Annotated in this window: 43 protein-coding genes (2 of these 43 only partly in view); 17 read left to right on the forward strand and 26 right to left on the reverse strand. The window is 71.3% G+C overall.

The window, feature by feature from the left end; translation table 11 throughout:
• Nucleotides 1–146, reverse strand: partial view of a polyphosphate kinase 2 family protein gene (locus tag SY84_RS09395; RefSeq protein WP_046843797.1) — the start only. Its footprint begins 655 nt before the window's first position; only the first 146 of its 801 coding nucleotides appear in the window; it begins with the start codon at nucleotides 144–146; the stop codon falls past the left edge of the window.
• The gene (locus SY84_RS09400) at nucleotides 143–1483 is read right to left on the reverse strand and encodes a pyruvate carboxyltransferase (protein ID WP_046843798.1); all 1341 of its coding nucleotides are present in this window, start codon (nucleotides 1481–1483) and stop codon (nucleotides 143–145) included. The genes SY84_RS09395 and SY84_RS09400 overlap by 4 nt, the downstream gene beginning before the upstream one ends.
• Before the next feature lie 70 nt (nucleotides 1484–1553).
• On the opposite strand from SY84_RS09400, the gene SY84_RS09405 reads away from it, so the two are divergent.
• The gene (locus tag SY84_RS09405; RefSeq protein ID WP_046843799.1) at nucleotides 1554–2780 is read left to right on the forward strand and encodes a citrate synthase; all 1227 of its coding nucleotides are present in this window, start codon (nucleotides 1554–1556) and stop codon (nucleotides 2778–2780) included.
• On the opposite strand, the gene SY84_RS09410 is transcribed toward SY84_RS09405, so the two are convergent.
• Both SY84_RS09410 and SY84_RS09415 read right to left on the reverse strand, forming a co-directional pair.
• On the reverse strand, nucleotides 2777–3607 hold the full coding sequence (locus SY84_RS09410; protein ID WP_046843800.1) for an ATP-grasp domain-containing protein: 831 nt from the start codon (nucleotides 3605–3607) through the stop codon (nucleotides 2777–2779). The two genes, SY84_RS09405 and SY84_RS09410, sit on opposite strands and share 4 nt — an antisense overlap.
• A gap of 46 nt (nucleotides 3608–3653) precedes the next feature.
• Nucleotides 3654–4835: an MFS transporter gene (locus tag SY84_RS09415; protein WP_046843801.1), complete on the reverse strand. Its 1182-nt coding sequence runs from the start codon at nucleotides 4833–4835 to the stop codon at nucleotides 3654–3656.
• 94 nt (nucleotides 4836–4929) lie between these two features.
• Between SY84_RS09415 and SY84_RS09420 the strand changes: the two genes are divergently transcribed.
• Nucleotides 4930–6042, forward strand: coding sequence for a LacI family DNA-binding transcriptional regulator (locus SY84_RS09420; protein ID WP_046843802.1), 1113 nt, complete (start codon nucleotides 4930–4932; stop codon nucleotides 6040–6042).
• Between the two features lie 20 nt (nucleotides 6043–6062).
• Entirely contained in the window at nucleotides 6063–7055 is a 993-nt protein-coding gene (gene galE / locus SY84_RS09425) for a UDP-glucose 4-epimerase GalE (protein WP_046843803.1), read from the forward strand.
• Nucleotides 7056–7096: 41 nt separating this feature from the next.
• Here the strand turns inward: galE and SY84_RS09430 are convergent, their stop codons facing one another.
• Complete coding sequence (locus tag SY84_RS09430) at nucleotides 7097–7753, reverse strand: TetR/AcrR family transcriptional regulator (protein WP_046843804.1); 657 nt, start codon at nucleotides 7751–7753, stop codon at nucleotides 7097–7099.
• Nucleotides 7754–7886: 133 nt separating this feature from the next.
• Between SY84_RS09430 and SY84_RS09435 the strand changes: the two genes are divergently transcribed.
• Nucleotides 7887–8708: an SDR family NAD(P)-dependent oxidoreductase gene (locus SY84_RS09435; protein WP_046843805.1), complete on the forward strand. Its 822-nt coding sequence runs from the start codon at nucleotides 7887–7889 to the stop codon at nucleotides 8706–8708.
• A 53-nt stretch (nucleotides 8709–8761) separates the two neighbouring features.
• Entirely contained in the window at nucleotides 8762–10099 is a 1338-nt protein-coding gene (locus tag SY84_RS09440; RefSeq protein WP_046843806.1) for a M20/M25/M40 family metallo-hydrolase, read from the forward strand.
• Nucleotides 10100–10151: 52 nt separating this feature from the next.
• Here the strand turns inward: SY84_RS09440 and SY84_RS09445 are convergent, their stop codons facing one another.
• From SY84_RS09445 to SY84_RS09480, 8 genes are all read right to left on the reverse strand, one after another.
• Nucleotides 10152–10829, reverse strand: a complete 678-nt coding sequence (locus SY84_RS09445) for an SDR family oxidoreductase (protein WP_046843807.1) — start codon at nucleotides 10827–10829, stop codon at nucleotides 10152–10154.
• Between the two features lie 83 nt (nucleotides 10830–10912).
• Nucleotides 10913–12148, reverse strand: coding sequence for a M24 family metallopeptidase (locus SY84_RS09450; RefSeq protein ID WP_046843808.1), 1236 nt, complete (start codon nucleotides 12146–12148; stop codon nucleotides 10913–10915).
• A gap of 226 nt (nucleotides 12149–12374) precedes the next feature.
• The gene (locus tag SY84_RS09455) at nucleotides 12375–12827 is read right to left on the reverse strand and encodes a hypothetical protein (protein ID WP_046843809.1); all 453 of its coding nucleotides are present in this window, start codon (nucleotides 12825–12827) and stop codon (nucleotides 12375–12377) included.
• Nucleotides 12828–13095: 268 nt separating this feature from the next.
• Nucleotides 13096–13647, reverse strand: a complete 552-nt coding sequence (locus SY84_RS09460) for an HD domain-containing protein (protein WP_046843810.1) — start codon at nucleotides 13645–13647, stop codon at nucleotides 13096–13098.
• Nucleotides 13648–13750: 103 nt separating this feature from the next.
• Nucleotides 13751–14308 (reverse strand): HNH endonuclease, encoded by a 558-nt coding sequence (locus SY84_RS09465; protein WP_046843811.1) that lies wholly within the window; start codon nucleotides 14306–14308, stop codon nucleotides 13751–13753.
• Nucleotides 14309–14513: 205 nt separating this feature from the next.
• Nucleotides 14514–15197 (reverse strand): MarC family protein, encoded by a 684-nt coding sequence (locus tag SY84_RS09470; RefSeq protein ID WP_081424558.1) that lies wholly within the window; start codon nucleotides 15195–15197, stop codon nucleotides 14514–14516.
• A gap of 77 nt (nucleotides 15198–15274) precedes the next feature.
• Nucleotides 15275–15985, reverse strand: coding sequence for a hypothetical protein (locus SY84_RS09475; protein WP_245621306.1), 711 nt, complete (start codon nucleotides 15983–15985; stop codon nucleotides 15275–15277).
• A gap of 238 nt (nucleotides 15986–16223) precedes the next feature.
• The gene (locus tag SY84_RS09480) at nucleotides 16224–16616 is read right to left on the reverse strand and encodes a Fur family transcriptional regulator (RefSeq protein ID WP_046843812.1); all 393 of its coding nucleotides are present in this window, start codon (nucleotides 16614–16616) and stop codon (nucleotides 16224–16226) included.
• Between the two features lie 145 nt (nucleotides 16617–16761).
• Between SY84_RS09480 and SY84_RS09485 the strand changes: the two genes are divergently transcribed.
• From SY84_RS09485 to SY84_RS09495, 3 genes are all read left to right on the forward strand, one after another.
• A complete protein-coding gene (locus SY84_RS09485) occupies nucleotides 16762–17682 on the forward strand; it encodes a biotin--[acetyl-CoA-carboxylase] ligase (RefSeq protein WP_046843813.1) in 921 nt (306 codons plus the stop codon).
• A 31-nt stretch (nucleotides 17683–17713) separates the two neighbouring features.
• Complete coding sequence (locus SY84_RS09490) at nucleotides 17714–18298, forward strand: biotin transporter BioY (protein ID WP_046843814.1); 585 nt, start codon at nucleotides 17714–17716, stop codon at nucleotides 18296–18298.
• Between the two features lie 191 nt (nucleotides 18299–18489).
• Nucleotides 18490–19191, forward strand: coding sequence for a hypothetical protein (locus SY84_RS09495; protein ID WP_157882945.1), 702 nt, complete (start codon nucleotides 18490–18492; stop codon nucleotides 19189–19191).
• Nucleotides 19192–19245: 54 nt separating this feature from the next.
• Here SY84_RS09495 and recA read toward each other — a convergent pair whose 3' ends face one another.
• From recA to SY84_RS09510, 3 genes are read right to left on the reverse strand one after another with little or no spacing between them, the layout of a single operon-like run.
• A complete protein-coding gene (gene recA, locus SY84_RS09500; RefSeq protein ID WP_046843816.1) occupies nucleotides 19246–20310 on the reverse strand; it encodes a recombinase RecA in 1065 nt (354 codons plus the stop codon).
• Nucleotides 20307–21032, reverse strand: coding sequence for an RNA 2',3'-cyclic phosphodiesterase (gene thpR / locus SY84_RS09505; RefSeq protein WP_046845097.1), 726 nt, complete (start codon nucleotides 21030–21032; stop codon nucleotides 20307–20309). The genes recA and thpR overlap by 4 nt, the downstream gene beginning before the upstream one ends.
• Nucleotides 21029–22240 (reverse strand): CinA family nicotinamide mononucleotide deamidase-related protein, encoded by a 1212-nt coding sequence (locus tag SY84_RS09510; protein ID WP_046843817.1) that lies wholly within the window; start codon nucleotides 22238–22240, stop codon nucleotides 21029–21031. The genes thpR and SY84_RS09510 overlap by 4 nt, the downstream gene beginning before the upstream one ends.
• A gap of 280 nt (nucleotides 22241–22520) precedes the next feature.
• On the opposite strand from SY84_RS09510, the gene SY84_RS15900 reads away from it, so the two are divergent.
• From SY84_RS15900 to SY84_RS09525, 3 genes are all read left to right on the forward strand, one after another.
• Nucleotides 22521–23228: a phospholipase A2 gene (locus SY84_RS15900; protein ID WP_052751098.1), complete on the forward strand. Its 708-nt coding sequence runs from the start codon at nucleotides 22521–22523 to the stop codon at nucleotides 23226–23228.
• A 172-nt stretch (nucleotides 23229–23400) separates the two neighbouring features.
• Complete coding sequence (locus SY84_RS09520; RefSeq protein ID WP_052751099.1) at nucleotides 23401–24618, forward strand: sensor histidine kinase; 1218 nt, start codon at nucleotides 23401–23403, stop codon at nucleotides 24616–24618.
• Nucleotides 24615–25241 (forward strand): response regulator, encoded by a 627-nt coding sequence (locus SY84_RS09525; RefSeq protein ID WP_046843818.1) that lies wholly within the window; start codon nucleotides 24615–24617, stop codon nucleotides 25239–25241. The genes SY84_RS09520 and SY84_RS09525 overlap by 4 nt, the downstream gene beginning before the upstream one ends.
• Here the strand turns inward: SY84_RS09525 and SY84_RS09530 are convergent, their stop codons facing one another.
• The 5 genes from SY84_RS09530 to SY84_RS09550 form a co-directional block, all read right to left on the reverse strand.
• The gene (locus SY84_RS09530; protein WP_046843819.1) at nucleotides 25242–25571 is read right to left on the reverse strand and encodes a four-helix bundle copper-binding protein; all 330 of its coding nucleotides are present in this window, start codon (nucleotides 25569–25571) and stop codon (nucleotides 25242–25244) included.
• A 56-nt stretch (nucleotides 25572–25627) separates the two neighbouring features.
• Nucleotides 25628–25942, reverse strand: coding sequence for a GNAT family N-acetyltransferase (locus SY84_RS16915; protein WP_245621307.1), 315 nt, complete (start codon nucleotides 25940–25942; stop codon nucleotides 25628–25630).
• A gap of 194 nt (nucleotides 25943–26136) precedes the next feature.
• Nucleotides 26137–26463 carry a hypothetical protein gene (locus SY84_RS09540; RefSeq protein ID WP_046843821.1) on the reverse strand — a complete coding sequence of 109 codons (327 nt, stop codon included), beginning with the start codon at nucleotides 26461–26463 and terminating at the stop codon, nucleotides 26137–26139.
• A gap of 84 nt (nucleotides 26464–26547) precedes the next feature.
• The gene (ilvA, locus tag SY84_RS09545) at nucleotides 26548–28056 is read right to left on the reverse strand and encodes a threonine ammonia-lyase, biosynthetic (RefSeq protein WP_081424690.1); all 1509 of its coding nucleotides are present in this window, start codon (nucleotides 28054–28056) and stop codon (nucleotides 26548–26550) included.
• Between the two features lie 595 nt (nucleotides 28057–28651).
• Nucleotides 28652–29809, reverse strand: a complete 1158-nt coding sequence (locus SY84_RS09550) for an FAD-dependent oxidoreductase (protein WP_046843823.1) — start codon at nucleotides 29807–29809, stop codon at nucleotides 28652–28654.
• Nucleotides 29810–29882: 73 nt separating this feature from the next.
• Here SY84_RS09550 and SY84_RS09555 point away from each other — a divergent pair, with 73 nt between their 5' ends.
• The 3 genes from SY84_RS09555 to SY84_RS09565 are packed head-to-tail and all read left to right on the forward strand — an operon-like array spanning nucleotide 29883 to nucleotide 34981.
• On the forward strand, nucleotides 29883–31133 hold the full coding sequence (locus SY84_RS09555) for a SpoIID/LytB domain-containing protein (protein WP_081424560.1): 1251 nt from the start codon (nucleotides 29883–29885) through the stop codon (nucleotides 31131–31133).
• A complete protein-coding gene (locus SY84_RS09560; RefSeq protein ID WP_046843824.1) occupies nucleotides 31130–33895 on the forward strand; it encodes a hypothetical protein in 2766 nt (921 codons plus the stop codon). Before SY84_RS09555 ends, SY84_RS09560 begins: the two co-directional genes overlap by 4 nt.
• Nucleotides 33896–33928: 33 nt before the next feature.
• Entirely contained in the window at nucleotides 33929–34981 is a 1053-nt protein-coding gene (locus SY84_RS09565; RefSeq protein ID WP_046845101.1) for a hypothetical protein, read from the forward strand.
• A 13-nt stretch (nucleotides 34982–34994) separates the two neighbouring features.
• Here SY84_RS09565 and SY84_RS09570 read toward each other — a convergent pair whose 3' ends face one another.
• The 3 genes from SY84_RS09570 to SY84_RS09580 form a co-directional block, all read right to left on the reverse strand.
• The gene (locus SY84_RS09570) at nucleotides 34995–36596 is read right to left on the reverse strand and encodes a DUF4153 domain-containing protein (RefSeq protein ID WP_046843825.1); all 1602 of its coding nucleotides are present in this window, start codon (nucleotides 36594–36596) and stop codon (nucleotides 34995–34997) included.
• A 96-nt stretch (nucleotides 36597–36692) separates the two neighbouring features.
• The gene (locus SY84_RS09575) at nucleotides 36693–37364 is read right to left on the reverse strand and encodes an amino acid ABC transporter permease (RefSeq protein ID WP_046843826.1); all 672 of its coding nucleotides are present in this window, start codon (nucleotides 37362–37364) and stop codon (nucleotides 36693–36695) included.
• 74 nt (nucleotides 37365–37438) lie between these two features.
• The gene (locus SY84_RS09580; RefSeq protein ID WP_046843827.1) at nucleotides 37439–38203 is read right to left on the reverse strand and encodes a transporter substrate-binding domain-containing protein; all 765 of its coding nucleotides are present in this window, start codon (nucleotides 38201–38203) and stop codon (nucleotides 37439–37441) included.
• 223 nt (nucleotides 38204–38426) lie between these two features.
• On the opposite strand from SY84_RS09580, the gene SY84_RS09585 reads away from it, so the two are divergent.
• Together SY84_RS09585 and SY84_RS16520 are read left to right on the forward strand one after the other, a co-directional pair.
• Complete coding sequence (locus SY84_RS09585; protein WP_046843828.1) at nucleotides 38427–40268, forward strand: menaquinone biosynthesis decarboxylase; 1842 nt, start codon at nucleotides 38427–38429, stop codon at nucleotides 40266–40268.
• 46 nt (nucleotides 40269–40314) lie between these two features.
• Nucleotides 40315–40653 (forward strand): hypothetical protein, encoded by a 339-nt coding sequence (locus tag SY84_RS16520; protein WP_157882946.1) that lies wholly within the window; start codon nucleotides 40315–40317, stop codon nucleotides 40651–40653.
• A gap of 44 nt (nucleotides 40654–40697) precedes the next feature.
• On the opposite strand, the gene SY84_RS16270 is transcribed toward SY84_RS16520, so the two are convergent.
• Nucleotides 40698–41803, reverse strand: a protein-coding gene (locus SY84_RS16270; RefSeq protein ID WP_157882928.1) for an IS3 family transposase whose coding sequence is annotated in 2 segments (ribosomal slippage) — nucleotides 40698–41542 and nucleotides 41542–41803 — 1107 coding nt in all. Because the reading frame shifts where the segments join, the coding sequence is not laid out codon by codon here.
• A 111-nt stretch (nucleotides 41804–41914) separates the two neighbouring features.
• Between SY84_RS16270 and SY84_RS16275 the strand changes: the two genes are divergently transcribed.
• Nucleotides 41915–42196: a DUF3592 domain-containing protein gene (locus SY84_RS16275; protein WP_245621308.1), complete on the forward strand. Its 282-nt coding sequence runs from the start codon at nucleotides 41915–41917 to the stop codon at nucleotides 42194–42196.
• Between the two features lie 13 nt (nucleotides 42197–42209).
• Here SY84_RS16275 and SY84_RS09600 read toward each other — a convergent pair whose 3' ends face one another.
• Nucleotides 42210–42500 carry the 3' portion of an alpha-hydroxy acid oxidase gene (locus tag SY84_RS09600; protein ID WP_046843829.1) on the reverse strand. Its footprint extends 819 nt past the window's final position, so only the last 291 of its 1110 coding nucleotides appear in the window; its start codon lies off the right edge, out of view; its stop codon occupies nucleotides 42210–42212.

A 42500-nucleotide genomic window follows, 5' to 3' on the forward strand; every position in this document is an offset into this window, starting at 1 on the left:
CGCTCCTGCCATTCGGCGAGGCCCTCCAGGAGCTCGTCGGTGAGGTCCTTCCCCTCGTCCTTGCTGAGTCCGCCGTCGTCGTCGGTGTGCCAGTCCTTCAGGCGGACGCTCTTGCCGGGTTTGACGCGGTACTGGTCGGGGTTCATGCCCCGGAGCGTACCACCGGCCCCCCGGCACTCAGCTTGAGGGCTCGTTCAGCAATCTCCTCCCACTCCACGGCGGTCTGGCGGCCCGCGTCGAACTCGGCGGTCAGGGATTCGTGCAGCGCGCGTAGGCCCGCATGGTCCTTGCCCAGTTCGGTGCCGGTGTGCTGGCGGATCAGGAAGATCAGGCCCGCCACGCCGCTGTCCTTCGTCAGGGACAGGTCGAGCGGGCGGCCCAGCAGGGCGGGCACGTTGAACGGCGCGTACATCGGCCAGAACTTGTTCAGTCCGTCCGCGTGAATGCCCGCGCGGGTGCGGTGCGCGTCCCGCCCGAACAGCGGGTACTTGGCCGGGACGCCCTGCCCCAGCGTCTCGTACAGGTCGTTCAGGTCGTTCAGCACCGTGAAGTCCGCGTCGCCTGTCAGGCCCAGCCCGCTCAGGTGCAGCACTACACCCTCCAGCGGTGCGTTCCCGGTGCGTTCCCCCTTGCCGAGTAGCGTACCGTTGATCGCCGCGCATCCGGCCAGGACCGCCGCGAGGCTGTTCGCCACGACGAGATGCGTGTCGTTGTGAGGGTGGAACTCCAGCGATTCGGCGCTCAGTCCGGCGGCGCGCAGTTCGCGGATCATGCGCGGCACGCTGCGGGGCCACGCCGCTCCCTCCAGCGGGAGGCCGACGCCCATGGTGTCGCACACGCGGAACTTCGGCGCCTGCGAGGCGGGGAAGGGCGCGGCGAGGGTCTGCACGGCCTCCACGAACGGGAGGATGAACTCGCGCGGCGCGCGGGTGGCGTCCTCCAGGTGGAGCCTCGGGCGCAGGCCCGCGTCCAGCACAGCCTGCACGGCGTCAAGGTACGTGCGCGCCGCCTGGGCGCGGCCGCCCGGCGTGAACTTGTGGAAGGTGTGGTAATCGCTGGCACTGGCGAGCATGCCGGTCTCGCGCACGCCCAGCCCGGCGACCAGTTCGGCGTCCCTGCGGGTGGCGCGGATCCAGGTGGTGGGCTCGACCGGGTGCCCGCCGCGCCAGCGTTCCAGGGCACCCTCCAGCATGGCGCGGTCGGCGGGGCGGTACACGAAGAACTCCGCCTGCCTCAGCGCGCCGCTGCTCCCCGTGAAGCGGCCCATCAGGTCGTAGATCCGCAGGCCCGCCTCAGTCGTCAGGGGCAGGCCGCCCTGCTGCCCGTCGCGGTGCGTGGTCTCGGTCGTCCAGGCCTGGGCAGGCAGAGAAGCAGGTCGCTCGTCGCCCTCCCAGATCACCTGCGGGAACGCGTCCGCCGGGAACGCGGCGGGGAAGAGGTCGGGCGTCGGCACGTCACGCACAGCGGGGGTGTCCTGGGTCATGGCTGCACGTTAGTCCCGCATCATCAATGTCGTCAATCTTGATTCTGGAATCAATGTTAGGCTGAATGGCATGACCGCCTCCCTGACGACCGCGCAGGCCTGCGAGCAGCTGGGCGTGAAACCCGCCACGCTGTACGCCTACGTCTCCCGCGGCCTGATCCGCAGCGTTCCCGGCCCATCCGGCACCCGGCAGCGCCGCTACGACGCGGGCGACGTGCAGGCCCTCGCCGGGCGGCAGGCCACCCGCCGCGACCCGCAGGCGGGCGTGCAGGCCGCCGTGCAGGGCAGCCTCGACGGGCTGCGCGCGGGGGGTGCCGGGGGCGTGACGCCCATCCTCGACAGCGCCCTGACCCGAATTGAGGACGGCGGGCTGGCCTACCGGGGCGTGGACGCGCTGGGCCTCGCCGACACGGCCACCGTCGAGGAGGTCGCCGCGCTGCTGTGGACCGGCGACCCCGGCACGCGGCCCGCGCTGCCGCTGCGCGCCCGATTGAACCTCACCCGCCACCCGCGCGCCGACACGCCCCTGGAAGCGCTGGGGTACGCGCTGACGTACGCGGGCGCGCACGACCCGGACGCCCTCGACACCCGCCCGGTAACCGGTCCCCGGCAGGCCGCGCGCATCCTGACGCTGCTGCACGCCACCGCCGAACGACACGCCCGTCTGCCCCCCGCGCCGGACCTGCCGCTGCACGCCCGGCTGGCCCGCACCTGGGGCCGCCCGGACGGCGCGGACCTGCTGCGCCGCGCGCTGATCCTCCTGGCCGATCACGAACTGAACGTCAGCGCCTTCACCGCCCGTGTCACGGCCAGCGGCGGCGCCAGCCTCGCGCACTGCACCCTGGCGGCGTTGAGTGCCCTCCAGGGACCCCGGCACGGCCTGGGCGCGCTGCACGCCCACGACCTCCTGAGTGCCGCCCTGAACGGCGACGCCCGCGCAGCCCTGCGCGACGCCACCCGCCGCTTAGGGCACGCGCCGGGCTTCGGGCACGCCCTCTACCCGCATGGCGACCCGCGCGCCCGCGCACTGCTGGACGCCCTAAACGCGCAGTTCCCCGATCATCCCGTCACGCGCGCCACCCACGCGGTCATCCGCGCGCACGCGGGGGACACCGCCGAACTCCCCAACGTGGACCTGGCGCTGGCCGCGCTGACCCTCGTGCTGGGCCGCCCTGCCGGGGACGCCGTGACGCTGTTCGCGCTGGCCCGCGCGACCGGCTGGCTGGCCCACGCGCTGGAAACCCGCGCCGGGGGGCAGTTCATCCGCCCCCGCGCCCGCTACGTCGGCCCGGCCTAGCCCCGGATCTGGGTCATCAGCCGACGGGCCAGCAGCGGCCGGATGGCAGCGGGAAAGCCACTCAGGCCCGGCACGTCGTTCGTCTCCAGCAGGGAGAAGCGCCCCGCGCGGTCTTCCAGGAAATCCAGGCCCAGGATGTCCGCGCCCAGGTGCGCCATGGCGGCGCGGGTGTACCCGGTCAGTTCAGCGGGCAGATCGGTGAGGGTGTACTCCTGCGTGTCCCGGTTGGCCTTCCACGACCCGCTGCGGCGCGCCATGCCCCAGATCTCGTTGCCGACGGCGAGGCAGCGCAGGTCGCGCACGTAGTCCACGAAGGGTTCCAGGGTCACGTAATCGTCGGCGGTCCAGGCGAGATCGCGTAGGTCCGCCCAGTCCTCGCGGGTGCGGACCAGCGCCTTGCCGTATCCGGCGTGATAGTTCCCGACCTTCAGGACAGCCGGGGGAGCAGGCTCGGTGTGGTCCAGCAGGGCGCCGCCCAGCACGATCTCCTGCGGCAGCATCGGCATCCCGATGGCCTGCATCTCGGCGCGCATGGACAGCCGGTCGAAGCCGCGTTGCAGCGTCGCCGCTGGATTGACGCAGGGCGTGCCCGTCAGGCGGATCAGATCAAGGACTACCCGGTGCCGGGGCTCCGGGCGGATCGCCCCGACGCGCCACAGCACGCCGTCCACGCGGGTGCGGCCCTGCTCGTCCAGCAGGTACAGCGCGTTCCCGCTGACCTGCCACTGCGCGGTCTGGAGGCGGCAGCGGCGCACCGAGGCGCCGGGGAAGTGGTCAGCCCAGTCGCGCTCTCCGTTCACGATCACCACGGTCGGACGTGCAGTCATGGGCGCAGCATAGTGACTACATCGCCCGGTCGGGACCGCAGCCTTGTTACCGGCGGATCAGGGCGAAGGCGCGTCCGCCGAGCAGGGTGATCAGTGCGGCGCTGCCCAGGGCGATGCCCAGCGCCCAGGTGAGGCCGACGTGGTCGGCGACGAAGCCGATGGCGGGCGGCCCCAGCAGGAAGCCACCGTACCCGATGGCGGCGACGGCGGCGATGCCGCGCCCGGCGAGGGCGTGTCCGGCGGTGCCGTACATGACGGGGACGACGTTGCTCAGGCCCAGGCCGGACAGCGCGAAACCCAGCGTGGCGGGGATCGGGTCGCGCCACAGCAGCGCCACGGCAAGGCCGATGGCAGTGACGAGGGAGCCGATGCGGACGATCTGCTCGTCGCCGAGGCGGGCGCGGCCCAGGTCGCCGAACCAGCGGCCCAGGGTCATGGTGGCCACGAACGCGGCGTAGCCGAGTCCGGCGGCGCCGCCGGGGACGCTCAGGACGTCACGGAAGTACAGCGCGGCCCAGTCGTAGTTGGCGCCCTCGGCGAGCATGCCCAGGAAGCACAGCAGGCCCAGCAGCAGGACCGGGAGGGTCAGCACCGGGCCCGCTGGGGTGGCGGTGGTCTGGGTGTCGTTCTGCGGGGTGTCCCCGGCGGGGTCGGGGATCAGGAGGCGCAGCGTGACGGCGGCCAGCAGGAGGGTCGTGGCGACCACGAGACCGGCGTGCAGGGGGATGGACACGCGGCCGATCAGGAGGCTGCCGGCCCCGGCGCCGAGCAGGCTGCCCAGGCTGAAGTAGGCGTGCAGGCGGCTCATGATCGGGCGGCCCAGGGTGCGTTCGACCGTGACGCCCTGGGCGTTCATGGCGACGTCCATGACGCCGTTCGCGGCCCCCAGGATCGCCAGCGCGGCGATCAGGGTGGGGAGGCTGGGCGCGAGGACGGGCAGCAGCAGGCTGAGGAGGAACAGCACGGTGGCGACGCGGGTGACGGGGGCGCTGCCCCAGCGGGCGATCCAGCGGCCCACGAGGCTCATGCTGGTCACGGCGCCGATGCCGCTGGCGAGCAGGGCCACACCGATTTGCGCGGGGGTGAGGTCCAGGCCGTCGCGCACGCCGGGGATGTTCACGGCCCAGGTGGCGAACACGGCGCCGTTCACCATGAAGACGGTGTTCAGCGCGCGGCGGGCGGCCTCGGCGCGGGGCTGGATGGTGGTGGCGGGGGCGGCGGTGGTCATGCGGAACCTCGGGGGTGGAGGGAGGGCGCGGCGGTGGGGGCCATCAGCGATCTGAAACGATTCAGATCGGGTCTCTATACGCTACCATTCAGGCATGCCCCCCGCCAAGCCAGTCCCCACCGGGCCGCGCGCCGCCAGCCGACCCACCCTGCGGGACGTGGCGCGCACGCTGGGCGTCAGCGTCGCCACCGTCAGCAACGCCTACAACCGCCCGGACCAGCTCAGCGAGGACCTGCGCGACCGCATCCTGGCCGCCGCGCGCGACCTGGGCTACCAGGGCCCCGATCCCCTCGCGCGCAGCCTGCGCCGGGGCCGGACCGGCGTGCTGGGCGTCGTGTACGACGCGCCGCTGGACTACGCCTTCGCCGACCCGGCCGCCGCGCTGTTCCTCGGCAGCGTCACCCGCGCCGTGCAGGACCGCGACCTGAACGTCCTGCTGCTCGCCGCGCCGCACGACCCGCAGGCCGACGCGACCCTGGCCGTGCGCAACGCCAGCGTGGACGGCTTCATCGTGTACTGCGCCGCCGAGGGCAGCCCCCTGCTGCGCGCCGTGCTGGACCGCGCCCTGCCCACCGTGCTCGTCGATCAGGACCCGCAGGCGGGCAGCGCCCACGTCGGCATCGACGATGCCGGGGGCGCGCGGGCGGCCGCCGCTCACCTGCTGGACCTCGGGCACCGGCAGCTGGGCGTGCTGTGCCTGGAACTCGCCGACGACCGCCACCGGGGGGCGGTCAGCCCCGCGCGCGAAACGCGGGTCGCGTACCGCACCACCGCGCAGCGCATCCGCGGCTACCGCGCCGCCATGGCCGCCCACCCGGACGCCACGCTGCACCTGATGGAAGCCGGGCAGAACACCCCCGCCGACGGCGAGGCCCTGACGCTGGACCTGCTGCGTGCCCACCCGGAGGTCACGGGCGTCGTGTGCATGAGTGACGTCCTCGCGCAGGGGGCGCTGCGGGCCGCCGCCACCCTGGGCCTGCGCGTCCCCGGGGACCTCAGCGTGATCGGCTACGACGACCTGCCCAGCTCCGGCGCGCTGAACCTCACCACCGTCTGGCAGCCCACCCCGGACAAGGGCGCGGCGGTGGGTGCGGCCATCCTCGCCCTGCTGGACGGCCAGGAACCCGCCCCGGTCACCCTCCCGACCCGGCTGGTCGTGCGCGGGAGCACCGCCCCACCCAGCCTGCCTGCCGGCTCACCCGCCTGAAGCGCGCTACCCTGACCCCCATGAAGATTCTGGTCGTGGGTGGCGCGGGGTACATCGGGTCTCACACGGTGCGGCAGCTGCGCCGCGCCGGGCACGAGGTCGTCGTGTTCGACAACCTGTCGAGCGGGCACGCCGAGGCCCTCCCCGCCGACGTGCCCCTGGTGCGCGGCGACCTGCTCGACGCGGACGCCGTGCGCGCCGCCCTGAGCGCCCACCAGCCCGACGCCGTCATCCACTTCGCCGCGCTGATCGAGGTGGGCGAGAGCATGCGCGCCCCGGCCCGCTACTACCGCAACAACGTGGTGGGCAGCCTGAACCTCCTCCAGGGCATCGTGGAGACCCGCAAGATCCCGCTGGTGTTCTCCTCGACGGCCGCCGTGTACGGCACCACCGACCTCGTGCCCATCCCCGAGAACGCCGCCATGCAGCCCGAGAGCGTGTACGGCGAGACGAAACTCATGACCGAGCACATGATCCACGCGTTCCACACCGCGCACGGCCTGCCGTACACGGTACTGCGCTACTTCAACGTGTGTGGCGCCGCGCCCGAGGGCGACATCGGCGAGGCGCACGCCGGCAAGAGCCACCTGATCGAGATGGCCGCCCTGACCGCCCTGGGCCAGCGCGAGAAGATGCTGATCTTCGGGGACGACTACCCCACCCCCGACGGCACCTGCATCCGCGACTACGTGCACGTGCAGGACCTCGCCGACGCGCACGTCCTGGCCGTCGAAGCCCTGCTGAGCGGGCAGCGCCAGGGCGGCACCTTCAACGTCGGCCTGGGGCGCGGCTTCAGCGTCAAGGAGGTCCTGGACACCGTGGACGAGGTCGTCGGCACGCCCCTGAACCGCGAACTCGCCCCGCGCCGCGCCGGGGACCCCCCCCGCCTCGTGGCGGACGCCACCCGCATCCGCGAGGAACTCGGTTTCAAGCCGCAGTTCACGGACCTGAAGGACATCGTGCAGACCGCCTGGAACTGGCACAAGGGCCACCCGCACGACTTCAGAAAATGAGTTGAATGGGGTCAGGGGGAGGCGGTTGGCCTCTCCCTGTTTCACGTCTCCTGTTCGGTGCTCAGGCCGGTGATCAGGGCGGTCAGGGCGTCGGGCAGCGCGGTGTCCAGGCGGAGGTGCAGCGCGCCCAGCGGGGAGTCGCGCAGGGCCTCGCGCACGGCGGGCGAGGGGTCGCTCATGGGTTGCAGGCCCGCGATGAGCGCCTGGGTGTAGGTCAGCAGCCGGGCGGGGGCGTCGCCGCGCAGGCCAGGCAGCGCGCGCTGGAGGCGGGGCGCGGTGGCGCTCAGGTGCGCCGCGACGCGGGTCTTGTGGGCGTGGGCGCGCGCGGCGCTGATGTTGTGTTCCAGGATGCCCGCCAGGAGTGGGATCAGCCGGGTGAGGTCCGGGTGGGCCAGGGTGAGGCTGCCCAGGGTGCGGGCCAGGGTGGCGGGGGTGTGGGTGCCGCCCAGGTCGAGGTGGCGGTTCAGGTCGCGGAAGAAGTCGTCCAGCAGGTCCTCGTACAGGCTGAGGAAGAGGTCCTCCTTGCTGGGGAAGTACGCGAACAGCGCGGCCTTAGTGAGGTGAACCTGTTCGGCGATGGCGTTCAGGGTGAGGTCGGGGTAGCGGTGGGTCTGCCACAGGGTGCGGGCAGCCGTGAGGATCTGCGCGCGGCGTTCCTGTTTCGCGGCGTCGCTGCGGGCGCGCACTTGGGTAACCATAGGTTAATTATAACTGAAGGTCTGACAGGGGGGCTTGTGGAAGATAACGGCTGGCGACTCTTGAAAGGCTGACTACGGGTAACTAATCTCTAGTTACCGGCGGTTGCTTAAGTGTTCCGCCAGAGGAGCCCCCATGACCCAGCCCGCCCCCACGACCCGGCCTGCCCCCAGCACCGCCCTGATCACCGGCGCCAGCAGCGGCATCGGCGAACAGATCGCCATGGCACTCGCCGCGCGCGGCAGCCACCTCATTCTCGTCGCCCGCAGCGAGGGACCCCTGAACGCCCTGGCCGACACCCTCCGCACCCGGCACGGCGTGCAGGTCCACGTCCTCCCGCAGGACCTCACCCGGCCCCACGCCGCCCGCGACCTGCTCGACCGCACCCAGGCCCTGAACCTGAACGTGGACATCCTCGTGAACAACGCGGGCTTCGCCGACTACGGCGAATTCACCGAACTCGACGTCCAGAAGCAGCTCGACATGATCCAGGTGAACATCACCGCCCTGACCGAACTCACGCACGCGTACCTGCCCGGCATGCGCGCGCGGGGCCGGGGGCGCGTGCTGAACATCGCCAGCACCGCCGCGTTCCTCCCGGGGCCCCTGATGGCCGTGTACTACGCCACCAAGGCCTACGTCCTGAGCTTCAGCGAGGCCCTGCACGAGGAACTGCGCGGCACCGGCGTCAGCGTCACCGCCGCCTGCCCCGGCCCGGTCGAGACCGGCTTCCAGGCCGCCGCGAACATGGGCGGCAGCCGCCTGCTGCGCGACCGCCTGACCCGCGCCGCGATCCTCCCCGCCCGCGAGGTCGCCGCGCAGGCCGTCACCGCCATGCTGCGCGGTGAGGGCGTGCACGTGATCGGCACCGTCAACCGCCTCCAGACCCTGCTGCCCCGCCTGCTGCCCCGGCGCGCGGTGCCGCCCCTGATCCGCCGGGTGCAGGGCCAGCACTGACCCACGCCAGATGGCGCAGGCACACCGGGCCGGATTGCCGTACGCTGCCAGGGATGACCCACCCCGATCTCACGGCCCACATCGAGCGCGGCCTGCGTGACCTCGCCGACCTCGTCGCCATTCCCAGCGTCTCCGCCCAGGGCCGCCACCTGCCCGACGCCGCCCGGGCCGTGCAGACCCTCCTGGAAGCCGAGGGCTTCACCGTCCGGCAGTACCCCGGTCAGGTCGCCCCGATCCTCCTGGCGGAAGCGGGCGAGGGGCCCTTCACGCTGCTGATCTACAACCACTACGACGTGCAGCCCGAGGACCCCGCCGAGCTGTGGGACACCCCGCCCTTCACCCTGACCGAACGGGACGGCCGCCTGTACGGGCGCGGCGCCAGCGACGACAAGGGCGAACTCGTCTCCCGCCTCGCCGGCCTGCGCGCCCTGAAAGAGCAGCGCGGCGGTCAGCTGCCCCTGAAGGTCAAGTGGCTCATCGAAGGGGAAGAGGAGGTCGGCAGCCCCAGCCTCGAAGCGTTCATCGCCGGGCATGCCGCCGAACTGAAGGCCGACGGCGTCTGGTGGGAATTCGGCAGCATCACCCCCGAGGGCCGCCCCGTGCTGTACGCGGGCCTGAAGGGCATCATCTGCGTGGAACTCCGCTGCCGGGTCGCCGCGAGCGACCTGCACAGCAGCAACGGTGCGGTCGTGGACAACCCCCTGTGGCGCCTCGCCGCCGCCGTCGCCTCCTTACGCGGCCCCGACGGCACCGTCCTGATTCCCGGCTTCCATGACGACGTCCGCCCGCCCAGCCAGGCCGACCTGGACGCCATCGCCGCCCTGCCCGGCACCGGCGAGGCGCTGCGGGGCACCTACGACGTGACCCGCACCCTGGGGGACGGCAGCGAGTACCACACCCGCCTGAACCTCAAACCTGTCGTGAACGTCAACGGCTTCCACGGCGGGTACGAGGGCCAGGGCAGCAAAACCGTCCTACCGGCCGAAGGCATGGTGAAACTCGACTTCCGCCTCGTCCCCGACCAGCACCCCGACCGCATCGTGGAACTCCTGCGCGCCCACCTTGACACGCAGGGCTTCAATGACATCGAGATCGTTGAGCTCGAAAGCCACCAGCACCCCGCCCGCAGCGACCTCAACCACCCCTTCGTGAAAACGGCCGTGCAGGTCGCCCGTGACGTCCATGGCCAGGAGCCCATCCTCAACCCCAGCAGTGGCGGCAGCGGCCCCATGCACCCCTTCATGCAGCACGTCGGCGCGCCCGTCATCGCCCTGGGCATCGGCAACATCGGCGGACGCGTCCACGCCCCCAACGAGAACATCCTCCGCCGCGACTTCGACAACGGCATCCGCTACGCCGCCGCGCTCATGGCCGCCCTGGCCGACGGGTAAATGGAGAAGTGACGCGCTGAACGGGAGGCTCAGCGCGTCACTGCCGTCCAGTTCAGGTGTCGGGGTAGACCTTGATCTCGGTGATGTGCGCCCGGTCGGGGCGGGTCAGGGCGTGGGCGACGCTCTTGGCGAGGCCGCGCGGGTCGATCATGCTGTCCCAGCTCATGCCGGCGTCGCGGTTGGCTGGCGTGTCGATGGCGCCCATGGGGTACAGGACCATGCCGCGCACGCCCTTGCCCTTGAGTTCGTCGTGGAGGCTCAGGACGTAGGAGGCGACGGCGGCCTTGCTGGCGGTGTACAGCGCGGCCTTGGGGCCGCTGAGGCGCGCGGCCTGCCCGGCGCTGACGCCCATGATCAGGCCGTCTTTCTGCCTGAGCATGTTGGGCAGGACGCCCTGGACGGCGTGGAAGAGGGTGCGCATGTTCGCGTCGAACATGGCGTTGTAGTCGTCCTCGGTGGCTTTCTGGGCGTCCTGCATGGCCCAGGTGCCGACGGTGTGGATCAGGGTGTCCACCTTGACCTTGCGCAGCGCCTCGATGCTGGAGGGGTCGCGCAGGTCCAGGTCGAGGACCTCCGTGGCGGGGAAGCGGTCGGCGGCCCGCGCGAGGCTCTCGCCGCGCCCGACGAGGACCATCTGCGCGCCCGCGTCGTCGAGTTCCTGTGCTATCGCGGTGGCCAGCGCGCCGCCCGCACCCGTGAGCATGATCGTGGAGGAGCCGAGGTTCGCCATGCCCCCAGGGTAGCGGTTCGGGCGTGGGGGGCACGCGCAAGCCTGAGGGAAGCTTTAAGGCGGCCTCATGCGGCAGGTTCGGGTCAGTCCTGCCCGTACGCGCGGGCGCGGACCTGCGCCCAATCGCCCTCGCCGAGGATGAACGGCGCGGCCTGCGTGTGTGGCGTGACGCGCGGCCCGGTCTGCGGGTCGAGATACACGTCGATCTCGCTGCGGATGCCGAAACCCTGCGCGGCGGGGTACGTGCCGGGTTCGATGGTGACGGCCAGTCCGGGCGTCAGGGTGCGGGTGTCGCGCGTCTCGTAGTCGTCGAGGTTCGCGCCCGCCCCGTGGATACTCACGCCCAGGTCGTGCCCGGTGCGGTGCAGGAAGTACGGCTCCCACTCGGGGCCCATGGCGTCGCGCGCGGCGCGGTCGGCCATCCAGCCCTGCACCTCGCCCCAGCCGGCGCGGGCGTACCCGTCCACAATCGTGCGCAGCGCGGCGTCGCGCGCGGCGACCACGGCCGCCCAGGCGCTCTGGTACGCGGGGGTGGGCTGCCCGGCGTACCCGACCCAGGTGACGTCCGCGAAGGGGCGGCCCGGTTCCTGCGCCCACAGGTCGATCAGCACGCACTCGCCGCCCCTCAGGGTGGCGTGGCGTTCGGGGCTGGGTTCGTAGTGGCTGTCGGCGGCGTTCACGCCGAAACTCACGTTCACGGCGTGCCCGGCCTGCATGCCCGCCGCCTCGATCTGCCGCATGATCACCGCCTGCGCGTCCAGTTCCGTCACGGGCTGCCCGGCCCGCAGGCGCTCGTGGATCAGGCGAAACGCGTCGTCCTTCGCCTGCATCAGCACCGCCACGGCCCGCTCGTGCGCGGCCAGATCGTCGGCACTCCACGCCAGGAACGACTGGAGCAGATCGGCGCTGGTGTGGATCTCGGCGGCCCCGGCGGCCCGCACCCGCTCGACCGTCCCGGCGTCCACGCGGCTCACGTACGGCACCGCGCCATTCGGGCTGTACTCCATGGCGATGGTCCGCCCGGCGACCACGGTGCGCAGCGCGGCGTCGAGTTCCGCGTGTGACCCGAACGCCCGGCGCTCGGCGTTCCAGCCCCGCGTGATCTCACCCCAGGTGCCGCCCTCGATGTGGTTGTGCAGCACGGCCGCCTGCCCGCTGCGCGGCACCCACACGAAGAACCGCCGCGTCAGGAACGCCTCTTTCGGAAGGCTCAGCACGGTGCGGGCGTGCGGGTTGAGGCCCTGGAAGTCGTACACCAGCCAGCCGTCCAGGCTGGTCGCGGCGAGGGCCTGCTGCATACGCGTGATCGGCGAGGTCATGCCGCCCAGGGTACCGCCCGGTGCGGGCCGGGCAGTCGGCTGGCACGGACACCCGCGCCAGCAGTCGCGCGCCGCCCCTCCGGGAACAGGAGGCGCGGCGCTGGAAGGACTGAAGAGGTCTGGACGTGAGGCTACGATGGGGGATCACCCACCTGTGTCCTGATACGTACTCTGCGCAAGAAAGGTTTCCGGCGTGTCAGCCCGTCGCCGTCCCATCCGGGGGCGGTTACCGGTACCGGGCGAAGGCGTCGCGGCTGGCGTAGTTCTGCCGCCCGCTGCCGTCCGTGAACTGCGTCAGTGCCTGCACGTCCAGGCGGCCCCGGGCAAAGTTCATGACCAGCGTGGTCGTCGCGAAGCCCTTGGCGTACACGGCGGTCGCCGTGAAGTGGTTACTGTCACTGACGGTCGTGCCGTACGTGACCATCTGGGCGCTGCCCCAGTCGCAGTCGTTCGGGTGGCAGCGTCCGAAGACCTGCACGGTCATCTGCCCGCCCGCCGCACGGGTCACGTTCACACGGGTGATGCCACTGGTGGTCACGTTGCTGTTCACCCAGGTGCCCGTCATGTCCGCCGGGGCGGCCAACGCGCGCTGCGGGGCGATCAGCGCCCCCAGGCTCAGGGTCGCCAGGGCCAGCGCGGTCAGGGAACGGGGGGCGGCGGTCAGGGTGCGGGTGGTCATGATCGGATCTCCTGTGGGTCGTGAGCGGGGCGGGTGACCGGGGGCGGGCAATCGTCGGTGGACAGTCGCGGGTGGAGGGCCAGTCGGTCTCACCTCCTGCCGGTGGGGTTTCTGGCGTCTGGGACGCCTTCCCGTCTGGTGCCCCCACCGTACGTGCCCCCCCGTGAGCGGGCCATGATCGCCGCGCGTCAGCCGGGCATCAGGCATGATCGGCACGCGAAACGCCCGCCTGGATGCTGCGTCCAGGCGGGCGGGGCAGGGCAGAGGCTCAGCCGGGCTGAGGTTCCGGCTGCATGTCCTGCATGGCGCGCAGCACCCGCGTCATGTGCTCGTCCAGGTCCACGCCCAGTTCCCGCGCGCCCTGCTCGACCTCGTCACGGTTCACGCCCGCCGCAAACGCGCGGTTCCTGAAGCGCTTCTTCAGGCTGCTCAGTTCCACCTGCCGCACGTCCCTGTCCGGGCGGACGAGCGCGGCGGCCTGCACCAGCCCGGTCAGTTCATCCACCGCGAACAGCGTCCGCGACAGCCGCGACTCACGCGGCGTTCCGGTGTACGCCGCGTGGCCCATGATCGCGTCCAGCACGGCAGGCGGCGTGTCCGTGTGCTCCCGAAGGAACGCCACGCCCCACGTCGGGTGCTCGTCCGGGTGCAGCTCGTAGTCGAAGTCATGCAGCAGCCCCGCCACGGCGTACAGCTCCTCGTCCTCGCCCCAGTGACGGGCGTAGGCGCGCATCGCGGCCTCCACGTTCAGCATGTGCCGCTGCAACGACACGCTGGGGGTGTGCCCCACCATCAGTTCGTACGCCTGATCCCGGTTCATGCCGCAGTCTAGAGGGTCGGAGGGTCGCAGAGTCTGGAGGTCCAGGCGTCACCAGCAGGACGCCCCTTCAGACGCTCAGACCCTCGCCCCTCGTACCCCCGCTTCAGCCGCCCAGGTAGCGGGTCCACTGGGGTTGCCAGTGGGCGAACTGCCCGTGGGCGTACACGCCGAAGGTGGGCGCGCGGGGGCGGGTGCGCAGGGGCATGGCGGCCTCCTCGGGGGTGCGGTTGCCCTTACGCTGGTTGCAGGCGCGGCACGCGGTGACGACGTTCTCCCAGGTGTGCCGCCCGCCGCGCGAGCGGGGCAGCACGTGGTCCATGGTGAGTTCCTCCGGCGAGCCGCAGTACTGGCAGGTGAAGGTGTCGCGGCGCAGCACGTTGCGGCGGTTGAACGGCACCGGGTGCACGCGCGGGCGGCGCACGTAGCGGCGCAGGCGGATCACGCTGGGGACCGGCATGACCGTGCTGGGCGAGCGGACCACGTCGTCGCTGTCTTCCAGGATTTCCGCCACGCCGTACTGCACGAGCGTGATGGCCCGCTTGGCGCTGGTGACGTGCAGCGGCTCGTAGGACGCGTTCAGCACCAGCACCCGCGGCGCGTTCAGGTCAGCGGCGACCCGAGGTCTTCGGTTGGTGTCCGGCACGTCCTTTCTGGAAGTCATGTCCGGATTCTAAGCCGCGCCTGCCAGGGGATTGTTGCGCTGACACGCTTAGTTCACCCTGGGAATCGGGTGCGGCGAATGGCGTACCTCATACGGACTGCCGTCTGTTTCGTTCACAGCCTGGAATTTCACCGGGTTGCCAACGCCACGCCCGGAACCCGTTTCGCTCCCACTCTGCGGGGCAGTTCTACGAGCAGCGTCCGTATCAGGCCAGTCCGGCGGCGCGCAGCAGGCCGGTGCCGGTCTTCAGGCCGCCGCGCAGCAGTTCCAGGACGCCGTCCGCGACGTACTGCACGGCCAGCGCGCCCAGCAGCACGCCCAGCACGCGCGTGACCACGTGCACGCCGGTCAGGCCGATCACGCGCGCGATCTGCCCGGACAGGCGCAGCGCGAGGTAACACAGCAGCAGCACCACGCCCGTCACGAGGAACACGGCGGTCAGCAGCAGCGGCGAGCCGTGCGCGTCCCCCGCGAGGATCATGATGCTCGCCAGCGTCCCCGGCCCCGCGATCAGCGGGATCGCCAGCGGGAAGACGCTGATGTCCTGCCGTTCCTGCGCCTCCTGTTCCTCCTCGGCGGTTTCCTTGCTGCCGCTGGGGCGCGCGAACACCATATCCAGCGCAATCAGGAACAGCAGGATGCCGCCCGCGATCCGGAATGAACTGAGGCTGATGCCCAGGTGCTCCAGCAGCGCCCGGCCGAACAGGCCGAACAGCAGGATGATGATCCCGGCGATCAGGCTGGCGCGCAGCGCCATGCGCCGCCGCTCGAAGCTGGGGCGGTTCCCGGCCAGCCCGATGAAGATCGGCGCCAGCCCGATCGGGTCCATGACCACGAGCATGGTCAGGAACGTCTGGAGGGCCAAGCTGGAGAGTTCCGCCACATTCACCGTCCGAGCGTACCATCCGCCCCCTGCGGCGCACGTCCCCCGGGTGGACGGTCACCGCCCGCTGGGAGGGCCGCCCCTCAGGGCTGGCGGGGACGGACGTTCAGCTCCAGTGTGCCACTGGCCGGGATGCGCTTCCCGCCTTGCGTGATCACGGCGTTCACGCCCGCCGTGTACGAGTTCACGGGCGTGGTCGGCAGGACCCGCACCGTGACCGTGAAGTCCTCGCCCGCATGCACCTGCGCGCGTGAGGTCGTCACGACCACGCCGGGCGTGCTGGCCGCGCCGCTCACCGTGAACAGCCCCGGGTGCGTCTGACGGGTGTACCCGCCCACGCGGGCCGTCAGGGTCCGCTCGGTGCCCGCCGCGAGCGCCAGCGCGCTGATGCTCTCGCCCCGCTGCCCGCTGACCACCTCGGAGATCACCACGTACCCACCCGCACACCCGGTGCGGCGCAGCCCGCCGATGTCCTGTGCGCCCACGAACAGCGCGGGCATCAGGGACGCCACGACCAGCCCCAGGCCCAGCGCCGCCCGGGCGGGCTGCCGCCAGTGCCGCGCCGTGAACGCCAGCCCACCCGGGCCCAGCAGCAGCGGCACCAGCAGCGCCAGGATGGTGTGCCCCTCGCAGGGGTTCGTGAGCAGGGCGCCGCCCACGCCCCGCACCGCGAAGGTCAGCGCCGCGCCCAGCCCCCAGCCCAGCAGGAAGGTCGGCAGGAACGAGCGGGCGGTGTACACCGGGAATTCCGGAGCGTCAGGCTGCGCGGGGGGCTGGATGGGCGGCACGGTCACCCGCGCAGCGTACCGCCCCCGGCCCAGGCAAGGCGTCCCGCACCCCACCGCAAAGCCCCCCCTCGGCCTGCACGGAGCGGGGGAGGAGGGCAGATCCAGTTCTTCATACGGACTCCGGTTGAAAGGTTTGCAAAAACTTTCAACCCGAGCGGAGCGAGCAGGAGAAAAACGGGTTCCGGGCGTGGAGTTAGCAACCCGGTGTGGTTCCGGGTTGTTAACGCAACAGACGGAATCCGTATCAGTTCTGCGTCTGGCAGGTGGGGCACACGCCCATAAATTCCAGGCGCACGTCGGTCACCTGGAACCCGGCGGGCAGTGCCGAGGCGGGCACGGCCGGCACGTCCCCAGCGTCCACGTCGAAGATCGCGCCGCAACTGCGGCACACGGCGTGGTGGTGGGCGTCGCCCTCGTGCTTGTAGTCGTAGCGGGTGGCCTGCCCGGCGCGTTCCAGCGTCACGACCACACCGTCGCGCACCAGGGCGTCCAGGGTGCGGTACACGGTCCCCAGGCTCACGCTGGGCAGCTGTTCGCGCACCTGCGCGTGAATCCACGCGGCGTCCGGGTGGGACCGGGCCGCGCGCAGCACGTCGATCACCGCTGCCCGCTGCTTGGTCTGGCGCACCATCGTCATGCCCGCAGTCTAGCAAACGCCCCCTGACGCGCGGATGACGCGACGCACACAGTCTGGCGGGGCGGCGCGTCCCGGTATGCGGGTCACTTCGTTGCACCGGGTTCATTGCTTTCGTTCAGTCTGGCGCGTACAACACTGAACGACCATGCCCGAGCGCCTCCTGCCCCTCCTGACCACGCGACCCCAGACCGGGGACGCGCTGGGCGCGCGGCTGGGCGTGAACCGCGTGACGGTCAGCACCCTGGCCCGCCGCCTGCAGGACAGCGGGGTGCCCGTGCAGGTCAGCCGCGCCGGGTACGCCCTGCCCGCCGACGCCCCCAGTTCCTCGCAGGTCACGCCCACCGGACTGATGGGGGCCGCGCACCGCTACCACGGCACCGTGACGAGCACCCAGGACGCCCTGCGCGCCTGGGCCGACGATCCCCAGGACCCCGCCCCACACGGCGCGGTCCTGACCGCCGAGCGGCAGACCGCCGGGCGCGGGCGGCGCGGGCGCGCCTGGGACACCACGCACGGCACGCTGGTGTTCAGCGTCCTGCTGCGGCACGGTCCCGGCGGTGGCCCCCTGAGCCTCCCGCACCTGGCGCTGCTGCCCCTGGCGGCGGGCGTTGCGCTGGCCCGCGCCTCGGGCGTGGGCGGCCTGAAATGGCCGAACGACCTGCTCGCCCCGGACCGCCGCAAACTGGCGGGCGTCCTGCTGGAAGCCGACCTGCGCGGCGAGGAGGCCCGCCGCGCGGTACTGGGCATCGGCGTGAACGTCAGCGCCGCGCCGGACGGGGCCGCGCACCTGCGCGAGTTCCGCCCCGAGCTGACCCGCGCGGGACTGCTCACGGAGGTGCTGCGGGAACTGCACACCTGGCTGGACGCCCCGCCGCACGACGTGCTGCCCGCGTGGCGCGAGGCCAGCGTCACCCTCGGGCAGCCCGTGCGCGTGCAGACCCCGCAGGGCCCCGTGGACGGCACCGCCCTCGACCTCGACCCCAGCGGCAGCCTGATCGTCCAGACGCCCGCCGGACCCCTCACCGTCGGCGCGGGCGACGTGCAACTCATCGGCTCCCTCACCTGACGCCCCCACCCCCACACCGGAGGACACCACCATGACCCTGACCCACCCCACCCTCGCCCGCCAGCTCGCCCCCACCCCCAGCCTTCTGCGTGACGTGCTGCTCGTCGTGGGCGGCGCCGCCTTCGTCGCGCTGCTCGCGCAGGCCGAGGTGCCCCTCAAGCCCGTCCCGCTGACCCTCCAGACGCTGGGTGTGCTGCTTGTGGGCGCCGCGCTGGGCTGGAAGCGTGCGCTGGCGGCGCTGGCCGTGTACGTCGCCGCCGGGGCCGCCGGACTGCCCGTCCTGGCAGGCGGGTCCGCCGGACTGATGAACGCCGCCGGGACCGGCCTGCGCGCCAGCATCGGCTACCTGTTCAGCTACCCGCTGGCCGCCGCCCTCGTCGGCTTCCTGGTGGAACGCTACGCGCTGGACCGCAAGTTCCTCGGCACCTGCCTCGCCATGCTCGCGGGCAGCGTCGTCATCTACGCCGTCGGCCTCCCCGTGCTGGGCGCCCTGACCGGCCTGAAGGGCGGCGCGCTCCTGACCGCCGGCCTGACCCCCTTCATCATCGGGGACACCATCAAACTGCTGCTGGCCGCGCTGCTGCTGCCCACCGCCTGGAAGATCATCCGCAAATAACCGGCACTCCGGACACGGCCCCCACCTTCACCCGGGTGGGGGCCGTCACCATGCCGCGCGGCGGCGTGTGGCGTGTCTCCCGTGCGGAGACCCGTGAGGCTGGCGTGCCCTCACTCTGCCGGGCGCGCGGCTGGGTGGGCATCCGCCGAAAGTGGCATCCGCGCGTAGGCCGGGCGGCGTACGCTGGGGCCGTGCGAAGGACAACGGTGGCGGTGTGGGCGGCCCTCCTGGGCGGCGTGGTGGGGGCGCAGGCGGACACGCCGGTGCTGCGCGGCACGCTGCCCGGCTGGGCGGGCGGGGTGGGTTCCGTGGGGGTGCTGCTGCCCTTCCCCGGCGGGGACGACCGCCGCATCCAGGCGGCGCGCGGGACGCTCGGCGCGGCGGGGGACCTGACGCTGGCGCTGCCCACCCCGGAACGGCTGGCAGGCGCCCTGGTGCCGCTCGCGGAGTGGCTGAACCTGGACCCGCTGGGCTGCGTGACCCGCAGCGGGAAGATCACGCTGGGCGACCCGGCGGCGCAGGTGTTCCCGCTGAACGAACTGCGCGTGGCCGTGTCCGGGCGGACATTCCCCAGCGTGGGCAGCATCGTGGGTGAGGACCTGTGGCAGCCCGCGACGATCCTGAACAGCGAGGTGGACCTGCTGGCCGGGCAGGCCGGGGCGGACGGCCGCCTGCGTTTCCAGCGGCTGGTGTTCAGCCCGGCGGACGTGACCGTCAGTGGCGAGGCCCGCTGCGTGCCGGAGCAGGCCATGCCCGAGCGGCTGACCGTGAACCTGCCCCTGCGCGCCGGGTGGAACGTCGTGCAGGAGGACGTGAGTTACATCAGCGAGGACGCCACGCGCGCCCTGACCCTCGCCCCTCCGGACACCGTGACCGTCTGGCAGGCCCAGTAGGTGCAGGAAAGAGGGGAGACCGTCAGGCTTCCCCTCTTCTGATGCTGCCTGCCGTTACTCGGCGACGGTGGGCACGGCGGCGAGCGGGTCGCGGCCTTCCTTGATCGCGCCGAGGACGCGGGTGCGGATCTCGGCTTCCATGTCGGGGCGTTCGGCGATGTACGCGATGGCTTTTTCCTTGCCCTGGCCGATACGTTCGTCGTTGTACGAGTAGAACGACCCGGCCTTCTTGATGATCTCCATGTCGCTGGCGAGCGTCACGAGGTCGCTGAGCTGGTCGAAGCCCTTGCCGTACATCAGGGTCAGTTCGACTTCCTTGAAGGGCGGCGCGACCTTGTTCTTCACGGTCTTGACCTTCACGGTGTTGCCGATGGCGTCGTTGCCCATCTTGACGGGCTGGCCGATCTTGCGGACGTCCAGGCGCACGCTGGAATAGAACTTCAGCGCGCGGCCCCCGGTGGTGGTTTCGGGGTTGCCGTACATCACGCCGATCTTCTCGCGCACCTGGTTGATGAAGATGGCGGCGGTGCCGGTCTTGCTGAGGATTGCGGTGAGTTTGCGCAGCGCCTGGCTCATCAGGCGGGCCTGCAGGCCGGGGAGGCTGTCGCCCATCTCGCCCTCGATTTCCGCGCGGGGCGTCAGGGCGGCCACGGAGTCCACGACGACGACGTCCACGGCGCCGCTGCGCACGAGGAGTTCCATGATCTCCAGCGCCTGCTCGCCGTTGTCGGGCTGCGACACGAGCAGTTCGTCGGTGTTCACACCCAGGCTGCGGGCGTACACGGGGTCCAGGGCGTGCTCGGCGTCAATGAACGCGCAGGTGCCGCCGGCCTTCTGGGACTGCGCGACGATGCTCAGAGCCAGGGTGGTCTTGCCGCCGGATTCCGGGCCGTAGATCTCGGTGATGCGGCCCTTGGGCACGCCGCCCACGCCCAGCGCGAGGTCCAGGCTCAGGCTGCCGGTGCTGACGGCCTGCACGTCGAGTTTGCTCTCGGCGCCGAGCTTCATGATGCTGCCCTTACCGAACGCCTTCTCGATCTGGCTCATGGCCGTCTCGATGGCCTTGGCGCGTTCCTTGGCGTCGGTGGGGGTGGCGGCGATGTCTTTTTCTTTGCTCATGGCGTCTCCTGGATAGCCTCGGCCGCAGCCGACTCGGGTGCGGGGGCGGGGGTGGCGGGGGTGCCGCGCAGGCGGAAGGTGCTGACGGTTTCGTGAATGGGGCCGGTCTTGCGCAGGATGCTGCGGTGCAGCCCGGCGCTCCCGGCCGTCCAGTGTTGAGGGAAGAGGATCGGGGGCACGCGCGGCGCCGGGCCCTTCTTGCGGGCCAGCGTGACGTGCGCCTTGAAGGGGAGGTCGTCGGTGCTCAGGCCGAGCGCCTGGATTTCTGCGCGCAGCGCGGCGGCCAGTTCGTTCAGGCCCTCGGCCTCGACCTTCACGAACCACACTCGGGGGCTGCCCTCGTTCGGGAAGTACCCGGTGCCGCGCAGCTTCAGGTGCAGCGGCGCGGCGTCCGTGAAGAGGCGTGTGCCGAGCTTCTTCAGGTCGTCCACCCGGTCGTGCGGCACGGCCGGGAGGTACGCCAGCGTGACGTGCATCTGGTCGGCGGGCACCGAGCGCCAGTTGCCGCGCAGTTTGCCCTGCGCCGCGACGAGCGCGGGCGTGACGTCCGCCGGGACGGGCAGCGCGAAGAAGAGGCGCTGGGTGGTGGGCGTGTGGGTGTCCGGCGCGCCGCGTCCCTTCCCGGCAGCGTTCGGGCCGGGCCGGGGGCCAGCTTTGGGTCCGGTCTTGTTGCCGGGCTGGCTGGTGGGACGGGCGGGTCGTTTCGGGCGGGGGTCGGTCATGGGGTCCATCCTGGCAGGGTGCGGGCCGCGAGGGCCAGCGCCGCGACTGCGGCGCGCTCGCGCAGCTGCGCCGGATTGCCCGGCCAGTTCACGCCCGCCACGGCCACCCGCGCGCCGTCACTCAGGGCGACGTGCGCGCGCCCGGCCCCCTCGCCCCCCGTGCTCACGACCACCGCAAGGCCCAAGTCGGCCCCCAGGTGCTCGCGCGCGCCAGCCGCCAGTTCCCGCGCGCCCGCCTCGCTGACCAGCCCGCTTTCCTGCAAGGTCACGGGGGTCAGGCCCAGCGTGATCAGGCGGCGGTGATCCTGCGTGACCGCCGCGTCCAGGAAACCCGGCTGCTCGGCCAGCAGGGTGCACAGCACGCCCGCGCTGCCCGCCTCGATCACGCCCAGGGTGCGCCCGGCCAGCGCGGCCTGCACGGTGCCCGCCAGGGTCTGGTCGTCCTCGCCCCAGGTCCACTCGCGTAGCAGTGTGCGCACCTCGTCCAGAACGGGGGTCAGCTGCCTGCGGGCGTCCTCGGAGGTGGGGGCGCTGGCCGCCACACGGACGTCCACGCCGGTCAGGCGGGCGTACGTGGCGACGCTGGGGTTCGCCTGCCGGGTCAGGTGACCCAGCCGCTCGGCGATCAGGCTCTCCCCGATCCCGTGCGTGTGGACGGTGACGTGCTCCAGCGCAGCCGTGGGCAGCGGCAGGCGCGGCAGCACCTGCTCGGCCCACATGCGCCGCATCTCGCGGGGCGGCCCGGGCAGCGCCGCGATCAGCTTCGGCTGCCCGTCCCAGGTGGTGCGGACGAACCAGCCCGGCGCGGTCCCGACCGGGTTGGGCAGCGCCTCGGCAGAGGGAATCAGCCACGCCTGCTTGCGGTTCGTGTCGGGCATGGCCCGGCCGCGCGCCTCGAACAGGCCGCGCAGGTGGCTCAGCTGGGCCTCGTCCACCTGCGGCGTCTCGTTCAGGGCGGCGGCGATGGCCTCGCGGGTCAGGTCGTCGTCGGTGGGCCCCAGGCCGCCGCCCAGCAGCAGCAGGTCGGCGCGGCCCAGCGCCAGTTCGATGGCGGCCCGCAGGCGATCCAGGTTGTCCCCGACGACGGTCTTGCGGTGCAGGGTCACGCCGCGCGCGCCCAGTTCACGGGCGAGGAACGCGGCGTTGCTGTCGACGATCTCGCCGAACAGCAGTTCCGTGCCTACACTGATGATTTCTGCTATGGGCATAACAACCTCACCGGAGTATAGGCCAAAGCGAAACTTGCGTCCACCCCTGATCTTCGCGCATGGGCCCCTGGTCCATCCACCCGAACCGGGTACATGAGGGCCAGCTCAAGACCCCTTCACCGGTCCCGCTGTCTTCCGGCAGTGGGCGCTCACGAGCCCCACACGTACGCTGAATCCAGCACCACAGCGCAAGCGTAACGCGCCCTACTGGCCGCCCCCTCAGGCTTCGCCGCCCGTCCCCTTTCCCCCTTCCCCGGAAGGAACCCCAGGAGGCACCCCCATGCGCACCCCCATCCTCGGCCTGCTGCTCCTCGGCACCCTGACCCTCGCCTCATGCGGCCAGAACGCCGCGCCCACCCAGCCCGACCAGGCCGCCAGCCCCAGCGCCCCCGGCGCCGCCCCCACCAACCTCAACGCCGATCAGCTCAGTGCCCTGCGTACCCGCATCGCTGACGTGCAACAGCTGCGGGACGACGTCAGGGCCGGCCGGGTCGCTGCCCCGCTCGACGACACCGGCGCGGCCCTCGACCTCGACGCCCTGCTCGGCGACCTCCAGGCCGACCTGAACGAGGGCCTCCAGCCCCAGCAGTTGCCCGCCCCTGACCTGAGCGCCCAGTGGGTGCCGTACTCCAGCGCCACCTACAAGAGCGTCGCCGCCAACAACGCCTTCCGCTCGCAGTACAACAGCCTGCGCGGCGCCTATCCCTCCTTCAACTGGTCGACTGACGGCTGCAGCGGCCCCTCGGGCTACACCGGCTGGAGCGACGAGTTCTACTGGCCCTGCCGCCAGCACGACTTCGGCTACCGCAACGCCCGGCACTACCCCAGCCTGATGAACGAGACCCACCGCCACTGGGTGGACGGGCAGTTCAAGCAGCACATGCAGACCGTCTGCGACGGTCTCGGCTGGCGCAAGTACCCCTGCTACGCCGCCGCGCAGGCCTTCTACACGGCCGTGTACTTCGGCGGGAAGGGCTCCTTCTACTGAACTGAACGGACCTCCCGGACAGCCGGGCCGCCCCTCCGCCCGAACAGGGGCGTGACCGGGCGGCCCGGCCCGGCTGGTTGCATCCACTCCGCCGCTTCCCCAGCGCGCGCTCCCGGTACAATCGCGACACACTCCAGCCTGCTGCGTCCCCCTGCCGTCCCGAGGAACGATCATGACCGTGTCGCCCGCCGCGTCCCCCGCGTACGCCCGCCCCCGCCGGTTCCCGAGTCTATTCGCCCACCTGCGCCCCGGGCCGCCCGACCCGGCGCGGGACATCCAGCGGATCGTCGTGATCACTAGCGTACTGGTGTGGTGCGCGCTGTCGCTGCACTCCTACCTGGTGGAACCCACCCGCGACCGCCTGAGCCCCACGGAAGTGAGCCAGTGGGCGCTGAGCAGCGTCAGTTTCCTGATCCTGTTCCTGCTGACCCAGGCGGGCCGCCCGACCCTCCTCCTGCTTGCCCTCCAGAGCGTTCTGGTCCTGACCGGCAACGCCCTGCTGCGCGGCAGCAGCGTGCAGGCGGGCCTACTCATCCTGATTGCCGCGCAGGTGGGCCTGCTGATCCCCTGGCGCTGGGCGCTGCTGTGGGTCGCGGCGCAGTCCGGCGCGCTGCTGCTGATCATGCTCGTCCACTGGAAGCACGACCTGGACGGTCTGGCCTTCAGCACCGGGTACCTGTGCTTCCAGATGTTCGCGGTGACCACCACCCGCACCGCCCTGCGGGAGATCCGCAGCCGCCACGCGCTGGCGCAGGTGGTGGATGAACTGCGCGCCACCCGCGCCCTGCTGGCCGACGCGAGCCGTCAGGCCGAGCGGCTCCAGATCTCCCGCGACCTGCACGACCTGCTGGGCCACCACCTGACCGCGCTGGGCATGCACCTGCAGGTCGCCGCGCACCTCCTGCCCCCCCACGCCCCGGCCCGACCCCACCTGCTCACCGCGCAGCAGGTAACAGGCGACCTGCTGGGCGACGTCCGCTCGGCCGTCCGGGGGCTACGGCACACGGCCTGCTGCGACCTGCCGACCGAACTGGCTGCCCTGAGTGCCGCCGCGCCCGTGCGCGTCCACCTGGACTGGGCACCGGACGTGCATGTGCACTGCCCCGTGCAGGCGCAGGTGCTGCTGCGCAGCGTGCAGGAGATCCTGACCAACGCCGCCCGCCACGCCCGCGCCACGCAGGTCTGGCTGACGGTCCACCGCGACGCGGGCACCCTGCACCTGCGCGCCCACGACGACGGCCCGCGCCGCCCGGCGGACCTGCGGTTCGGCTGTGGCCTGACGGGCATGCGCGAACGTCTGGAAAGCGTGGGCGGCACCCTGGACGTCCAGCTCAGCCCGGCGTGCGGCGTGACCCTGCACCTGACGCTGCCCGCGCGGGGGACCGCATGATCCGCGTCCTGCTGGTCGAGGACCAGACGCTGGTCCGCCAGGGCCTGCGCAGCATGCTGGCCCTGTCCGGCGACCTGCAGGTCATCGCGGAAGCCGAGGACGGCCTGCAGGCGCTGCACCTTGTCCCGGAACACCGCCCGGACGTCATGCTGCTCGACTACCGCATGCCGCACCTGGACGGCCTGGGCGTCCTGCGCGGCCTGAAGGCCCTGGGGGCGCTGCCCCCCACCCTGATCCTCACGACCTTCGACGACGACGACCTGCTCATCGAGGGCGCGCAGGCCGGGGCGCGCGGCTACCTCCTCAAGGACGTCTCGCTGGAGGTGCTCCTCCAGGCGGTCCGCACCGTGGCCGGTGGGGGCCGCTGGCTGCAACCCGTCACGCCCTCGCGCGTGCGCGGCCCCGATGCGGCGTCTCCCCCCGGGGAGGCCATTGCCCTCACCACCCGCGAGCAGGAGGTCCTGCGCCTGATGGCCGGCGGGTACAGCAACCGCGAGATCGCCGGGCTGATCACCACCACGGAGGGCACCATCAAGAGTTACGTGTCGAACATCCTCTCGAAACTCGGCGTGCGTGACCGCACCCGCGCGGTCCTGAAAGCCCTGGAGTATCGTCTGATCTGATCAGGCTGCCATCTTCCGGCAGATGTCCGCGCAGCGGCGGCAGGCCTGTGCGCAGCGCTGGCAGTGGTCGTGGTGGTGCTGGCCGCACTCGGCCGCGCAGGCCTCGCAGGCTGAAGCGCACAGCGCGCACGCCTGCGCGTGCAGCTCACTGCCGCGCATCAGCAGCCGCGCGGTCAGCGCGCACACGTCCGCGCAGTCCCGGTCCAGGCGGATGCAGGCGCGCATCATGTCGATGTCCGGTTCGGACAGGCACGCCGTGGCGCACGCCTCGCAGGCCGCCACGCAGTCAAGACAGGCGTCGATACATTCCCGGATCATGGCTTCGGTCATGCCCCACCGTGGCACCCACGTCCCGGCAGGGGATGGGAGCCGGATTCAGACCCCCTTCACGCCAGTGGCCGCTCGAAACACAGACTGTGCTCCACGCCCGCGTACACCCCGAAGTTCGGGACGCGCCGGAACCCCGCCCGCGTATGCAGCGTGATAGCGGCGTGCTGCCGGTCGCCGGTCTCCAGCACCAGCCGCGCAGACCCGAGCGCCCCGCCCCGCGTGACCAGGGCGTCCAGCAGCGCCCGCGCCGCCCCCGATCCGCGCGTGTCCGGCGTGACATACATGCGCTTCACCTCGGCAGTGTCCGCGTTCCAGCGTTTCAGCGCGCCACAGCCGATCAGCGTCCCGTTCCGCTCGGCAGCCACGAGCACGCCGCCCGTCCCCGTCAGCGCGGGTCGGCTGGGCTGACCTCCACGATCCGGACAGCTTGAGCGGTCATGCAACCCAGTGCAGCACGCGCCGCGCCGAGCGACAAGGGCAACTGGGGGGTGGCCAGTAGCACGTAGGACCTGGGTGACCTCGATGTGGCCGGTCAGGGCACGCACACGCTGTTGACCGTCACCCCTCACCCACTGACCAGTTCGGCCTCCCATTCGCTGTTGGGTGCGCGGTCGTCTCTGGTCTGTCCGGCCTGACTGGCGTGCTGCGTGAAACGCGACAGCGTCCAGCTGTGAGGGCCGGCCCGCAGGATGTACGTGCCGTGCTCGCCGGGTCCGGTGACGCGGCGGCCGCTGTCGCGGTACGTGACCTCCACCGCCTCCCCGACTGGGAGCGCTTCCAGTGTGGACGTGAGAACTGCTCCGTGGAAGGAACGCTGCGGATCCGTGGCCTCCCCCTGCCACGCCCCGCTGAGGCACACCACCACGTTTCCGGCCGCGCTGCTTTTGGTCATGCCTCATCAGTGCACGTCCACCCGTGCGCGGGGTGAGGACCACCCCACCCCCCCTTCATGAGATGGCCGCCGGGTCACCACGGGTCAGGTCAGGAACAGCCGGTACGCCGGATTCGCCGTGACCTCGGTCGCCGGGTACCCCACCCCCGCCAGGAACGCCGCGAACTCCGGCGCGTCCCCGGGCGGCACCTGCACGCCCGCCAGTACCCGACCGTGCGCCGACCCGTGATTGCGGTAATGGAACAGGCTGATGTTCCAGCGGCCATGCAGGTGCGTCAGGAACTCCAGCAGCGCCCCGGGCCGCTCCGGGAACGTGAACGAGTACACCCGCTCATCCGTCGCCTCCGGCGCGCGCCCCCCCACCATGTGCCGCACATGCACCTTCGCCAGTTCGTCGTCCGTCAGGTCCAGCACCGCGTACCCGCGCGACACCAGCTCGTCGCGCAACTCGGCCCGCTGCCCGGGGGCCGCCAGCTGCACCCCCACGAAGATCTGCGCCTGCGCGCGCGGCGCGAAGCGGTAATTGAATTCCGTGATCGCCCGCGCGCCCACCACCTCAATGAACTCCCGGAACGCGCCGGGCCGCTCCGGGATCGTCACCGCGAAGATCGCCTCGCGCCGCTCCCCGATCTCCGCCCGCTCCGCCACGTGCCTGAGCCGGTCGAAATTCACGTTCGCGCCGCACGTCAGCGCCACCAGCGTCTCACCCTGCACGCCCCGCTCCTGCACGAAGCGCTTCAGGCCGGCCACCGCCAGCGCCCCCGCCGGTTCCATCACCGCGCGCGTGTCGTCGAACACGTCCTTGATGGCTGCGCACACCTCATCCGTGTTCACCCTCACCCAGTCGTCCACGTACCGGCGCGTCAGGTCGAACGTGAACGCCCCCACCTGCTTCACCGCCACGCCATCCACGAAGATGCCCACCGAATCCAGCCGCACCCGCTCCCCGGCCTGCACTGACTGGAACATCGCGTCACTGTCCTCCGGCTCCACCCCCACCACCCGGATGTCCGGCCTGAGCGCCTTCAGCACCCCCGCCACCCCTGCGATCAACCCGCCGCCCCCCACCGGCACGAACACCGTCAGCGGGCCCGGAACCTCCACCTGCCGCAGCAGTTCCAGCGCCACCGTCCCCTGCCCCGCCAGCACCAGCGGATCATCGTACGGATGCACAAAAGTCAGGCCCAGCTCGCGCTGCAACGCAAACGCGTGCGTCTCGGCGTCACTGAACGAATCCCCGAACAGCACCACCTCCGCCCCCCGCGCCCGGCACGCCCCCACCTTGATCTCCGGCGTCGTCGCCGGCATCACGATCACCGCCCGCACCCCCAACCGCTCCGCCGCGAACGCCACCCCCTGCGCGTGATTCCCCGCCGACGCACAGATCACGCCCCGAGAGCGCTCCTCCGCCGTCAGCTGCGCCATCCTGTTGTACGCCCCACGCAACTTGAACGAGAAGATCGGCTGCTGATCCTCCCGCTTCAACAGCACCCGGTTCGCCAGGCGCGCACTCAGGCGCGGCGTCTCACTCACCGGCGTCTCCACCGCCGCGCCGTACACCTTGCTCGTCAACGCCAACCGCAACACGTCCATCGCGTCCAGCTCACCCGGCTTGAAGTCCACCTGCGTCACACCCGATCACCCCTCTATGGTCTGAAAAGAAAACCCCCCACCGGACGGCGGGGGACGATTGGCAGCGCGCAGGCCGTCAGGCGTTCACCCCTGACCAGCCCATAATTCGCGCAGCTCTCATGACGGACAGCTTAGGGGCGGGGGGCGTCGCGCGGTGGGGAAGGGGTAGACAAGGGGCGGTGTTGTTCGCCTCGCGGCGGGCGGCCCCACCCCCCAGCCCCCTACCCCAGGGGGGTAGGGGGGGCCTACGTTGCACTGGGCAAGAGTTTTTACTCCTGCGGCGTGTTTTTGGTGGGCGGTGACGGGTCCGGCCTCGACGCCATCCTCCGCCCCCCGCAAGGCCCGCGCGCTATGCGCACGACGGCCGGTGGCAGTCGGCGGTGGCGGGCAGGGTGGATGGTGCGGGCCGCTGATCGACTGTTCTGGCTTCGGCAGAAGCGTGGGGTGGGGCTCCCCTTGAGGGGAGCTGTCGCCGCAGGCGACTGAGGGGTTCCCTGCGTAGCAGCTGGTTCCCGCTGCGCAGCAGCCTCCCTTCCCACTCCCCACAACCCACTCCCTACTGCCCCCTTCCCCCCGCGATCTCCCGCGCCAGCGCGTCTGCAGTCCACAGTCCGAGGGTGTCGGCGTGGGGGCCGCCGAGGAGGAGGTGGGTGTGGTCGTCGAGGCGGTCGTGGGTGGGGGGGGCGCCGGGCTGCCCGCCGGGGAGGGCGAGCCACGCGCCGGGAATGTCGGCGAGGCTGCGGCCCAGGTGCAGGTCGCTGGTGGCGAGGGCAGGGAGGGCGTCCATGAGGCCGACGAGGTCTTCGAGGGTTTCGCGGCGCAGGCCGGTGGGGACGCCGGTCAGGTGTCCGCCCTGGGGCGCGTAGCCGTGCGGGTCGCGGTGATGGATGGGCGGGATGAGGGTGTACGCGCCGTGCTGGGGGCGCAGGGTGAGGCCGTGGGCGTGCAGGACGGGCGCGTCTTCGGTGCTGGGCGTGGCGAGGTGCGGGGTCTGCCGGTACGCGCGGGCGTGGCGGGTGTGGACACCCAGGTGGTGTTCGGCCTGCGTGGGGGCGTGCGCGCCGGTGGCGAGGACGATCAGGGGCGCGTGGAGGGTGTGGGTCTCGTGCGTGACGATCTGATGGGTGTTCGTGACGGTCAGGCGCTCCAGCGTGACGCGCCCGCCGGGGTGGGGGGTGGCGCGGGTGTTCAGCAGCAGGTCGGTGCCGCGCCGGATGGCGCTCTGCGCGGCCACCTGCGCGAGGGTGCCCGGGCGGTAGGTGTGGGCCTCGTGCGCCCGGGCGTGCGGGAAGGCGCCAGGATCGAGCAGGGCGAGGCTCTGCGGATGCGCGGCCAGCAGGTCGCGGGTGGGCTGCGTGCCGGGGGCCGGTTCGGCGTGCAGGGTCAGGTACGGGCGGGCCTGGAGGGCGTCACCCAGCAGCGTCCGCAGTCGGTTCAGCGTCCAGCGGGCAGCGTCGTGCTGCGCGGCGGGCAGGTGGGCCAGCGTCCAGACGCCCGGGGCGAGGATGGTCGCGCCGTCCTCGTTCGGCAGGCCGCCCTCTTCAATCAGCAGGGTCTTCAGGTGCGGGGCGTGCTCGGTCAGGGCCAGGGCCAGGGCGCTGCCCATGCGGCCTGCGCCGAGAATCAGCACATCGTGGGGGCCCTGCGGGTCGGTGCCGGGCGTGAAGGGCTGGCCGACGTGGGCCCACACGCGGCCAGGGGTGGGGGTGGTCATGCGGGCATGATCGCCCGTTCTCACGCGCCTGTCAGGCGGGCGGGGGTGGGCGTGCGTATACTCGATCTTGATCATGCGTTCATTTCTGCGTGTTGGCGCTGCGGTGTGCAGCGGGCTGCTGGCCTCTGGGGCGTCGGCGCTGAATGTGCGGGTGCTGGTGGCGGCGGCGCCGCAGCTGACCGTGCGGGTCGCGGCGCCCGCCCCGGCGCCGGGCGCCCTGAGTGTGCCGGGCGCGCCCGGGGCGGCGCCGCTGCCGGTGCAGGCGTGGACGGTGGGGGTCAGCGGCACGCAGCTGACCCTGAACGGCCAGCCGACCGGGAACGCCAGCCTGTACCTGCCGCCCAGCGCAGGGAGCGTCGTGGAGATCGCCGGGAAGGCGTACCGGGGCGGCGTGCAGCTGCGTGCCGAGTCGGGCGGCGTGCAGGGCATCAACGTCGTGGATCTGGAGGACTACCTGCGGGGCGTGGTCCCGGCCGAGATGCCCGCGTCGTGGCCGTCGGCGGCGGTGCAGGCGCAGGCGGTCATCGCGCGCACGTACGTCACGGCGCGCATCAACCCCGCCACGCCGTACGACACCTGCGCCACCGAGACCTGTCAGGTGTACGGCGGGATCGCCGCCGAGAAGCCCCTGGCGGACGCCGCGATCGCCGCGACGCGCGCGCAGGTCGTGGCGTTCGGCGGGAAGGCGGCCAGCACGTATTTCAGCAGTGACAGCGGGGGCTTCACGGCGTCCAGCGGCGAGGTCTGGGGTAAGGACCTGCCGTATCTGGTGGCCAAGGCCGATCCGTTCTCGGCGGGCAGTCCGCGCGCCCGCTGGCAGCTCGAAGTCCCCGTGGCCCGCGTGCAGCAGGCGGCCGGGAACGCCGGGGTGCGCGTCGGCGCCCTCAGGAGCGTGACGGTTACGCGGGTCAGCGAGTCGGGCCGCCCGCTGGAGATCACGTTCGTGGGCGCCTCGGGCAGCGGGAAACTGACCGGGGCCAGCGCCGGGGGCTTCGTGCGGGCGCTGGGCGCGTCCGGCACGCGCGTGACCCTTGCGGGCCTGAACCCGCTGGTGCTGTCCGGCAGCGGCAGCGGGCACGGCGTGGGCCTCTCGCAGTACGGGGCGCTGGGTCTGGCGAACGCCGGGTACAGCCACCTGCACGTCCTGGGCTTTTACTACCCCGGCACGCAGCTGGCCACCCTGACCGGTGACGCGGGCCCGGCCCGCGCGGCCCTGACCATGCAGGCGGCGCTGCCGGTGCCGCCCCTGGCGCAGGTCTGGGCCGCCGTCCACGCGCAGCAGGGGTCGGACCTGCTGGCCGCCGCCCCCGGGTTCACGCCATGACCCGCGCCGCGACCCGCGCTGCTCGCCGCCGGGGCACGCGGGTCCGCGCGGCGCTGCTCGCGCTGGGCCTGCTGGCGCTGGGCGGCGCGCAGGCCCGCACGGTGAAGATCGTCTCGGCCGACACGCTGGAACTGCGGCAGGTGGACGGCCAGGAACTCGTGGTGATCAGCGGCGAGAACGTGGAACTGCGCGTCGACGACGACGTGGTCCGGGCCAGGCGCGTGGAGTTCAACCGCACGCGGCGCACCCTGACCCTGATCGGCGCCGCCTCGTACCGCAGCGCGAAGGACGGCGAGGACCTGCGGGGCGAGAACCTCGTCGTGGAACTCGGCAAGGAGCAGGTGAGCGGTGAGGATGTCCTGATCAGCGACGCCCGCCTGGAAATCCGCGGGCAGGAGGTGGACCGTATTCCGGGGCAGCTGCGCGCCACGGGCGGGTACTTCACGACCTGCGCCCGCTGTGGCCGCACGCCCAACGATTACGCGTTCCGCGCCGAGCGGCTGATCGTGTACCCCGGCGACCGGCTGGTCGCGTACAACGCGCAGCTGCTCCTGGCCGACATTCCCGTGCTGTTCCTGCCGGTGCTCGTGCTGCCCCTGAACGACCGTGACCGCCAGCCGCGCCTGGAGGTCGGCCGGGACGCCGTGGACGGCCTGACCGTCCTGGCCGACCTGCCGTTCAGTGTGGGCGGCAACACGCTGGGCACCACCCGGCTGCGCTACTACCAGAACCGCACGCCCAGCGTCGGCGCGGGCGTGACGCTGCGTTCGTACGCGCCGCTGCCGTTCGTGGACCGCGTGGACCTGGACCTGCTGGCCGAGCCGCGCCTGGTGGGGCAGGCCGGGCGGGACGTGAACCTGGATTTCGGCGTGAAGGGCCGCGTGCCCCTGGCGCTGGCGGTGCGGGATCTGGATTACAGCCTGAACGTGACCCGGCGCGACATCGGCCGGGGTGCCACCGACCCGCAGCGCGGCCTGACGGACGTGCAGTTCCGGGCCAGCGTGGAGTACCCGCTGTTCACGGCGGCGCTGGACTACGTGGACCGCTTCGGCCCGGCGCCCACGACCGCGCTGGATAGCACCAAGACTCTGAAGCGCCCCGAGGTGACGGTGGACCCCAAGCCGTACACGAACGGCCCGTTCAGCGCGGACGTGAAGATCACGGCCGGGAATTACACCGGGCAGAGCAACCCCCGCTCGCCCAGTGCCACCGCGCAGGGCGTGAACATCACCACCAGCCGCCTGGAGGAACAGCACAGCCTCGCGTACACCGTGAAACCCTGGCGGGACGCGGACCTGAGCCTGAGCAACACCTTCACCGGGCGGTACTACGGCACCGGGGCGCGCACCGTGCAGCTGGACGTGACCGGCACCCTCACGCAGCGCTGGGCGGGGTCGAACACCTTCAGCGTGACCGCGAAGTACCTGCGGACCGAGGGCACCAGCCCCTTCGCGTTCGACGCGCTCTCGGGCCGTCTACTGTCCGCGCCGGTCAGCCTGAACCTGTCCACCGTTCCGGTCAGGGACGTGAGTTTCGGCGTGTCGTACTCGCGGGACCTGTTCCTGAGGGGCGAGCAGCAGGGCAACGCCACCTTCAGCCTGGGCGTGAACCGCCGGCCCCTGAGCCTGACCGCCAGCGCGCAGGTCAACCCGGACAAACGCACCCTGGAGGACGTGACGTTCAACGCCACCCTGGCCGACCCGGACAGCGGCAAGGTGACCGTCACGCCCGCGCAGCCCGCCACCGCGACCACCCCGGCCCGCCCGGCCACCACGACCCGCACGAGCGCGTGGCCCGCCCCGAACCTCAGCCTGAGCGCGTCGGGTGGGTACGCCCTGGCGACCGGGCCCAAACCGCTGACCGTCACAGCGACCGTGACCGGCGACGTGCGCAGCAACCTCTTCAGCGTGGCCGTCACGCACAACGTCCGCACGCCGGAGATCACGTCCGTGGCGGTGCGCTACAACCTGACCCGCACGCAGGACACCGTCCTGAACGCCCTGAGCGTCAGTGGCGACGAGACCCTGAACCCGGTGACGGGGCAGCTCAGCGGCAGCCTGACGGCCCTGTGGCGCGGCCAGTACCAGTTCAGGACGTCCCACAGCCTGCTGCTGCAACGCCCGGACACCGCCACCAGCAGCGGCACCCTGGATTTCAGCGTCGGCACGGTCAGCGGCAGCCGCGACAGCTGGACCGTCAAGTACGGCGGCGCGTACGACCTGCGCCGGGGGGGATTCACCGCCCCGCAACTGAGTGGAGAACTGACCCGCACCCGCAGCGGCCAGAGCCTCGCCGTGACCGCCGTGATGAACACCCCCGGCCTGGACCAGAAACGCACTGAACTGACCCGCGTGCAGCTGAGCGGCGCCGCGCAGTTCGGCAGCCGCTTCTGGGTGTCGGGCAGCGCCCTGTACACCCGCACGCGGGCGGCGCTCCCGAACGACATCGCCACCGACACCCTGCAACTCAGCCCGCTGCGCGTGAACCTGGGCCTGGGCCGCGCGGGCGAACGCCCCGGTGCGTACCTGACCGGCACCCTGACGCAGAGTTTCACCTGGGTGGACGGCGTGCGCCAGACGCCGGGCCCGCTGACGCCCGTGTTCGGGTTGACCATCGACCGCTGCTGCTGGGCCCTGCAGGCCGAGGCGGACCTCGTGAACCGCCGCTACCGGATCGCGGTGGGCCTGCCCGGCCAGACGGGGTACCCGCTGTTCGAACTCACGCCGGGCGGCGCGAGCGTCCCGCTGCTCTCCCCACCCTGACCCGATCCGCCTGACTCTACGGAGGTGCCCCCCATGCGCCGACTCCTGCTCCTGACCGCCCTGACCGCCGCCCTCCTGACCGCCTGCACCGGCACCGAGGAGGTGACGTACGCCGTGCAGCTGAACGTCCTGACCGACACGGACACCTCGGGCCGCGCCACTGGGCTGCGCGCCCTGAACTCCGACGGCGGCCCCGTGAACACCGTGACCGTCACGGGCGGCGTGCAGGTGCTGCCCACCAGCAGCACGCGGCGCGTCATCACCGTCCGCACCGACGCTGCCGAGACCCGCGCGCCCGACGGCAGCGACCCGCAGCCGTTCGCGGACCCCGGCTTCACGCCCTGCTACACGCGCGCCGCGCAGGACGCGGGCCGCTCCCGGCTGCTGCTGCTCAGCGAGTGCAGCGGTGTGCAGCGCGCCGCGCTGTTCGACAGTGCCAGCCGCACGCTGGTCTGGTCGGCCCTGCTGCCCACCTACCTGCCGCCCGTCACCACGACCGACACGCCCCCCACCCGGCTGGCCGTGCAGGGCGACGTGGGCCTGATCACCCGCGCCCGCCTGAACGGCGGCAGCGAGGTCATCCGCGTGGCGGTCCCCGCCGCGGGCGGCAGCGCCGAGGCCAGCGTGCCGCTGGCGATCCCGGCCGTGTTCGACCTCGCGCCGTACGGGGGGCGCGTCCTTGCCGCCACCGCGACCGGCATCCAGGCCCTGAAGACCACCGGGGAGCCCGACAGCGCCACGACCCTCGCCCCGTTCGGCGGCACCCGCTACGACCGGCTGTGGACGGGCGGCGCCAGCGGCACCCTCCTCGCCGCGTGGCGCAGCAACGTTCTGGCGGGCACCGGCGACACCCCCCTGCGGCTGTGGGACGGCGCGGCCACGACTGCCGTCACGGTCGCGACCCTGTCCGACATCCGCGACCTGACGCTGCCCAGCGACGGAAAGGCGTACGTGCTCGCCGGGCAGAACCTGAACCGCTATGACGTCACGCTGGGCCTCTCGACCGGCAACTGGGCCCCCAGGACCCTGACCACCCTGACCGCGCCGTTGAGCATCGCCTGGACGGTCCCGCCCACGACCCCCTGACCTCCGGCAGGCGTCAGCGCCCCCGGGGAACGGCGACGTCCTCCTGTGGGGTGGGGACGGGAGGCGCGGGCAGGCGCAGCGTGACCTGACGGGCGCGGGTGTGCGCCAGCGTCCAGGCGCGGGGGTCGCGTTCCCTTGCGTAGTGGTCCCGCAGGTATCGGGTCAGCGAGGAGGCCCCGATGCACTCCGGTACGTCGCTCGCGCCGGGGTTGGGCGTGCAGTCGGTCAGCACGTCCAGGTGCGCTGCGAGGACCGGGACGGCTCCCGCGCCCAGGCGCAGCAGTTCGCCAGGGTTCGCCCGCTGCGGCTCGGTGCGCTGCGCGTTCGTGACGCCCGACAGGTCCCGCGTGATGTTCACCCGCGCGATCAGGCCCGCCGGGTTCAGCGCGGTCGTGACGAGCAGCGTGCCCAGCCCGAGCAGCAGGGCCGGGTACGCGAAACGGCTCGCCCGGTCCCGCCAGAGGGTCACGGCCAGCCACGCCAGGGTCAGCGTCACCCACACGAGGAACGCGGCGCCCAGCACGCGCGTCTCGCTCAGGCCGTATGCCTGGGTGTACAGCACCCAGCGCTGCGCGGCGGACGCCAGGATCACCGTCAGCGGCAGCAGCACGGCCGCGTTCAGTGCGCGGAAGGCCGGGCGGCGGCGGGACTCGGGGGTGCTCAGCGCGTACGCGACGCGCAGCACGGCGGCGGTCAGGAGGGCCACGGTCATCAGTTGCCCGAAGCCCTCGCGGATGAACGCCGCGTACGTCTGCCCGTCGGGCAGCGCGCCGCCCAGCAGCAGCGGCAGCTGCCGCGCCGCGAACGCCGTGAACAGCAGCGCCAGCGCGCCCAGCGGCACGCCCGTCTCGATCAGGCCCAGGCGGCCCTCGCGCGGGGCGGGGGGGAAGACGCTGGGCCGCGCGGCGAGCAGCGCGCCGTACACCAGCCCGCCGGTCAGGATCAGCCAGCCGATCAGGTGCCCCAGGGTGCTGATGGACCGGTCGAGGTTCACGTCCAGGCTCAGCAGCGCCTCCAGCGCCCGCGCGAACGACGCGTCCGCCCCGGCCAGCAGCGGCGCGAACACCGCGAGCAGCGGCACGGTCAGCAGCGCGCCCACACCCACCCGGCCCCAGGTGCGCGGGGCGGCAGGGGCGGGTTTCAGGTGCGCCCACGGAAAACGGTCGAGCAGCACCGCCAGCCCGTAGATGACGTGAATGCAGCTGCTCAGCGCCGCGCCCAGCCCGTCCAGCACGCCTGCCCGCGCCAGCCCCGGGAAGCGCAGCGCCGCCGAGCCCAGCCCCAGGCACAGCGTCAACGCCAGCGCGTTCAGGAAGCCCAGGTCGGGTGTGGGGTCCCACAGCGTGAACGTCACGCCGAACAGGGCGGCCAGCGCCAGCAGCGTCACCCCTTCACGGCTGGGGGGCGTGCCCTCGCGCCGCGCCCGCCACGTCACCACGCCCAGGTACAGGGCCGTCCACACCGCCAGATTCAGCCCGAACGCGCCGCTCGCGCCCTCGGTCAGCAGCAGCGCGGCCAGGGCCAGTCCGGCGGCGGTCAGCAGCGGCCACGCCAGCCTCGGCGCGGCGGGCGAGGGGGCCTGGGGGACATCGGCGGGCGCACCGGGGAGGGTCATGTGCGCACCGTACTCACCCTGCCCTCACGCGGCGTCCACCGGACGGACTACAGCGAAAGGAGGAGAAGCCCCCCTCCCTCCCGGCCGGGCCGGGCGCTACCCGCCGCGGGCGAAGCGGCGTTCCAGCAGGCGCTGCACGACCTCCAGCAGGCTGCTGACCGCCCAGTAGATCAGCGCCGCCGCCAGGTACGGCCCGAACGGCTCGAAGGTCCGCGCGATGACCAGCTGCGCGCTCCGGAGCAACTCCACGACCGTGATCACGCTCACCAGTGACGTGTCCTTCACCAGCCCGATCAGGGTGTTGCTCAGGCTGGGCAGCGCCACGCGCGCCGCCTGCGGCAGGATGATCAGCCGCATGGTCTGCGCGCCGCTCAGGCCCAGGCTGGTCGCGGCCTCCCGCTGCCCCTTCGGGATACTGAGGATCGCGGCGCGCATCGTCTCCGAGAGGTACGCGGCGGCGTTCAGCGTCAGGGCGATCACGCCGCCCGCGACGGGATTCAGCGTGACGCCCAGGCTGGGCAGGCCGTAGTAGATGACGAAGATCTGCACGAGCAGCGGCGTGCCGCGCATGAACGACACGTACAGGCTGCTCAGGCCCCGCACCCAGCCCAGGCGCGACAGCCGAGCCAGCGCGACCAGGAACCCCAGCGGGAGGCCCAGCACCATCGCGCCCAGCGCGAAGCCCAGCGTGACGGGCAGCGCGCCCAGCAGGGTCGGCAGGGACGTCCAGGCGCTCTGGAGGACAAGTTGCAGCTGTTCGGTGTTCATGGGTCTCCCTGGCACGGCGCTGGGCCACGGGCGGTGGTGACCGCGTCCATGGCCCAGCGCTCACGGCTCTGAGCTTAAGGCTTGCTGACGTCCTGACCGAACCACTTGCGGCTGATCTTGGCGTACGTGCCGTCCGCCTTGAGTTGCAGCAGGGCCCTGTCCACAGCCGTTTTCAGGCTGGTGTTGCTCTTCTTCAGGGCGATGCCGACCGCTTCGGGGTCCCCGATGACGCCCGCGCCGCGCACGGGGAGGTTCTGGGACTTGATGAGGTACCCGACGAGCAGGCGGTCGTTGTATGCGGCGTCCAGGCGGCCCGCGGCGAGGTCCGCGAGGTACTCGGGCGCGCCGGGGTACGTGACGACGTTGATGCCACCCGCGTCCCGCAGCTGCTTCTCGAAGTTGCTGCCCAAGCCCACGCCCACGCGTTTACCCTTCAGGTCCGCGAGGGTCTTCGGAGCGAAGCTGCCGGTCTTCTTCACGATGATCTGCGGGCTGGAGTACGCGTAAGGCTTGCTGAAGCCGATGGTCTTCTGGCGTTCGGCGGTGATGCCGACCTGGTTGACGATCACGTCGTACTTGTTCGCCTGGAGTCCGGCCAGGATGCCGCTCCATTCGGTCAGGACGAACTCGGCCTTCAGGCCCAGCTTGGCCGCGACGGCCCGGGCGATGTCCACGTCGAAGCCGGTGAGGTTGCCCTTGTCGTCCTTGTACGTGAAGGGGGCGTAGGTGCCTTCCATGCCGATCTTCAGCACGCCTTTTTGCAGGGTGCTGGGGGCGGCGGCGTGGGCGCTGCCGAGGCCGAGGGTCAGGGCGAGCAGGGGCAGAATGACGTGTTTCATGGGACTCCTTGGAGGGCTGCCGGGGCAGCCGGGTGGGTGGGGTGGAGGTGCGGCGGGGGCGGGGCCTCCGCGCTGGTTCCAATAGCGTACAACTTCGGTCAACTAATAGATAGTGTCGTGTCTACACTATCCGGCCGGGGTGCCCTACCTGTCTCCAACGTCACCGGGCGGAACCTCGTGCGCGGGTACGGTTGCCCCGCCCCCCGCCCTCTACACTCGGCGCATGGCCTTTCCGGACATCCAGAGTTTCATGCGCCTCCTCGAGCAGCGCGGCGAACTGCTCCGCGTCACGACCCCGGTCAGCCGCGAGCTGGAAATCACCGAGATCGCCGACCGCATGGTCAAACAGGGCGGCCCGGCCCTGCTGTTCGAGAACGTCACCGGCAGCGACTACCCGGTCGCCATCGGCCTGCTGGGCACCAAGGAGCGCGTGGCGCTCGCCCTCGGCGTGGAGGATCTCGACGGACTGGCCGAGAAGGTCCGGAATCTCATCGACCTGTCCGGCGGCGGCAGCAAACTGGGCCTGCTGAGCAACGTCACGAAACTCCGCGACGCCATGAACCTCCCCCCACGCCGCGTCCGCAACGCCCCCGCGCAGGAGGTCGTGTGGCACGGCGACGAGGTGGACCTCTCGAAGATCCCGGTCCTGAAGTGCTGGCCCCTTGACGGTGGCCCGTTCGTCACGCTGCCCCTCGTGATCACGAAGGACCCGGAGACCGGCGAGCGCAACATGGGGATGTACCGCGTGCAGGTCATGAGCCGGAACACGACCGGTATGCACTGGCAGCGGCACAAGACTGGCACCAAACACCTGGAGAAGGCGAAGAAGCTCGGGAAGAGGCTGGAGGTCGCGGTCGCCATCGGCGGAGACCCGGCCCTGATCTACGCCGCCACCGCGCCCCTGCCGCCCGTGCCAGGCCTGGACGAATTTGCGCTGGCCGGGTACCTGCGCGGCCAGCGCTACCCCGTCGCCAGGGGGATCACGGTGGATCTGGACGTGCCCGCCAACGCCGAGTTCGTGCTGGAAGGCTACGTGGACCCCAGCGAGGACTGGGTGATGGAGGGGCCGTTCGGGGATCACACCGGCTTCTACACCCTGCCGGACCTGTACCCGCACTTCCACGTCACCGCCGTGACCATGCGCCGCAACCCCGTGTACCTGGCGACCATCGTGGGCCGCCCCCCCATGGAGGACGCGTACCTGATCGAGGCGTCCGAACGGCTGTTCCTGCCCGCCGCGCAGCTCATCATCCCCGAGATCGTCGATTACCACATGCCGCCCGCCGGGGTCGCGCACAACCTCGTGTTCGTGAGTATCAAGAAGAGTTACCCGGGGCAGGCGTACAAGGTCGCCAACGGCCTGTTCGGTCTGGGCCAGATGATGTTCGCCAAGGTCATCGTCGTCCTCGACGAGGACGTGCCCGTCACCGACTTCGACGCCGTGTGGCGCGAGGTCACGCAGAAGGCCGTGCCGGGCCGCGACACCCTCACCACGCGCGGCCCCATCGACGTGCTCGACCACTCCAGCCGGGGCTGGGGCTACGGCGGGAAACTCATCATTGACGCCACCACCAAACGCCCCGAGGAGGTCGGCAGCGCCGCCAGCAGCCGCCCCGACCAGGCCGGGGACGTGCTGTCTCCCGAAGGCTTCACGCCGCGCGCCGCGCAGGACCTCCCCACCTTCGACGGCGTCCTCGCCCAGCGGCAGACCCTGGACGGGTACTGGCTGGTGGCGCTGCACAAGACCCGCGCCGGACAGGCCCGCGACCTCGCCGCCGCGTTCGCCGCGCACCCGGCCGCCCACGGCATCCGCCACCTCCTGATCTGCGACGACCAGACCGACGTGACCGACATCCAGGACGTCTGGTGGACCATCCTGAACAACATCGACGCCGAACGCGACGTCTGGGTGCAGGGTGAACTCCTCGCCTGGGACGGCGCACAGAAACTCCCACAGGAAGGCTTCGTCCGCGAGTGGCCGCCCAAGATCGTGATGGACAAGGACATCGTGGACCGCGTGGACCGCCTGTGGAACGTGTACGGCCTGCCGGAGCAGTGGCGCTGAGGTAACTGCGGCGGCGCTCCCCGGAACCACCCGGTACCTTCAGGGCATGCTGCGCGTCGCCTCTGCACTCAGGTACGTCCTGCCGGGCATCCTGTTCCTGATCACCCCGGTCTCGACCCTCCTGCGCACACCCTCACCTGAACTGTGGCAGTGGGTGCCCCCGCTGTTGCTGGGTGCGGCTGGCATCGGGTTCATCGGGCATGGCGTACTGATCCTGACCGGACGCGTACCGCCGTCACCGGCCCGGCAGACCGTGACACTAAACCGTGTCGGATCATCAGTGCTGCTGGGGTCCGGTTTGTTTCTGATCAGCTCATTCCTTCTTGTTCTCCCAGGGACTTCCGTCGTGAACGCAATTCGCTCTCGGAGCTGGACGTCGGTGTGACGTTCACCCTTTGATCGGTCCAGCCCGAATGAGCCCAGCGTACTTCAGCCCGCCAGTTGGCGGGCGAACTCATGTGGCGTGAGGTTCCCAAGAGAGCTGTGGGGACGGACGACGTTATAGTCCCGCCGCCAGATGGCGAGGCTCAGCCTCGCCTGCGGCACGCTCAAGAACCAGTGAACATTCAAGAACTCGTCACGCATCCGACCGTTAAAGCTCTCAATATAGGCGTTCTGAACGGGCTTTCCGGGGTCGATGAAGTGATGGGCGATGCCCTGCGAGTACGCCCACTGATCCAGGGCCCGGCCCGTAAACTCTGGCCCGTTGTCGGTCAGGAGCACTTCGGGTTTTCCGCGTTCCCGAATCGCGTCTGCCAGCAGACGCGCCACGGTGCTCCCGGGGATCGATGTCGACGCATAGCTGAGCACGCATTCCCTCGTGCCGTCGTCTACAACGTTGAGGATTCGGAACCGTTGCCCGTTGGCCAACTGATCACTGACGAAGTCCAGGCTCCAGCGCTCATTCGCTCGTGTCGGCGACGTGAGCGGCAGTCTGGTGTGGGCCTCCCCCTTTCTGCGGGTCTTTTTGCGGACGGCTAAGCCTTCATTCCGGTACACGCGGTAGACGCGCTTGTGGTTAACGGTCTCGCCCTGGCGGCGCAGCAGGATGTGGAGACGCCGATATCCGAACCGGGGACGCTCGCACGCGAGCGTCCTGAGCTTGTCTGCCAGATCACGGTCATCTCTCGTCGCGCGATGACGCTGTGTAGAACGATGAAAACCAAGAACACGGCAGGCTCGCCGCTCACTGATCCCGAACAGGTGCCGCACTTCCTGGATGACCCGTCGTTTGATGGGCGTCTGGACCTGCGGCATCTGTTCGGGACTCACCACTTTCGGCCCACCACCTCCTTCAGGATGCTGTTATCGAGTGCCAGATGCGCCACCAGCTTCTTCAGGCGACGATTTTCTTCTTCCAGCTGCCGAACGCGCTTCGCGTCGTCCTTGGTCATGCCGCCGTACCGTGCCTGCCAGCGGTGAATGGTGGCCTTGGAGACCCCGGACAACCGAGCGACGTCACCGACCGCGGTGCCCGCCTCAACTTGGGCCAAGACATCAAGGATCTCGTTTTCGCTGTACTGCTTGTGCTTCATGACCCCTCCCTGGAGACGATCTTGTCTCATTCGGAGTGGGCCGACCAATTGGGGTCACGTCAGGTGGAGGCGCGCGTCACCAAAGTCTCTTCTCTCTCACATAGCTGCGCTGTGACGTATTCCTACGACGTGAACGGCCGCACTTATCAGAGCGATCGTATGGGGTGGAACGTGTTCAACAAGAACCGTGACGAGGGACCCGAATGCGCCGCTCTTGGGGACGATCGGCAACCCGAAGTGGGCGAAACCATCCAAGTGCTCTACGATCCTTCGAACCCACAGCAGGCAGTCCGCAGACCGGACCTCCCCGGCTCGTCACTGTTCGGCATGGTTTGGGGGACGGTCTTCACCTCCATGCTGGTGTTCATGCTCGTTCAGTTATGGAGGCAGTAGCACTGACTCAGCATTACAGCCGCACCAGCGCCGGGGTCAGGTCCTCGACCCGTGTGGCGCCGCACAGGGCCATGGCGAGGCGGACTTCGTCCTGCAGCAGCTCCAGGGTGCGTTCCACGCCGGTCTGTCCTCCGGCGGCGAGGCCCCACAGGGCGGCGCGGCCGAGGAACACGGCGCGGGCGCCGAGGGCGACGGCTTTCAGGACGTCCGTGCCGCGCGTCACGCCGCCGTCGAGGTAGATCTCTGTGCGGCCCGCGACGGCGTCCACGATCTCGGGCAGGGCCTCGAAGCTGCTGATGGCGGT

Source organism: Deinococcus soli (ex Cha et al. 2016) (genome assembly GCF_001007995.1).
GTDB classification, from domain to species: domain Bacteria; phylum Deinococcota; class Deinococci; order Deinococcales; family Deinococcaceae; genus Deinococcus; species Deinococcus soli.

Bases quoted from the DNA above. Each gene is read 5' to 3' on its own strand.
- SY84_RS16520 (WP_157882946.1), top strand. From the start codon at position 40,315: ATGCTGCGCGTCGCCTCTGCACTCAGGTACGTCCTGCCGGGCATCCTG.
- SY84_RS09575 (WP_046843826.1), bottom strand. From the start codon at position 37,364: ATGAACACCGAACAGCTGCAACTTGTCCTCCAGAGCGCCTGGACGTCC.
- SY84_RS09455 (WP_046843809.1), bottom strand. From the start codon at position 12,827: ATGACCACCCGCACCCTGACCGCCGCCCCCCGTTCCCTGACCGCGCTG.
- SY84_RS15900 (WP_052751098.1), top strand. From the start codon at position 22,521: ATGCGCACCCCCATCCTCGGCCTGCTGCTCCTCGGCACCCTGACCCTC.
- SY84_RS09485 (WP_046843813.1), top strand. From the start codon at position 16,762: ATGCCCGAGCGCCTCCTGCCCCTCCTGACCACGCGACCCCAGACCGGG.
- thpR (WP_046845097.1), bottom strand. From the start codon at position 21,032: ATGACCGACCCCCGCCCGAAACGACCCGCCCGTCCCACCAGCCAGCCC.
- SY84_RS09450 (WP_046843808.1), bottom strand. From the start codon at position 12,148: ATGACCTCGCCGATCACGCGTATGCAGCAGGCCCTCGCCGCGACCAGC.
- SY84_RS09400 (WP_046843798.1), bottom strand. From the start codon at position 1,483: ATGACCCAGGACACCCCCGCTGTGCGTGACGTGCCGACGCCCGACCTC.
- SY84_RS09570 (WP_046843825.1), bottom strand. From the start codon at position 36,596: ATGACCCTCCCCGGTGCGCCCGCCGATGTCCCCCAGGCCCCCTCGCCC.
- galE (WP_046843803.1), top strand. From the start codon at position 6,063: ATGAAGATTCTGGTCGTGGGTGGCGCGGGGTACATCGGGTCTCACACG.
- SY84_RS09540 (WP_046843821.1), bottom strand. From the start codon at position 26,463: ATGACCAAAAGCAGCGCGGCCGGAAACGTGGTGGTGTGCCTCAGCGGG.
- SY84_RS09530 (WP_046843819.1), bottom strand. From the start codon at position 25,571: ATGACCGAAGCCATGATCCGGGAATGTATCGACGCCTGTCTTGACTGC.
- SY84_RS09435 (WP_046843805.1), top strand. From the start codon at position 7,887: ATGACCCAGCCCGCCCCCACGACCCGGCCTGCCCCCAGCACCGCCCTG.
- SY84_RS09510 (WP_046843817.1), bottom strand. From the start codon at position 22,240: ATGCCCATAGCAGAAATCATCAGTGTAGGCACGGAACTGCTGTTCGGC.
- SY84_RS09555 (WP_081424560.1), top strand. From the start codon at position 29,883: ATGCGTTCATTTCTGCGTGTTGGCGCTGCGGTGTGCAGCGGGCTGCTG.
- SY84_RS09480 (WP_046843812.1), bottom strand. From the start codon at position 16,616: ATGACGATGGTGCGCCAGACCAAGCAGCGGGCAGCGGTGATCGACGTG.
- SY84_RS09410 (WP_046843800.1), bottom strand. From the start codon at position 3,607: ATGACTGCACGTCCGACCGTGGTGATCGTGAACGGAGAGCGCGACTGG.
- SY84_RS09580 (WP_046843827.1), bottom strand. From the start codon at position 38,203: ATGAAACACGTCATTCTGCCCCTGCTCGCCCTGACCCTCGGCCTCGGC.
- SY84_RS09520 (WP_052751099.1), top strand. From the start codon at position 23,401: ATGACCGTGTCGCCCGCCGCGTCCCCCGCGTACGCCCGCCCCCGCCGG.
- SY84_RS09415 (WP_046843801.1), bottom strand. From the start codon at position 4,835: ATGACCACCGCCGCCCCCGCCACCACCATCCAGCCCCGCGCCGAGGCC.
- SY84_RS09525 (WP_046843818.1), top strand. From the start codon at position 24,615: ATGATCCGCGTCCTGCTGGTCGAGGACCAGACGCTGGTCCGCCAGGGC.
- SY84_RS09465 (WP_046843811.1), bottom strand. From the start codon at position 14,308: ATGACTTCCAGAAAGGACGTGCCGGACACCAACCGAAGACCTCGGGTC.
- recA (WP_046843816.1), bottom strand. From the start codon at position 20,310: ATGAGCAAAGAAAAAGACATCGCCGCCACCCCCACCGACGCCAAGGAA.
- SY84_RS09420 (WP_046843802.1), top strand. From the start codon at position 4,930: ATGCCCCCCGCCAAGCCAGTCCCCACCGGGCCGCGCGCCGCCAGCCGA.
- SY84_RS09560 (WP_046843824.1), top strand. From the start codon at position 31,130: ATGACCCGCGCCGCGACCCGCGCTGCTCGCCGCCGGGGCACGCGGGTC.
- SY84_RS09565 (WP_046845101.1), top strand. From the start codon at position 33,929: ATGCGCCGACTCCTGCTCCTGACCGCCCTGACCGCCGCCCTCCTGACC.
- SY84_RS09585 (WP_046843828.1), top strand. From the start codon at position 38,427: ATGGCCTTTCCGGACATCCAGAGTTTCATGCGCCTCCTCGAGCAGCGC.
- SY84_RS09460 (WP_046843810.1), bottom strand. From the start codon at position 13,647: ATGAACCGGGATCAGGCGTACGAACTGATGGTGGGGCACACCCCCAGC.
- SY84_RS09445 (WP_046843807.1), bottom strand. From the start codon at position 10,829: ATGGCGAACCTCGGCTCCTCCACGATCATGCTCACGGGTGCGGGCGGC.
- SY84_RS09550 (WP_046843823.1), bottom strand. From the start codon at position 29,809: ATGACCACCCCCACCCCTGGCCGCGTGTGGGCCCACGTCGGCCAGCCC.
- ilvA (WP_081424690.1), bottom strand. From the start codon at position 28,056: ATGGACGTGTTGCGGTTGGCGTTGACGAGCAAGGTGTACGGCGCGGCG.
- SY84_RS09430 (WP_046843804.1), bottom strand. From the start codon at position 7,753: ATGGTTACCCAAGTGCGCGCCCGCAGCGACGCCGCGAAACAGGAACGC.
- SY84_RS09440 (WP_046843806.1), top strand. From the start codon at position 8,762: ATGACCCACCCCGATCTCACGGCCCACATCGAGCGCGGCCTGCGTGAC.
- SY84_RS09490 (WP_046843814.1), top strand. From the start codon at position 17,714: ATGACCCTGACCCACCCCACCCTCGCCCGCCAGCTCGCCCCCACCCCC.
- SY84_RS09405 (WP_046843799.1), top strand. From the start codon at position 1,554: ATGACCGCCTCCCTGACGACCGCGCAGGCCTGCGAGCAGCTGGGCGTG.